Annotated in this window: 41 protein-coding genes (1 of these 41 only partly in view); 15 read left to right on the top strand and 26 right to left on the bottom strand. The window is 63.2% G+C overall.

Going from position 1 to position 43,434, the window contains the following annotated elements:
- On the top strand, nt 1–476 hold a 476-nt coding region (locus I5R65_RS08530), incomplete at its 5' end, for an MgtC/SapB family protein (protein ID WP_196872163.1).
- A gap of 86 nt (nt 477–562) precedes the next feature.
- The gene (locus tag I5R65_RS08525; protein ID WP_180666265.1) at nt 563–889 is read left to right on the top strand and encodes a hypothetical protein; all 327 of its coding nucleotides are present in this window, start codon (nt 563–565) and stop codon (nt 887–889) included.
- A gap of 85 nt (nt 890–974) precedes the next feature.
- Here the strand turns inward: I5R65_RS08525 and I5R65_RS08520 are convergent, their stop codons facing one another.
- The 6 genes from I5R65_RS08520 to I5R65_RS08495 are packed head-to-tail and all read right to left on the bottom strand — an operon-like array spanning nt 975 to nt 6,196.
- Nucleotides 975–1,397 carry a nuclear transport factor 2 family protein gene (locus I5R65_RS08520; protein ID WP_180666263.1) on the bottom strand — a complete coding sequence of 141 codons (423 nt, stop codon included), beginning with the start codon at nt 1,395–1,397 and terminating at the stop codon, nt 975–977.
- 2 nt (nt 1,398–1,399) lie between these two features.
- Nucleotides 1,400–2,251, bottom strand: coding sequence for an SDR family NAD(P)-dependent oxidoreductase (locus tag I5R65_RS08515; protein WP_180666261.1), 852 nt, complete (start codon nt 2,249–2,251; stop codon nt 1,400–1,402).
- Nucleotides 2,248–2,826 (bottom strand): DUF3833 domain-containing protein, encoded by a 579-nt coding sequence (locus I5R65_RS08510; protein WP_180666259.1) that lies wholly within the window; start codon nt 2,824–2,826, stop codon nt 2,248–2,250. Before I5R65_RS08510 ends, I5R65_RS08515 begins: the two co-directional genes overlap by 4 nt.
- Before the next feature lie 3 nt (nt 2,827–2,829).
- Entirely contained in the window at nt 2,830–4,041 is a 1,212-nt protein-coding gene (locus I5R65_RS08505) for a cyclopropane-fatty-acyl-phospholipid synthase family protein (RefSeq protein ID WP_180666257.1), read from the bottom strand.
- The gene (locus I5R65_RS08500) at nt 4,038–4,889 is read right to left on the bottom strand and encodes a DUF1365 domain-containing protein (RefSeq protein ID WP_370460915.1); all 852 of its coding nucleotides are present in this window, start codon (nt 4,887–4,889) and stop codon (nt 4,038–4,040) included. Before I5R65_RS08500 ends, I5R65_RS08505 begins: the two co-directional genes overlap by 4 nt.
- Nucleotides 4,886–6,196 (bottom strand): NAD(P)/FAD-dependent oxidoreductase, encoded by a 1,311-nt coding sequence (locus tag I5R65_RS08495; protein ID WP_180666255.1) that lies wholly within the window; start codon nt 6,194–6,196, stop codon nt 4,886–4,888. The genes I5R65_RS08500 and I5R65_RS08495 overlap by 4 nt, the downstream gene beginning before the upstream one ends.
- A 186-nt stretch (nt 6,197–6,382) precedes the next feature.
- On the opposite strand from I5R65_RS08495, the gene I5R65_RS08490 reads away from it, so the two are divergent.
- Nucleotides 6,383–6,994 carry a TetR/AcrR family transcriptional regulator gene (locus tag I5R65_RS08490; protein ID WP_180666253.1) on the top strand — a complete coding sequence of 204 codons (612 nt, stop codon included), beginning with the start codon at nt 6,383–6,385 and terminating at the stop codon, nt 6,992–6,994.
- A gap of 18 nt (nt 6,995–7,012) precedes the next feature.
- Here I5R65_RS08490 and I5R65_RS08485 read toward each other — a convergent pair whose 3' ends face one another.
- The 7 genes from I5R65_RS08485 to I5R65_RS08455 all read right to left on the bottom strand — a co-directional run bounded on the left by I5R65_RS08485 (nt 7,013) and on the right by I5R65_RS08455 (nt 14,395).
- Nucleotides 7,013–7,882, bottom strand: a complete 870-nt coding sequence (locus I5R65_RS08485; protein WP_180666251.1) for an amidohydrolase — start codon at nt 7,880–7,882, stop codon at nt 7,013–7,015.
- Nucleotides 7,883–8,063: 181 nt separating this feature from the next.
- Entirely contained in the window at nt 8,064–9,002 is a 939-nt protein-coding gene (locus I5R65_RS08480; protein WP_180666249.1) for an ABC transporter substrate-binding protein, read from the bottom strand.
- Nucleotides 9,003–9,111: 109 nt separating this feature from the next.
- Nucleotides 9,112–10,113, bottom strand: a complete 1,002-nt coding sequence (locus tag I5R65_RS08475) for an ABC transporter permease (protein WP_370460919.1) — start codon at nt 10,111–10,113, stop codon at nt 9,112–9,114.
- Nucleotides 10,114–10,219: 106 nt separating this feature from the next.
- On the bottom strand, nt 10,220–11,770 hold the full coding sequence (locus I5R65_RS08470; protein WP_180666247.1) for a sugar ABC transporter ATP-binding protein: 1,551 nt from the start codon (nt 11,768–11,770) through the stop codon (nt 10,220–10,222).
- A gap of 152 nt (nt 11,771–11,922) precedes the next feature.
- Complete coding sequence (locus tag I5R65_RS08465; protein ID WP_180666245.1) at nt 11,923–12,267, bottom strand: L-rhamnose mutarotase; 345 nt, start codon at nt 12,265–12,267, stop codon at nt 11,923–11,925.
- A 7-nt stretch (nt 12,268–12,274) separates the two neighbouring features.
- Entirely contained in the window at nt 12,275–13,051 is a 777-nt protein-coding gene (locus I5R65_RS08460; protein ID WP_180666243.1) for an SDR family oxidoreductase, read from the bottom strand.
- Nucleotides 13,052–13,117: 66 nt separating this feature from the next.
- On the bottom strand, nt 13,118–14,395 hold the full coding sequence (locus tag I5R65_RS08455) for an L-fuconate dehydratase (protein ID WP_180666241.1): 1,278 nt from the start codon (nt 14,393–14,395) through the stop codon (nt 13,118–13,120).
- Between the two features lie 409 nt (nt 14,396–14,804).
- Between I5R65_RS08455 and I5R65_RS08450 the strand changes: the two genes are divergently transcribed.
- Nucleotides 14,805–15,683 (top strand): IclR family transcriptional regulator, encoded by an 879-nt coding sequence (locus I5R65_RS08450; protein ID WP_180666239.1) that lies wholly within the window; start codon nt 14,805–14,807, stop codon nt 15,681–15,683.
- A 21-nt stretch (nt 15,684–15,704) separates the two neighbouring features.
- On the opposite strand, the gene I5R65_RS08445 is transcribed toward I5R65_RS08450, so the two are convergent.
- Together I5R65_RS08445 and I5R65_RS08440 are read right to left on the bottom strand one after the other, a co-directional pair.
- Nucleotides 15,705–16,586 carry an SMP-30/gluconolactonase/LRE family protein gene (locus I5R65_RS08445; RefSeq protein ID WP_180666237.1) on the bottom strand — a complete coding sequence of 294 codons (882 nt, stop codon included), beginning with the start codon at nt 16,584–16,586 and terminating at the stop codon, nt 15,705–15,707.
- 181 nt (nt 16,587–16,767) lie between these two features.
- Nucleotides 16,768–17,892 (bottom strand): porin, encoded by a 1,125-nt coding sequence (locus I5R65_RS08440; protein WP_180666235.1) that lies wholly within the window; start codon nt 17,890–17,892, stop codon nt 16,768–16,770.
- A 319-nt stretch (nt 17,893–18,211) separates the two neighbouring features.
- On the opposite strand from I5R65_RS08440, the gene I5R65_RS08435 reads away from it, so the two are divergent.
- The gene (locus I5R65_RS08435) at nt 18,212–19,153 is read left to right on the top strand and encodes a LysR family transcriptional regulator (RefSeq protein ID WP_006465191.1); all 942 of its coding nucleotides are present in this window, start codon (nt 18,212–18,214) and stop codon (nt 19,151–19,153) included.
- A gap of 331 nt (nt 19,154–19,484) precedes the next feature.
- On the opposite strand, the gene I5R65_RS08430 is transcribed toward I5R65_RS08435, so the two are convergent.
- The 9 genes from I5R65_RS08430 to I5R65_RS08390 all read right to left on the bottom strand — a co-directional run bounded on the left by I5R65_RS08430 (nt 19,485) and on the right by I5R65_RS08390 (nt 31,325).
- A complete protein-coding gene (locus tag I5R65_RS08430) occupies nt 19,485–20,270 on the bottom strand; it encodes an SDR family NAD(P)-dependent oxidoreductase (protein ID WP_180666233.1) in 786 nt (261 codons plus the stop codon).
- 63 nt (nt 20,271–20,333) lie between these two features.
- The gene (locus I5R65_RS08425; protein ID WP_180666231.1) at nt 20,334–22,091 is read right to left on the bottom strand and encodes an IlvD/Edd family dehydratase; all 1,758 of its coding nucleotides are present in this window, start codon (nt 22,089–22,091) and stop codon (nt 20,334–20,336) included.
- 87 nt (nt 22,092–22,178) lie between these two features.
- Nucleotides 22,179–23,390: a multiple monosaccharide ABC transporter permease gene (mmsB, locus tag I5R65_RS08420; RefSeq protein WP_180666229.1), complete on the bottom strand. Its 1,212-nt coding sequence runs from the start codon at nt 23,388–23,390 to the stop codon at nt 22,179–22,181.
- A gap of 86 nt (nt 23,391–23,476) precedes the next feature.
- Complete coding sequence (mmsA, locus tag I5R65_RS08415; RefSeq protein WP_180666227.1) at nt 23,477–25,033, bottom strand: multiple monosaccharide ABC transporter ATP-binding protein; 1,557 nt, start codon at nt 25,031–25,033, stop codon at nt 23,477–23,479.
- A 253-nt stretch (nt 25,034–25,286) separates the two neighbouring features.
- Nucleotides 25,287–26,360 (bottom strand): multiple monosaccharide ABC transporter substrate-binding protein, encoded by a 1,074-nt coding sequence (gene chvE / locus I5R65_RS08410; protein WP_180666224.1) that lies wholly within the window; start codon nt 26,358–26,360, stop codon nt 25,287–25,289.
- A 219-nt stretch (nt 26,361–26,579) separates the two neighbouring features.
- Nucleotides 26,580–27,602, bottom strand: coding sequence for a galactofuranose ABC transporter, permease protein YjfF (gene yjfF, locus I5R65_RS08405; protein WP_180666222.1), 1,023 nt, complete (start codon nt 27,600–27,602; stop codon nt 26,580–26,582).
- Nucleotides 27,599–28,678 (bottom strand): ABC transporter permease, encoded by a 1,080-nt coding sequence (locus I5R65_RS08400; RefSeq protein ID WP_180666220.1) that lies wholly within the window; start codon nt 28,676–28,678, stop codon nt 27,599–27,601. Before I5R65_RS08400 ends, yjfF begins: the two co-directional genes overlap by 4 nt.
- Nucleotides 28,675–30,228: a sugar ABC transporter ATP-binding protein gene (locus tag I5R65_RS08395; protein WP_180666218.1), complete on the bottom strand. Its 1,554-nt coding sequence runs from the start codon at nt 30,226–30,228 to the stop codon at nt 28,675–28,677. Before I5R65_RS08395 ends, I5R65_RS08400 begins: the two co-directional genes overlap by 4 nt.
- 122 nt (nt 30,229–30,350) lie before the next feature.
- Nucleotides 30,351–31,325 (bottom strand): ABC transporter substrate-binding protein, encoded by a 975-nt coding sequence (locus I5R65_RS08390; protein ID WP_180666216.1) that lies wholly within the window; start codon nt 31,323–31,325, stop codon nt 30,351–30,353.
- A gap of 559 nt (nt 31,326–31,884) precedes the next feature.
- Between I5R65_RS08390 and I5R65_RS08385 the strand changes: the two genes are divergently transcribed.
- The 5 genes from I5R65_RS08385 (at nt 31,885) to I5R65_RS08365 (ending at nt 37,165) form a co-directional block, all read left to right on the top strand.
- A complete protein-coding gene (locus tag I5R65_RS08385) occupies nt 31,885–32,859 on the top strand; it encodes an aldose 1-epimerase (RefSeq protein ID WP_180666214.1) in 975 nt (324 codons plus the stop codon).
- 15 nt (nt 32,860–32,874) lie between these two features.
- Nucleotides 32,875–33,843, top strand: coding sequence for a 2-dehydro-3-deoxygalactonokinase (locus I5R65_RS08380; protein ID WP_180666212.1), 969 nt, complete (start codon nt 32,875–32,877; stop codon nt 33,841–33,843).
- 40 nt (nt 33,844–33,883) lie between these two features.
- On the top strand, nt 33,884–34,522 hold the full coding sequence (locus tag I5R65_RS08375; RefSeq protein ID WP_180666210.1) for a 2-dehydro-3-deoxy-6-phosphogalactonate aldolase: 639 nt from the start codon (nt 33,884–33,886) through the stop codon (nt 34,520–34,522).
- 119 nt (nt 34,523–34,641) lie between these two features.
- A complete protein-coding gene (gene dgoD / locus I5R65_RS08370) occupies nt 34,642–35,790 on the top strand; it encodes a galactonate dehydratase (RefSeq protein ID WP_077236655.1) in 1,149 nt (382 codons plus the stop codon).
- A gap of 196 nt (nt 35,791–35,986) precedes the next feature.
- Nucleotides 35,987–37,165 (top strand): MFS transporter, encoded by a 1,179-nt coding sequence (locus I5R65_RS08365; protein ID WP_180666209.1) that lies wholly within the window; start codon nt 35,987–35,989, stop codon nt 37,163–37,165.
- A gap of 96 nt (nt 37,166–37,261) precedes the next feature.
- Here the strand turns inward: I5R65_RS08365 and I5R65_RS08360 are convergent, their stop codons facing one another.
- Nucleotides 37,262–38,173: a LysR family transcriptional regulator gene (locus I5R65_RS08360; RefSeq protein WP_180666207.1), complete on the bottom strand. Its 912-nt coding sequence runs from the start codon at nt 38,171–38,173 to the stop codon at nt 37,262–37,264.
- 240 nt (nt 38,174–38,413) lie between these two features.
- Here I5R65_RS08360 and map point away from each other — a divergent pair, with 240 nt between their 5' ends.
- From map to I5R65_RS08335, 5 genes are all read left to right on the top strand, one after another.
- Entirely contained in the window at nt 38,414–39,211 is a 798-nt protein-coding gene (gene map, locus I5R65_RS08355) for a type I methionyl aminopeptidase (RefSeq protein ID WP_006713089.1), read from the top strand.
- Nucleotides 39,212–39,478: 267 nt separating this feature from the next.
- The gene (locus I5R65_RS08350) at nt 39,479–39,955 is read left to right on the top strand and encodes a DUF3455 domain-containing protein (RefSeq protein WP_231395118.1); all 477 of its coding nucleotides are present in this window, start codon (nt 39,479–39,481) and stop codon (nt 39,953–39,955) included.
- A gap of 80 nt (nt 39,956–40,035) precedes the next feature.
- Complete coding sequence (locus tag I5R65_RS08345; RefSeq protein ID WP_180666205.1) at nt 40,036–40,581, top strand: sigma-70 family RNA polymerase sigma factor; 546 nt, start codon at nt 40,036–40,038, stop codon at nt 40,579–40,581.
- Nucleotides 40,578–41,285, top strand: a complete 708-nt coding sequence (locus I5R65_RS08340; protein WP_180666203.1) for an anti-sigma factor domain-containing protein — start codon at nt 40,578–40,580, stop codon at nt 41,283–41,285. Before I5R65_RS08345 ends, I5R65_RS08340 begins: the two co-directional genes overlap by 4 nt.
- Nucleotides 41,286–41,481: 196 nt before the next feature.
- Nucleotides 41,482–43,038, top strand: a complete 1,557-nt coding sequence (locus I5R65_RS08335; RefSeq protein WP_231395106.1) for an EAL domain-containing protein — start codon at nt 41,482–41,484, stop codon at nt 43,036–43,038.
- Between the two features lie 25 nt (nt 43,039–43,063).
- On the opposite strand, the gene I5R65_RS08330 is transcribed toward I5R65_RS08335, so the two are convergent.
- Nucleotides 43,064–43,434, bottom strand: partial view of an NAD-dependent epimerase/dehydratase family protein gene (locus tag I5R65_RS08330; protein ID WP_180666201.1) — the 3' end only. The gene runs 589 nt beyond the window's last position; the window shows 371 of its 960 coding nt (coding positions 590–960); its start codon lies beyond the right edge, outside the window — the gene reads right to left on this strand; its stop codon occupies nt 43,064–43,066.

Here is a 43,434-nt window from a genome sequence, read left to right as displayed (position 1 = left end):
TCCTGGGGGCGGGCGTGATCATGCGCGAGGAAGGCAATGTGCGCGGCATCAACACCGCCGCCACGCTGTGGGGCTCGGCCGCAGTCGGGGCGGCGGCGGGCGCCGACCTGATCCTGGAGGCGATCCTGGCAACCATCTTCGTGCTGGCAGCCAATACCCTGCTGCGTCCGGTGGTCAATACCATCAACCGCAAGCCGCTGGACGTGCCGTCGGTGGAAGTGACCAACACCCTGCACCTGATCGTGGAAAGCGAGCACCAGAAGCACGTACTGGCCGCCGTGACCGACATGCTGGAGCAAAGCCGCTATCCCCTGCACGACCTGGAGGTGCGTCCCTTTGCCGAGGACGAGGTGGAAATCGAGGCAACCCTGGCGGCTACCTCGGTCAATGGCGACGAACTGGACGCGCTGATCGAGCGCCTGCTGGCCTTGCCGGCCGTGACGCAGGCGTTCTGGAGCCCGAGTACGACCGATTGACCTCCTTCAATATGTAGTTTCCGTACGACAAATTTCCCATTTTGCGAGGAAAATTGTTCTACAATATTGGCAGGGGGAAATAAAACATGCTCATCATCTGGCAAGGCCTGGGTTTTCTGGCCATTCTTATTCCGGTCGTGATTTCGGCGCTGGCGCAAGCCACTTCGGATTCCATCTTCGAACACGGCTTCTACACAGCGCATCCCATGATGCAGATGGTGGCGCTGCTCATCGCGGCGGCCGCGGTATGGGTGCTGGGCGCCAGGCTGAATAATCAGCCCGGGCAGATCCTGGTCGATCCCAAGACCGGCCAGCAGATCGAGTTCAAGAAGAAGCACACCCTGTTCTGGATTCCGATGCAGTGGTTCTCGACCGTGATTGCGGCCATTGCCATGGTGGCGGCGTTCAAATAATCCCGCTCCGGCCGGGCTGAATTAAGCCCATCAGCCACCTTCACCCAGCCTCAACCACCCGCTCCGCCATGGCCCTTGCGGCTGTTCACTGGCGGTCGACCCTGAACTGTCCGCGCAACCACCTGACCGGTGCGCCGATGACGGGCAGTTTCTGCCAGAGTTCTTCGGCGGCATCCCAGTAGTCGCGATGCTCGCTCACGAGGCCTTGTGCGTCGAAGCGGAAATGCGTCACCCCCAGCACCGTGTAATGCCGGCCCTTGAGCCGGAACTCGAAACGCCAGGTGGCGAAGGCCTGCCCGCCCTGCCCCATGCGCTCCAGGATCACAAAACGCGGATCGTCGGTGGTGGCGAACATGTGCGCGAAGATGGCGCGGATGGAGCGTATCCCCTTGACGTCATTGAACGGGTCCTTGAACAGGGCCTCGGCCGCATAGAACTCGTCGATCCGTTCCAGGCTGGTGCGATCCAGCGCGGCATACCATTCCAGTAATCGGTCCAGGTTCTGCATCGTCAGTTCAGCAGGAAACGTTGAAACAGCAGGAAACGCAGTCGGAACGGCAAGAGCCGCAATATCTTCAGCCAGGTCGTGAAGCGCAGCGGGAAATGGATCTCGAAGCGGCCTTCGGCAATGCCGCGCCAGATGGCGCTGGCGGCTTGCTGCGGAGTCTGGATGGCTGGCATGGGGAATGCGTTCTTGTCGGTCAGGTCGGTCTTCACGAAACCCGGGTTGATCAGGTAGACATTCAGGCCTCTGGGCCGCAGATCGCTGTAAAGAATTTCCGCCAGGTTGATCAGCGCCGCCTTGCCCGGACCATAGACGGTCGCGCCGGGCAGGCCGACATAACCGGCCACGCTGGCCACCAGCGCAATGCCGCCGCTGCCGCGTGCCAGCATGTCCGGCAGCGCCGCACCGAGCGCCGAATAGACGCTGGCGAGGTTGGTGCGGATGGTGTGCTCGGCTTCGTCTTCCTGCACTTCCCAACTGCGCTCGGGCCGGTATTTGGCGGCGCAGAAGACCAGCAGGTCGATGCCGCCGAAGGCTTCCACGATGCGCGCATGCTGGTCGCGCCAGGCAGTGTGGGAGAGCACGTCGAGCGGCGCGATGAAGGCGTTCTTGTGGGCCGCGGCCACTTCCTGCAATACGTCGCCGCGGCGCGCCGAGAGCGCCACGCGTGCACCGGCCTGCAGGGCCTGGCGCGCCAGTTCGGCGCCGATGCCGCTGGAGGCGCCGACCAGCCAGATGCGCAGGCCGCGCCAGTCGCTGACGGGCTGGTTCATGGGACCGAACAGCACTGCCGGCCGCGAGATCGGGGCGCGTTCGGCCGTGGCCTGCTTGGGCAGCGGACTGGTGTGGAGGCTCATACCCCCTCCTTGCGGAAGAACAGCGTGACCTGGCCGACTTCAACCCCGAACTTGCGCATGCTGGTGCGGTTGATGAGGGTGCGCTCATCCATCTGGTACATCCAGTCATCCATCTGGACTTCGTATTGCTTGTCGTCCACTGGCAGCAGCAGCGTGTAGTTCCAGTGCAGGGCGTTGCCGGTGGTGTGGCCGATGGCCTCGCCGATGACGTCACCGGCGCGCCCGCGCCAGCTGTTGTCGGGCTGGCGCACCAGGGTCCAGACGCGGGTCTGGGTCTGGCCGTCGTCATAGCGGAAGCGCTCGTCCAGGGTCAGGGTATTGCCCTCGACGCTGCCGGTGACCACGACGTGGAAGCGCCGCGCCACCTCGCCGCCGCGCTTCTGGAACATGCCCCAGGCCTCGGTACGGCCCTTGAAGAACACCGCCGGGTCGAACACCGGGGTCTTGCCGGCATAGTCGGACAACTGCTGCGAGGCACAGCCGCCCAGCGCCAGTGCCGACATGGCGAGCAGGATCAATGCCAGCCAGCTCCCCAGACGCGCCAGACTTTCCTTGCGCACAGCGATGGCATCCATGACTCACTCCTTTTGCAAGAGGAACTGCACCACATCGGTCTGGCCTTCATCGAAGCCGACTTCACAGAACACGTAATACAGCTGCCACAGGCGACGGAAGCGTTCATCGAAGCCCTGGGCGGTGATGGCCTCGCGCCTGGCCAGAAAGGTCTCGTTCCAGCGGCGCAGGGTTTCGGCATAGTCGCGTCCGAAATGGAAGCGGTCGCGGGTGGCCAGGCCAGCCCGTTGGGCGCCACGCGAGAAGCGTTCATGGCTGGGCAGCATGCCGCCGGGGAAGATGAATTCGCGAATGAAGTCGGCGCTGTCGCGGTAGCGTTCGAAGACGGCCTCGTCGATGGTGATCGACTGGATCAGGGCGCGACCGCCCGCTTTCAGGCGTGCTCCAACCGTATCGAAGTAGGTCTGCCAGAAACGCTCGCCGACGGCTTCGAACATCTCGATGGAGACGATGGCATCGTATTCGCCGTCCAGGTCGCGGTAGTCGCATAGCTCCAGATGCGCCAGGTGGTCCAGCTGCTGTTGGCGCAGGCGTTCCTGGGCGAAGGCCAGTTGCGCGGGAGAGATGGTCACGCCGTGCACGCGGATCCCCAGGCGCGCCGCATGCTCGGCAAAGCCACCCCAGCCGCAGCCGATCTCCAGCACCCGGTCGCCGCTGCACAGGCCGAGCTGGTCGATGATGCGCTGGTACTTGGCCGCCTGCGCCGAGGCCAGGCTCTGGCCGGGCTGGCTGAAGATGGCGCTGGAGTAGGTCATGCTGGGGTCCAGCCACAGCTGGTAGAAGTCATTGCCCAGGTCGTAATGCGCGTGGATATTGCGGCGGCTGCCGGTGCGCGTGTTGGAGCGCAGCAGGTGGCGCAGGCGATACCACCACGACGCCAGGCGACCGCCTTCGACGGCACTGGAGAGCGCCTGGCGGTTGCGCATGGCCAGGCGCAGCAGTGCGGCCAGGTCAGGGGTGTCGACCCAGCCGTTGCCGTAGGCTTCGCCGAAACCGATGTCGCCGGCACGCAGGATGGCGCTGCAGGCGCGCCAGTCGAGGATGCGCAACTGCGCGCTGGGCGGCTGGCGCAGATCACCGAAGGTGAGCGTGGTGCCATGTGGCGTGATCAGCTCCAGGTGACCGTGATTCAGCCGTTCCAGCATCGCCAGGAACAGGCGGGCCGACATGGAGCCGATGCGCCGGCCAGGGGTCTGCAATGCGGGGCTATGGTTCACGATAGGGTTTCCTTTCCGGAGGGTGTTCCTGTGGCGCTGCTGCGTTCGGGCTTGCTGAACCAGGGCACGCGCTTGCGCCACAGCAGCAAGGCCTGCCAATGAATGCGGGCGACCACGCCGAGGGTGAGCAGCGGCTGCGCGCACAGTGCGGCAAAGGCCGTGGTGGTAGTCAGGGGCTGCAGGTGGCCACCGATGGAGGTGCGCATCAGGGGCTGCAAGCCAGTGCCCACCTCGGCGGGTTGGCCGAGGTCGTAATAATCGATGCCGACGAAGGCGGTGTCGTCTTGCTCAGCACGGCGGCCAGCATGGTCGCGGAAGCGGAAGCGATAGAAACCACGCACCTCGCAGAAGGGCGAGACATGCATCAGCTTGTTGCAGAGCAGGCGCGTGTGTTCATCGATCACGCCCTGCCCCGGGGCCGAGAGCAGGTAGTGCTGGGTCTCGCCAAAGGTGCTGTTGACCTCGGCCAGGACGGCGCGCAAGGCACCGTCGCGGTCGTGACAGAAAAAGAAACTGACCGGGTTGAACACGAAGCCGAACAGGCGCGGGAAGGTCTGCAGCCAGATGGCACCCTCTTGCGGCAAGCCGGCCTGCTGCAGATGGCCGCGCACCCAGGCGCCGAGGTCGCTGCCATCACGCGGGCCATAGTCACGGGTACGCACGCACATCAGCCGCCGGCGATCCACGCCGAACCAGGCGTTGTTCACCTCGACGGTGCGCGCCAGGTCCAGGCGCACGCAAAAGACGGGATAGACAAACCGGTGCCGCACCGGACGCAGGCGCTGGTGCATCACCTGCCCGCTCAGCAGCAGCGCGGCAGCGTCGGTAAGGTTGCGGGCGGCGTTCACAGGCTCGCCCAGTCCGGCAACACGCCGAAGTCCTGACTCACCCGCAGCGCCGATTTCAAGCCGTCTTCATGGAAGCCATAGCCGGTCCAGGCGCCGGCAAACCAGGCCCGGTGGCGCCCCTGGATCTGCGGCAGGCGCCGCTGGGCATCGATGGCGGGCTGGTCGAACACCGGGTGCTCGTAGTCGAAGCGGCCCATCACTGTGGCCGGATGCGGTGCCTGCGGCGGGTTCAGGGTGAGGATGACGTCAGTCTGGCAAGGCAGGTCCTGCAGGCGGTTCAGCCAGTAGCTCACGCAGACCGCACGGCGGCCGTCGTCGTGATGCGAGCCCAGGTAATTCCAGGCCGACCATACCTTCGGCAGCACCGGCATGAGGGTAGTGTCGCTGTGCAGCCAGGCGGTATTGGCCTGGTAGCGCACAGCGGAGAGCAGCTGATGTTCCTCGATGGTGGCGTCCTGCAGCAGGGTCAGCGTCTGCGGGGCGTGGGTGGCGAAGACGACGGCGTCGAACTGTTCCTCGCGTGGCTCGGCCCCGCCGCTGCGCACCAGCACGCCGCGTTCGTTGCGGGTGACGCTGTCCAGGCGGCTGCCCAGGCGCACATCGTCGAGGGTGGCGGCGATGCGACGTACATACTGGCGCGAGCCGCCGCGCACGGTACGCCAGCGCGGACGATTGTTCACCTGCAGCAGGCCGTGATTGATGCAGAAGCGCAGGAAGGTGGCGGCCGGGAAATCCAGGATGTCCGAGGGCGAACTGGACCAGATGGCGGCCGCCATGGGGATCAGATAGGCATCGCTGAACAGGGCGCCGTAGCCGCCCTCCTTCAACAACTGGCGCAGGCTCACCGGGTGGCCATCGCAGGCCGCCAGGTTGGCATGGGCGGCGCGGTTGAAGCGCAGGATGTCGCGCAGCATGCCCAGGAAGGACGGCTGCAGCAGGCGCTTGCGCTGGGCGAAGACGGTGTCCAGACTGGTGCCGGCCCATTCGAAGCGGCCCTCATCCATCGAGACGCCGAAGGACATGTCGGTGTCGTAGGTCTCGACCTTCAATTCATCGAACAGGGCGATCAGGTTGGGATAGGTCCAGTCATTGAAGACCAGAAAACCCGTATCGACCGGGAACGGTACGCCCTGCGGCGCGATGTCGACGGTATTGGCATGCCCGCCCAGGGTGGGCGCGGACTCGAACAGCACCACCCGGTGCCGGCGCGCCAACAGATAGGCACTGGCCAGGCCGGAAATGCCGGCGCCGATGACGGCGATGCGCTGTCCTGATGCCTGCTCGATGGCTGCTGTACCTGGATTCATGAAATCTTGTCCACCTGTGTCTTTGTTTTTGGGGTGCTGCCCTCAGCCGGGCGGCGCCTGCCGCCTGGACTCTTTTTGTCTGCCGGTCTGCTATGGCGTCGTAGTATTGCTACCCCGCCGCGATTTAGGTGCTAAGATTACTACCAAAGAAAAATAAAATCTACCAATTAGTAACTTAAACTACCAATGAGTATTTTCGGCAAACTGAGCTTCAAGGATCAAGCCTTCAAATTACGGGAAAACGCCATCCTGGACGCTGCCACGTCGGTACTGGGCAGCAAGGGCTATGACCTGATGACGATGGACGATGTCGCCGGTGCGGTGGGTATCTCCAAACCCAGCCTGTACAAGCATTTCAAGTCCAAGGAAGAATTGGTCGGCGAGACCATGATCCGTCTCATCGACGGTGCCATCGACCAGCTGGCGCAGCTGGAGGGCATCCCCAGCCCGCGTGGCAAGCTGGAGGCGATGCTGGAATGGGCGTTGCGGGTGCGACTGGAGGGCGGCCTGCCCTTCCTGCCGTCGACCAGTGCGCCGGTGCGCGACATGCTCATGCGCAACGTCAAGTATGTGATGCGGGTGCTCAAGCTCAACGGCCAGCTGGAAAAGCTGGTCAAGGAAGCACAGAAGAGCGGCGAACTCGACGCCGCGCTGCCCAGCGATGTGATCCTGTACAGCTACTACGCCCGCACCTGTGATCCGGCGGTGGACTACCTGCAGAAGTTCAGCAAGATGAGCACGGAGGACATCGTGAAGTACATGCTGCACGTGGCCTTCAACGGTTTCACGCGGGATTAGGCAAGCAAAGGGGTCGCCCTAGACCAGGCCGTAGCAGCGCGCGGCCGTCTGCCCCCACAACTGTTCCTGTTCGGACGCCGACAGCCGGGTCGCGGCCCACTCCCTCACCACCCCGGCCACCTTGGCATAGGAGGCGGCCAGCAGGCAGACCGGCCAGTCCGAGCCGAACATCAGGCGCTGCGGGCCGAAGGCGTCCAGCGCCGCATCCAGGCAGAGCACGATATTGTCGTAATCCTTCTGGCGCAGACCACGCTGCCAGTCTGCCTCCGTGACCAGTCCCGACAGCTTGCAGGCCACATGCGGCAAGGCCGCCAGGGCGCGCAGGTGGCGCTTCCAGTCGGCGAAGACCGCCTCGCTCTTGCCGAAATCGGCCAGGGCCGGCTTGCCCAGGTGATCCAGCACCAGCCAGTGGCGATCATGACGGGCGCAGAAGCCCTGCACCTCCGTCATCTGGCGCGCATAGATCAGCACGTCGTATACCAGGCCATGTCGCTGCAGCCAGCCGATACCGGTATTGAAGGCGGGAGCATCGACGAAGGCGCTCACATCGGTCTCATCCTGCAACTGGTGGCGAAAGCCCACCAGCTTGTCGCTTCCCCATCGCTCCACATTGGCCGCCAGATGTGGCGAAGAGAGATCTTCCCAGCCGACCACGCCGGCGATGCGTCGGTTACTGCGTGCCAGATCGAGCAGGAATTCGGTCTCCTCGCGGCCGGCGCGGGCCTGCACGGCGATGGACTGTTCCAGCCCTTCGGCGGCCAGCACGGGCTGCAATTGGCCGGGCGTGCGGTCGCAGGCCAGCAGCTCCATGCCGCGGCCGATCCAGGGGTAGGCGTCGGGCTGGTAGAACCAGAAGTGCTGATGGGCGTCGATGCGATGCGGCTTCATGATGGTCTCTTCGAGGGGCAGGACTGGGACGGATCGCCGGCGGGCGTGGTACCGGACCGGCAGACGGCATGCGGAAAAGGAATACGGAAAAACCGGGCGCCGCCGTGGGCGACGCCCATGTCCAGGGACGAGGGAGGCCGGGGGCCTCCGGCCAACTCATGTCAGATCACGTACGTCGCGATCAGTCGTACAGTACGGCCGCGATCTTGGCGTCGTCGATGTTGCTCTTGTCGTACCAGTAGAAGCCAGTATCGATGACCTTGGGCAGCTTCTCGCCCTTGATCGCCTTGACCGCCGCTTCCACCGTCTTGTAGCCGATACCCACCGGGTTCTGGGTGATGGCGCCGGCCATCACGCCTTCGCGGATCGCATCCTTCTGCTGCTTGCCGGAGTCATAGCCGATGATGATGATCTTGCGCTTCATTTCCTTCACGCCATTGACCACGCCGATGGCCGAGCCTTCGTTGGTGCCGAAGATGCCCTTGATCTTGGGATAGGCCTGCAGGATGGACTTGGTGACTTCGGTGGATTTCAACTGGTCGCCGGCACCATATTGCACGCTGACCACCTTGATCTTGGGATAGTTGGCCTTGATGCGTTCCAGGAAGCCGTCGCGGCGGTCGATGCCGGTGCGGCTGGTCTGGTCGTGGGCGACCACGGCGACTTCGCCTTCCTTGCCCACCAGTTCGGCCATCTTGTCGGCCGCCAGCGCAGCGGCGGCACGGTTGTCGGTGGTGGCGGTAGTGACCGGGATGTCGCTATCGACACCCGAGTCGAAGGCCACCACCGGGATCTTGGCGGCCTGCGCCTTCTTCAGCAGCGGAATAGCGGCCTTGCTGTCCAGGGCGGCAAAGCCGATGGCCTGCGGCTTCTTGGCCAGCGCGGCGGAGAGCATGTCGATCTGCTTGTCGACCATGGCCTCGGTCTCGGGACCTTCGAAGGTGACCTTCACCTTCAGGTCCTTCCCGGCCTGGTCGGCGCCGGCTTTCACGGCCTGCCAGAACTGGTGCTGGAAGCCCTTGGAAATGAGCGGCACATACACTTCCTGCGCCTGTGCGGCCGAACCGCCGACAGCGAAGGCCAGGCCCAGGGCAGCGCCCAGTAGTTGTTTCTTGAACACGGTAAGTCTCCTTTTGTTATCGATGATGGAGTGCCGGACATTGGCGTTGCCCGGCGGGGCTTGCATTGCTACTGCGAATACTGCTGCTGTGGCTGATGTGGATACCGGTTCAGGCGCGACGACGACGGCGCAGGATGTCCAGGTAGACCGCCAGGATGATGATCACCCCGGTCACCACCGTCTGCCACTCCTGCGCCACCGACATGATGCGCAGGCCATTGACCAGCACGCTCATGATGAAGGCGCCGATGATGGTGCCCATGATGGTGCCGGTGCCACCCGAGAGCGAGGTACCGCCGATCACCACGGCGGCAATGGCGTCCAGCTCGTAACCCTGGCCCAGCGCCGGCTGCGCCGAGTTCAGGCGGGACGCGATGATCAGGCCGGCGATGCCGCAGATGGCGCCCGAGAAGGTATAGACCGCGACCTTCCAGAAATCCACCTTCACGCCCGACAGGCGCAGCGCTTCCTCGTTGCTGCCCAGGGCGAAGGTATAGCGGCCGAACACCGTCTTGTTGAGGATGATGGAGGCGCCGATGGCCACCAGGAACAGGATCAGCACCGCATTGGGAATCGGCAGCGCCGGGATCAGGTCGCCGATCAGCGAATCCTGGGCGATGGCAGAGAAGCCTTCGGTATCGTTGAAGTAGATCGGCCGTGTGCCGGAAATCACCAGCGACAGGCCTTTCAAGAGCATCATCATGCCCAGCGTGGCAATGAAGGGCGGCACCTTCAGCTTGGCGATCACCATGCCGGAGACCCAGCCCGAGAGCGCACCGAAGAAGATCGCGGCGGCGATGCCCAGTGGCAGCGGCATGCCCCAGTTGGTCAGCACCACCCCGGCCATGACGGCACAGAAGGTCATCATGGTGCCCACCGACAGGTCGATGCCGGAAGTGATGATGACGTAGGTGCAGGCGATGGCCAGCACGCCGTTGACGGCGGTCGATTGCAGGATGCTGACCAGGTTGTCCACTTCCATGAAATTGGGCGAGGCGACGCTGAAGAACACGATCAGCAGCAGCAGGCTGGCGAAGGCCAGCAGCTTCTGGCGGGCGGCCGGGTTGAACAGGCGGGCGCGCAGGCCCGAGGAGGAAGCGGTATTGGCCATGGTGGATGCGGACGCTGCGGAATGGATGTTGTTTGCCATGATGGTTCTGGTCTCTGGTAAGGAAGGGGGCGCAGTGCGGCCCGGCCGACTAGTGCGGCCCGGCCGACTAGTGCGCCACCGCCGGCTCGCGCTGCGTGGCCAGTTGCATGATGTTTTCCTGGGTCGCCTCGGCGCGGGTGAGCTCGCCGGTGATGCGACCTTCGCACATCACCAGCACCCGGTGGCTCATGCGCAAGACCTCCGGCAGTTCGGAAGAGATCATCACGATCGCCTTGCCCTGCTCGGCCAGCGCATCGAGGAGTTTGTAGATTTCGCTCTTGGCACCGATGTCGATGCCGCGCGTGGGTTCATCGAAGAACAGGATGTCGCAGTCCCGCAGCAGCCACTTGGCGATCACGATCTTTTGCTGGTTGCCGCCCGAGAGCAGGCGCGCCTGCTGTTCCACCGAAGGCGTCTTGATCGCCAGTTGCCGCACATAGCCCTGCGCCACCTCGCGGATGGCGCGCTGGTTCATGAAACCGGCGCGGGTAAAGCGACCCATGCTGGAGAGCGCGATGTTGGCCTGCACGTCCATCCCCACCGCCAGCCCGAAATGCTTGCGGTCTTCCGAGAGATAGCCGATGCCATGCGCCACGGCATCGGCCGGCTGCCGGATCACGGCCTTGCCACCGTGGATGATGATCTCGCCGGACTCCAGCGGGTCGGCGCCGAAGATGGCGCGCGCCACCTCGGTGCGGCCGGCGCCCATCAGGCCGGCGAAGCCGAGGATCTCGCCCTTGCGCAACTGGAAGCTGACATCGCGGATGGCGCGGCCGCGATGGAGCCCGCGCACTTCCAGCACCACCTCGTTGGCGGAGGTATCCGGCGGGGTACGTTGCTCGCCCTCCAGGGAGCGGCCGACCATCATGGAAATGATGCTGTCCATGGAAGTCCCCTGCATCGGCACGGTGGCGATATACCGGCCGTCGCGCATGACGCTGACGCGGTCGGCGATCTGGCGCAGCTCGTCCATCTTGTGCGAGATATAGACGATGCCCACGCCTTGCGCCTGCAGGTCGCGAATGATGCGGAAGAGCTCGGCGATCTCGGCGTTGTTCAGGGCCGCCGTCGGCTCGTCCATGATGAGCACGCGTGAATCGAAGGACAGGGCCTTGGCGATTTCCACCATCTGCTGACGCGCCACGGTCAGTTCGCCGACCGGCGTGCGCGGGTCCATCTCCAGGCGCATGCGGGCAAAGATGGCAGCGGTCTGGCGGTTCAACTGGTCTTCATCGATGACCAGACCGAAGCCCTTGCGCGGCTCGCGGCCGATGAAGATGTTCTGCGCCGCAGAGAGGTGGTTCATCAGGTTCAGTTCCTGATGGATGATGCCAATACCCAGCGCCTGTGCCTGGCGCGGCTCACCGATCTGCACCGGCTTGCCGTCGAGCAGGATCTCGCCGCTGTCGCACTGGTAGACGCCGGAAAGGATTTTCATCAAGGTCGACTTGCCGGCACCGTTCTCGCCCATCAGGGCGTGTACCTCGCCGGCCACCAGGTCGAACTGGCAATTGTCCAGCGCCAACACGCCCGGAAAACGCTTGCTGACGTTACGCAGCGCAATCAGCGGGGGTGCCGATGCGACTGCTTGTTTGGATGTCTCATTCTCTTGTTGCATGCTCACCTCGGATGCGGATGCATTGCCGGCCCCTGCTGCCCGGGCCATCGTTGACGCGACTCTGCGGTCGCTGCCTGCTGCCTGCCACGTGTTACGTGCTTTTGCTACCTGCCACGGCTGGCCGGACCTGGTCCGCCCCTTCCGCAGCGGTCCTAGTCCGGCTGTTCGGACAGATCGAAGATGCGCGTCATCGGCACCCACTTCTGTCCGGCCGGCGTCCAGGGCGTGGGCGCCTGGAAGCGCCACATCAGCTCTTCCCAGGCGCGCACCCGAGGATCGGTGCCGGTCGCTGCTGCCATGGCCGCAGCGTCGAAGACGGCGTCATCGGTTTCCATCACCATCATCATGCGGGTACCGAGCCGGTAGATTTCCATGCCGGTCACGCCATGCGCCTTCAGGTGTTGCGCAATCTCGGGCCAGATGCGCCGGTGATGCTGTTCATACTCGGCGATGAGCGCCGGGTCATCCTTCAGGTCCAGTGCCAGTACGGTACGCATGCGGGCCTCAGCTCAGGGCGCGGTCGAGATGGGTGTAGCCCCCATCGACGAAGATCCACTGCCCGGTGGTATGCGAAGAGCGGCCCGAGAGCAGGAAGACGGCCATGTCGGCCATTTCCTCGGAGGTGGTGAAACGCTTGCCCAGCGGGATCTTGCTGGTGATGGCCGCGAGCTTTTCCTCGGGATGCTCGAACGAGGAAATCCAGCGTTCGTAGAGAGGGGTCATCACCTCGGCCGGAATCAGCGCATTCACGCGCACGCCATCGTCCAGCAATGCCGCCGCCCACTCCCGGGTGAGCGACAACTGCGCCCCCTTGGAGGCGCAATAGCCGCTGGTATTGCCCTGGCCGGTGAGCGCGGTCTTGGACGAGACATTGACGATGGCGCCACGCGTGGCCTTCAGGTGCGGCACGCAGTAATGGGCCATCACGTAGTAATGGATCAGATTGCGCTCCAGCGAAGCAACGAACTGGCCGCGGCCGGCTTCCAGCCCGACGCTGTCATTGACGCCGGCATTGTTGACCAGTCCATCCAGGCGGCCGAACCGCTGCACGGTCTCGGCCACGGCCTGGGCACAGCGGGCTTCGTCCTGCAATTCCAGCTGGAACAGGGTGGCGTGCGGCTGCAGCGCGGTCAGCCGGGTCCAGAATTGCGGCTCCGGTTCGCTGCGCGCAAACACCACCGGAATGGCCCCTTCGGCAGCCAGTTGCATGCTGATCGCAGCGCCGATGCCGGAGGCGCCGCCGGTCACGATGACGACCTTGTCTTGCAGGTTCAGATCCACTTCAGTCTCCGTATTTATTTATATCGTTTTCCTGGTTTCGCCGCCTGGCCGCAAGCTAGCCGTAACCTAGCCGCGAAAGCGGTACTGCTCCAGCGATTCCGGCTTCATCTCGATCGAGAAGCCCGGCAGGCTGGGCGGCATGTAGGCGGCGTTGCGGATCACGCAGGGGTCGACGAAATGCTCGTGCAGGTGATCCACGTATTCGGTGACGCGGCCCTCCTTGGAGCCGGAGATGCACAGGTAGTCGATCATCGACAGATGCTGCACGTATTCACACAACCCCACGCCGCCGGCATGCGGGCAGACCACCTTGCCGTACTTGGCGGCCATCAGCATGACCGCCAGGATTTCGTTGACGCCACCCAGACGGCAGGAGTCGATCTGCACCACGTCGATGGCATCGCGCATGATGAACTGCTTGAACAGCACACGGTTCTGGCACATCTCCCCGGTGGCGACCTTGACTGCACCGATGCCTGCACGGATCTTGCGATGACCTTCCACATCATCCGGGCAGGTCGGTTCCTCGATGAACCAGGGCTTGGAAAATGCCAGTTGATTGACCCAGTCAATGGCCTGATCCACTTCCCAGACCTGGTTGGCGTCGATCATCAGATTACGCTGCGGGCCCAGCACTTCGCGGGCGATGGTGACGCGACGCTTGTCGTCGGCCAGGTCGCGCCCGACCTTGAGCTTGACATGGTTGAAGCCCTGGTCGATGGCCTCCTGGCACAGGCGGCGCAGCTTGGCGTCGTCATAGCCCAGCCAGCCGGCCGAGGTGGTGTAGCAGGGATAGCCTTCCTGCTGCAGGATGCGCAGGCGCTCGGCCTTGCCCCCTGCCTTCTCGCGCAGCAGGGCCAGGGCCTCGTCGGGGGTGATGCAATCGGTGATGTAGCGGAAGTCGATGGTGCGTACCAGCTCCTCGGGCGTCATGTCGGCCACCAGCTTCCATACCGGCTTGCCTTCGGCCTTGGCCCACAGATCCCAGGCGGCATTGACCACCGCGCCGGTAGCCAGGTGGATGGCGCCCTTGTCCGGGCCGATCCAGCGCAGCTGGCTGTCGGAGGTAACGTGGCGCCAGAAGCGGCCCATGTCGGCGGCGATCCATTCCAGGTCCAGGCCGACCACGAGGTGTTCCATGGCGCGGATGGCGGCGCAGCAGATTTCATTGCCGCGACCGATGGTGAAGGTCAGACCGTGGCCTTTCAGTTGCGCATGGTCGGTGTCGAGGATGACGTAGGCGGCGGAATAGTCCGGGTCGGGATTCATCGCATCCGAACCATCCAGTGATTGCGAAGTGGGAAAGCGCACGTCCAGCACGCGCATGGCGGTAATCTTGGTCATCGGTCTCTAGCGTGATGCCGCTGCGGGCCGGGTGGCGCCTCGGGCTCGGGCGCTGCCACTGCTTGCCGCTGGTCGGCGGGGCTGGCCGCTGGGGGCGGTTGCCCGTTGTCGTCGTCTCCGGGGACTGGCCCCTTGTTCGTTTTACTCACAAATAAAATTTGTTTTTATCTGTGAGTGACACAGCATAACCTCGATTATCCTCCTATTGCCGGGCCAGCCCGATGAAGTTTCGATATCGATCGATATCATTTTATGGATATCAAAACAGCAATCTTTTGCAAATATATAAAAAATAATTTTACAAATAAAACGCGTTGGCGATCAAAAATCCCCTACAATCCGGCCCCAGAAACCAGCGGATTCTCCCTCCGATTCCGCCTTCCCGCCCGCCAACAACACCCAGGCTGCCATGCCCAGAACCAGGAAAATCACTCCTCCCGACACCCCTGCGCTGCCAGCCGTTGTCGCTGCGATCAACGACGACGACGAGCTCGGCAGCAGCCACGACAGCACCGGTAGCAAGACGCGCTATGCCGCGCCGGCGCTGGACAAGGGACTGGATATCCTGGAACTGTTGAGCCGCTCTGAGCAGATGCTGACGCTGAACCAGATCTCGCGCCAGCTGGGTCGCAGCGTCAACGAAATCTTCCGCATGGTGGTGACGCTGGAGCAGCGCGGTTATCTGATCGCCGACAACGACCATTACCGGCTGTCTCTGAAACTGTTCGAGCTGGCACACCATCATCAGCCGATACGTTCGCTGGTCAGCACTGCCCTGCCCCACATGCGCGAACTGGCCAACCGCGCCATGCAATCGACGCATCTGACGGTCTATGAGGCAGGACGGGTGATCGTGGTGGCGCAGGTGGACAGCCCCGAGCGTTGGGCCTTCGGGCTCAAGGTGGGCGCGCTGGTGAGCCTCACCGATACCGCTTCCGGCCATGTGCTGCTGGCCTTCCGCGACCAGGCCGAACAGGCCAGCATGCTGGCCGCGCACGTACGCATGGATGGTGAACAGGAGATCGAGACGGCGCAGCTGATGCGGCAGATCGAGGACACCCGCAAGCGCGGGCATTCGCGCATGGAAAGTCGACAGATCCGGGGCGTGATCAACCTGTCCTATCCGGTGATGGGCGCCAACAATCGCATGCTGGCCGCGCTCAATATTCCCTATATCGAACGCATCGACAAGAAGGTCAACCCCAGCCTGGACGAGGTGCAGGGCATCGTCCAGGAGATTTCGGCGCGGTTGTCGCGGCTGATGGGGGATTCGAGTTTCGGCGCCTGAGGCCGGCGCCAGCTGCCGGTGCTAGCCGGCGAAACGCACTTCCGGCAGGCCACGCACGCCGGTCTCCGGCACGGCGAAAAGCGCACCGGCCAATGCATCCTGCTCACGCTGCCGGGCCGTCATGCCTTCATGGGCCGAGGTGACGAACAGCGTATCGAGCGCGCCGCCGCCGAAGGCCACACAGGAAGGCTGGGCGGTCGGCATGTCGACGATGCGATCGATACGGCCATCGGGCGCAAAGCGCACTACCCGCGCACCACCCCATTGCGCGTTCCAGACATAGCCGTCGGCGTCGACGGTGGAGCCGTCGGGACCGCCCGGCTGCTGCGCCAGATCGGCAAACACGCGCTGGTTGGCGACGACGCCGGACGCCGGATCGTAGTCGCAGACCATGATCTTGCCTTCCATGGAATCGCAGTGATACATGCGCGTGCCATCGGGACTGAAGCAGATGCTGTTGGAAATGGCGATACCCGGCAGCGGCAGGCGCTCCAGGCTCAAGTCGGCATTGAGGCGATAGAAGCTGGCGATGGGTGCGCGGCCGGCATCTTCATTCAGCGTGCCGAAGACGAAGCGACCCTGGCGGTCGCAACGACCATCGTTCAGACGCGTGCTCGGCAGGTCATCCTCGATACGGCAGATCGGCGTGATGGCGCCGGTACTGAGGTTGAAAAAGGCCAGGCGCGATGCCAGGCCGATCAGCAGGCGTTCGGGATCGGAGGTAAAGGCGAAGCAGCACAGCCGCTCCGGCATGGGCCAGCTGCGCGTAGCGCCGCTTTGCGGATCGTGGTTCCACAGGCGCGAGGCGTGGATGTCGGTCCAGAAGACGGTTTGCGAGCGCTCGCACCAGAGGACGCCTTCGCCCAGTTCATGATGTCCATCGACCAGCAATTGCGCATTCATCGGGTTTCCGCCTGCAAATCAATTAAATGAAATAAATAAAATAAACGATATAAAACAACATCAATGTCCTGACCACGCTGTTGTGCGTCGGCCACAAGACAAAAAAGGGTGGGCTTGCGCCCACCCTCAACTACATCAAGACCACCTCAGGAAGGATTACAGATACTACGAGATCGTTACATCAGAACGAGTGGGCGATACCGAAGTAGCCGCCGGTCTGACTGGTTCCCTTGCCACCGCCGGTCGAGCTGTCGGCTTCGAGTGAGTAGTTGGCGTTGTTGCCGTTACGCATGGTGCCGCCACCAACGTACAACAGGGTACGCTTGGACAGGAAGTAGTTCACGCCCGCCATGAACAGGTTGGCACTGCCGTTGCCGTTGTTAGCATTGACGTGGAACACCGAACCGACCAGTTGGAACTGCGAGGTCACGTCGTAGTTCGCACCGAGCCAGTAGTGATTCACGCGATCCGGTGCGCCGCTGGCGGTATTGACGTCAGGTGCACGCAGGTTCTCGTAGCCCAGGAACAGCTTCAGCTTGTCGATCTTGTAAGTACCGCCCAGGATCAACTCCTTGGAGGTGTCATAGACGTCGGTATAGCGACCGTTGGGATCACGCACGACGTCGTAGATACCGCGCAATTCCAGGCCGTTGTTCTGGTACACCAGCGACAGACCGTCCTTGCGACCGTACTTGGTGCTCGTACCGCCCTTGTTGAACGAACCTGCTGCCTCGCCCAGGCTGGTTTGTACAGTTGCGCCGAAACCGCCGAAGGTCGGGGTGGTGTACTCGATCACGTTGCTGGCGCCAGGCCAGTTACGACCACGTACCAGATTGGCGGTACCGATCCATTGCTGGCCGGTTGGGTCCAAGAACCAGACGTCATTGTTGATGAACAGGTTCTTACCCAGCTTCAGCGTACCGGCGCTGGCAGAGGACAGGCCGACGTAGGAACGACGATTGAACAACGAAGTGCCGCTGACATCGGTACCGTTCAGGCCACCGGTGGTGGAGCCAAAGCCCGATTCCAACAGGAAGAAGGCATTGTTGCCGCCGCCCAGGTCTTCCGTGCCCTTGAAACCAATCATGCTAGTGCCCCACTGGTTGCTGGCAGAGCGGACTCGAGTACCCGTAGTACCAGAACCATCGTTCTTTGGTACGTTAGTCATGATGTCGACGCCTGCGACAACACGGCCGTAGATAGTGACACTGCTGGTCTGCGCCTGCGCCTGTGCCGAGAACGCTCCCATCAGCGCGAGCGCGCACAGGGTCTTTGCTCCAATAAAGGATGGCTTCACTTGCTTCATGAATAGTCTCCGTGGATATTGCTGTTTAAATTTTTGTCGTCGGTGGGCTTGGTCGTGCAGCTTTGCACTTCAGACCCCTTGAATCCTGACGGACTCCTGACGGTCTCCCAACTTTTTGTTTTGATGCTGCCCGACCTTCTCTTCTTTCATTCCGGCCCTATGTTCGTTGTCCTGTACAGTCCGGAATGTGGCTAGATACTAAGTATTCGGTTCATGTCTTTCCAATGAAATCTTTAGCAATTCCGATATGCGATTTGATATCATGAATTTCTAATAAAAAAATCATTGAAAAAATTTAGAACACCGTCCCCGGAGACTTATGAAAAACAGTGACCCGAACTGGTTTCTGAGGGCGCGATTGAAGACCCGCCAACTCCTTCTGCTCATCGCCCTCGACGACACCCGCAACATCCATCGCGCCGCCAGCGAACTCAACATGACGCAGCCGGCCGCCTCCAAGCAGTTGAAGGACCTCGAGGACATGCTCGGCGTGTCGCTGTTTGAGCGCCTGCCGCGCGGCATGCGGCCCACCATCTATGGCGAGGCCATGATCCGCCATGCGCGCATGGCCCTGACCAGCCTGTCCAAGGCGCATGAAGACATCGTGGCGCTGAAGTCGGGCCTCTCCGGCCAGGTCGATGTGGGCGTGATTCTCTCGCCCGGCATGGCATTGTTGCCACCGGCCATTGCCCGAGTGAAGGAACAGGCGCCGATGTTGCGTATCGGCGTCGAAGTGGAAAGCAGCAACATCCTGCTGTCGCGCCTGCTGCATGGCGAACTGGACTTCATCATCGGCCGCATCCTCGACGAGGAAGCCCGCAGCGGCCTGCTCTACGAAGAGCTGGCCGACGAGCCGGTGTGCGCCGTGGCGCGGGTGGGACATCCCTTCCACACCCGCAATGACCTGAGCCTGGCCGACCTCGCCGGCGAAGCCTGGATCATGGCGCCCAAAGGCAGCATCCTGCGCGCGCGCTGCGACCAGATGTTCCGCGAACAAGGCCTGGCACCGCCCTCCAACGTGGTCGATACCACCGCCATCCTGTTCATCACCAGTCTGTTGCAGCAGACCGATTTCATCTACGCCATGCCCACGGAAGTAGCACGTTATTACACCCAGGCACGCCTGATGGACATCCTGCCCATCGAACTGCCCTGCCGCATGGCTGGTTTCGGCATCATCACCCGCCAGGACAATTTGCTCTCGCCGGGTGCCAATCTGGTGCTGCAGGCCATCCGCGAAGTGGCCAAGATGATCTACTGATCCACATCCTCGCCAACCCGCGCATTGTGCACTGCCGGGGTGGCGGAACCGCGCCGAGTTTTATTAAGAAATGTAAGGAAGAGTAAGCCGATCTGAAAATTCAAAAATCACGGTTACTCGAAACAATTCTAAGCGCATCAATTCATTAAAAATTCGCAGCAAAAAAACAACACTATAACGCGACAAAAAACTTAGTTTTTCCGAGTTGTATGACAGCCCGGCCCCATCCGAACAAAAACGGGAATACGCCGCAAAAAAAAGAGTCGCCAAATGGCGACTCTTTTTGATGCTCCACGCAAATTCACGCTAAAACAGCGGAATCGATCCTGCCTTACACCCAACCGGCATCGACGATGAATTCCTGCGCGGTGCACATCGCGCTGTCATCGGCGGCCAGGAACAGCACCATGCGCGCCAGGTGCCAGGGCAACAAGTCGTCCTGCAGGCACTGGTTGCGTGCAATGGCCTTCTTGCCTTCTTCATCCAGCCACAGCTTGATCTGGCGCTCCGTCATGACCCAGCCCGGTGTGACGGTGTTGACGCGGATCCGGTGCGGACCGAGGTCGCGCGCCAGACCGCGGGTCAGGCCCAGGGTCGAGGCCTTGGCCGTGGTGTACACCGGGAATCCGCCGCTGGACTGATGCCAGCTGATGGAACTGAAGTTGATGATGGAGCCGCCGCCACGACGCTTCATGCCGTCCACCACCGCTTGCACGGCGAAGAAGGACGGGCGCTGGTTGATGGCGATGCGGTCGTTCCAGTAATCGAGGGTCACGTCTTCCAGCTTGTGACGTTCGTCATTGGCGGCGTTGTTGACCAGCACATCGAAGTCACCAAGCTCACCCTGCAGCTCGGCAATGGTCTTCTGGAATGCCGGGATGTCGCGCAGGTCGCAGTGGCGGAACAGCGGCTTGGGATAGCCGGCGCTGGCCAGCTCATTGCACAGTGTCTCGCTGGCTTCGCGGGCGATATCGACGAAGGCCACGTGCGCGCCCTGTTGCGCAAACGCCTCGACAATGGCCGCACCAATGCCGGTGCCGCCGCCGGTAATGAAAACGCGCTTGCCCTTCAGGCTGGGAAAATTCGCCAGCTGCACGTTCTGGGGAGTATTGCTCATAGGGTTTCCTTGCTGGCCGGTGTCATGCCGATGCCGACACCGGCGCTGTCTTGTCGTGATGGATCAGTGCGAATGCTTGGGAACGGCTGCGCCACGGCAGCCGACCAGGAAGTCGAAGTCGCAGCCTTCGTCGGCCTGCAGCACGCGGTCCACGTACAGGGACTGGTAGCCGCCGACCATTTCCGGCTTGCGCGCCGCCAGTACCTTGGCACGTTCTGCCAGGCGGCGCTGCATTTCCTCTTCACTGATGTCGAGCTGCAACTTGCCGGCATAGGCGTCCAGTTCGATGAAGTCGCCATCCTGGACAATGCCCAGCGGTCCGCCGGCAGCCGCTTCCGGCGCCACATGCAGGATCACCGTGCCATAGGCGGTGCCGCTCATGCGGGCATCCGAGATGCGCACCATGTCCTTGACACCGGTGGCCAGCACCTTGGGCGGCAAGCCCATGTTGCCCACTTCGGCCATGCCCGGGTAACCCTTGGGACCGACATTCTTCATCACCAGCACGCAGGAGGCATCGACATCCAGGTCCGGATCGTTGATGCGTTCCTTGTAGTGGTTGAAGTCCTCGAACACCACGGCGCGGCCGCGATGCTTCATCAGTTCTGGGGTGGCCGCCGAGGGCTTCAGCACCGCGCCGCGCGGCGCCAGGTTGCCACGCAGGATGCAGATGCCGCCATCCTCGATCAGCGGCTTGGCCAGCGGACGCACCACTTCGTCGTTGTAGATCGGCGCGTCCTTGACGTTGTCCCACATGGTCTTGCCGTTCGCCGTCAGCGCATCCGGATGCGGCAGCAGGTCGGCTTCGCCCAGGCGGCGCAGCACAGCCGGCAGGCCACCGGCGTAGTAGAACTCTTCCATCAGGTAGCGGCCCGAGGGCTGCAGGTCAACAATGGTGGGAGTGCCGCGGCCGATGCGGGTCCAGTCTTCCAGCTCCAGGTCCACGCCCATGCGGCCGGCAATGGCCTTCAGGTGGATCACGGCATTGGTGGAACCGCCGATGGCGGCATTGGTGCGGATGGCATTCTCGAAGGCCTTGCGGGTCAGGATCTTGGACAGGGTCAGACCTTCCCAGACCATGTCGACGATACGCATGCCGGACAGGTGCGCCAGCACGTAGCGGCGCGCATCGACGGCCGGAATGGCCGCATTGTGCGGCAGCGACACGCCTAGCGACTCGGCCATGCAGGCCATGGTGGAAGCCGTGCCCATGGTGTTGCAGGTACCGGCCGAGCGCGACATGCCAGCTTCGGCGGCCATGAAGTCATGGATGGTGATCTCGCCGGCCTTGACCTGCTCCGACAGTTGCCACACCACCGTGCCCGAACCGATATCGCGACCCTGGTGCTTGCCGTTCAGCATCGGACCGCCGGTCACGACGATGGCCGGCACGTCGCAGCTGGCCGCACCCATCAGCAGGGCCGGGGTGGTCTTGTCGCAGCCGGTCAACAGCACCACGCCATCGATCGGATTGCCGCGGATCGATTCTTCCACATCCATGCTGGCCAGGTTGCGGGTCAGCATGGCGGTCGGGCGCAGGTTGGATTCGCCATTGGAGAACACCGGGAACTCCACCGGGAAGCCACCGGCTTCGATGATGCCGCGACGCACGTGTTCGGCGATCTTGCGGAAGTGCGCATTGCAGGGCGTCAGTTCCGACCAGGTGTTGCAGATGCCGATGACCGGCTTGCCCTGGAATTCGTGATCGGGGATGCCCTGGTTCTTCATCCAGCTGCGGTACATGAAGCCGTTCTTGTCGGCAGTACCGAACCAGCCGGCCGAGCGCAGGGTGCGGCTCTTGTCTTTTTTGTCGCTACTCATTGTTGAATTCCTGACTGAAGGAAACGGAAGGATCTGGTGGTCCCGAATGCAAAAGGCGGGCAACCCTGCCCGCCTTGCTCATCCGGATTACTTGTTCTTGTTGTAGACGTCGAAGCACACCGCCATCAGCAGCACGAAGCCCTTGATCATCTGCTGGTAGTCGATGCCGATGCCCATGATGGACATGCCGTTGTTCATCACGCCCATCACGAAGGCGCCGATGACCGCGCCCATCACCTTGCCCACGCCGCCGGAAGCCGAGGCGCCGCCGATGAAGCAGGCCGCAATCACGTCCAGCTCGAAGCCCAGGCCGGCCTTGGGGGTGGCGGTGTTCAGGCGGGCCGCGAAGATCAGGCCGGCCAGCGCCGCCAGCACGCCCATGTTGACGAAGGTGAAGAAGGACACGCGTTCGGTCTTGATGCCGGACAGCTTGGCCGCCTTCTCGTTGCCGCCCACGGCATAGACGCGACGGCCCAGGGTGGTGCGGCTGGTGACGAAGCTGTACAACACCATCAGGGCGAACATGATGATCAGGACGTTGGGCATACCGCGATAGGTCGACAGCAGGTAGCTGAAGGCGATGATGGCGGCAGCGAACAAGCCGTTCTTCAACATGAAGAACAGGACCGGTTCATCTTCCATGCCATGCTTGGTCTGCTTGCGACGGCCATGCAGCTTGACCAGCACCAGCACGACGGCGGCCAGTACGCCGACAATCAGCGAGGTGGTGCGGAAGCTTGCATTGTCCGTCAGTTCCGGGATGAAGCCCGAGGACAGCATCTGGAAGGTCGGCGGGAACGGGCCCAGGGACTGGCCCTGCAGCAGCGCCAGCGCCATGCCCTTGAAGACCAGCATGCCGGCCAGGGTGACGATGAAGGAGGGGATCTTGAAGTACGCGATCCAGTAACCCTGCGCCGCGCCGATCAGGCCGCCGGCGATCAGGCAGACGATCGAGGCCGGCACGAAGCCCCAGCCATAGTCCACCATCAGCACCGCTGCCAGCGCGCCGATCAGGCCCACCACCGAACCCACCGACAGGTCGATGTGACCGGCCACGATCACCATCAGCATGCCCAGCGCCATGATGACGATGTAGCTGTTCTGCAGCACCAGGTTGGTCAGGTTCAGCGGACGCATCAGCGTGCCGTCGGTCATGATCTGGAAGAAGGCCATGATGGCCACCAACGACATCAGCATGCCGTATTCACGCATGTTGTTCTTCAGGAAGCTGCCGTAGTCCTTCTTTTCGGCAGCGCCGCTGGTGACGGCCGGTTTCTTGCTCACGTCAATACTTTCCATTGTCTTGCTCCTCAGGTGCTCTCTGGTCTTTATGATGAATGCCGCCGGTTTGGCCCCGGCTTGATGTCAGATAGATTCTCAGGCTCTCATGCCGCCTGCGACAGGCTGGAATCGTCGATCCGCTTGTTGCGCATGATGGCGCGCATGATGTTTTCCTGGCTGGCTTCCTGCTTGGGGATGTGGCCCACGAACTGACCTTCGTTCATCACGTAGATGCGGTCGCACATGCCCAGCAGTTCCGGCATCTCCGACGAGATCATGATGATGCACTTGCCCTCGGCGGCCAGCTTGCTGATGATGTTGTAGATCTCGAACTTGGCGCCGACGTCGATGCCGCGCGTGGGTTCGTCCAGGATCAGCACTTCCGGTTGCGAGAACAGCCACTTCGACAGCACCACCTTCTGCTGATTGCCGCCGGACAGGTTGACCACCTTCTGCAGCACGCTGGAACAGCGGATGCGCATCTGCGCCTTGAAGTCGGCAGCGATCTTGTATTCGCGCGCCTCGTCGATGACGGAGCGCTCCGAGACACCCTCCAGGTTGGCCAGCGAGATGTTCTTCTTGATGTCTTCTTCCAGCACCAGGCCGTCGCCCTTGCGGTCTTCGGTCACGTAGGCGATGCCCTTGTCAATCGCCTTGCCAATGGTGGAGAGGTCCACTTCCTTGCCGTGCAGGAAGGCCTTGCCGGTGATCTTCTTGCCATAGGCGCGGCCGAAGATGCTCTTGGCCAGTTCGGTACGGCCCGCCCCCATCAGACCGGCGATGCCGACGATCTCGCCGGCGCGCACGCTCATGTTGACGTCCTTGATGGCCAGCCGGTCCGCGTGCAGCGGATGATGCACACGCCAGTCGCGCACCTCGAAGATGACCTCGCCGATCTTGGGGTCACGCTGCGGATAGCGGTCCGCCATCTCGCGACCCACCATGTGCTGGATGATGCGATCTTCGCTGATCGGTTCGGCGCGGCAGTCGAAGGTATCGACCGTGGTGCCGTCGCGCAGCACGGTGATGGAGTCGGCCACCTTGGAAATTTCGTTGAGCTTGTGCGAGATCAGGATCGAGGCGATGCCCTGGCGCTTCAGTTCCAGCAGCAGTTCCAGCAGTGCATCGGAGTCGCTTTCATTGAGGCTGGCGGTCGGCTCATCCAGAATCAGCAGCTTGACTTCCTTGGACAGCGCTTTGGCGATCTCGATCAGCTGTTGCTTGCCCACCCCCAGATCACCCACCTTGGTCAACGGCGATTCCTTCAGGCCGACCTTGGCCAGCAGCGCCTTGGCGCGCACGTAGGACTGTTCCCAGTCGATCACGCCGCCATGCGCCTGCTCGTTACCGAGGAACAGGTTTTCCATCACCGACAGCAGCGGTACCAATGCCAGCTCCTGGTGGATGATGATGATGCCCAGATGTTCGCTGTCGCGGATATCCTTGAAGGCGCGTACCTCATCCTTGTAGACGATGTCGCCGGAATAGGTGCCATGCGGGTAGACGCCGGAGAGCACCTTCATCAGCGTGGATTTGCCCGCGCCGTTTTCGCCGACGATCGCATGGATCTCGCCCTCGCGCACCGCCAGGTTGACGTTGTTCAACGCCTTCACACCCGGGAAGCTCTTCTCGATGCCGCGCATTTCCAGAATGTTGCTCATGATGCTGACCTCTCTTCTGCCGGTCTTGCGACGCTCTGCCAAGCCGGATTTTTTATCTCGTGTGCATTGCTTTGGTGCAAGCACATTATCCTGAAAGTATTTGGGCCTGTTCACATTCAATCCGCGGGTGCGATTGAATGTGAACAGGCCCAGCCCCGCACAGGGCGGGACTATGCTGATCTTGTGTATGCGTGCTGCGAAAGATTCAGCGGGCGGCGCAGAGCAGATGTCATCGACGCCGCCCGGGTGGTGCTTACTTCAGTTGGGCTTCGGTGTAGTAGCCGCTGCCGATCAGGACTTCCTTCCAGTTCGACTTGTCCACCACGACCGGCTTGAGCAGGTACGACGGCACCACCTTCACGCCATTGTTATAGGTCTTGGTGTCGTTGATCTGGGGCTGCTTGCCACCCAGCACGGCATCGACCATACCGACGGTGACCTTGGCCAGCTCGCGGGTATCCTTGAAGATGGTGGAATACTGCTCGCCACGGATGATGGACTTGACCGACTGCACTTCCGCATCCTGACCCGAGACATACGGGAAGGGCTGTTGCGGGGTACCGTAGCCGACGCCGCGCAGCGACGACAGGATACCGATGGACAGGCCGTCATACGGCGACAGCACGGCATTGACCTTGGCGTTGGTATAGAAGGCCGACAGCAGGTTATCCATACGGGCCTGGGCGGTAGCCGGATCCCAGCGCAGGGTCGCGACCTTGTCCATGCCCATCTGCTTGGAGCGCACCACCAGCTTGCCGCTGTCGATGTAAGGCTTCAGCACCGACATGGCGCCGTTGTAGAAGAAGAAGGCGTTGTTGTCGTCCGAGGAGCCGCCGAACAGTTCGATGTTGAACGGACCCTTGCCTTCCTTCAGGCCCAGGGCCTTTTCCAGCGATTGTGCCTGCAGCACGCCGACCTGGAAGTTGTCGAAGGTGGCATAGTAGTCGACGTTCTTGGAACCACGGATCAGGCGGTCATAGGCGATGACCTTGACGCCCTTGTCGGCGGCCTTCTGCAGCACGTCGGTCAGGGTGGTGCCGTCGATGGCGGCAATCACCAGCACCTTGGCGCCCTTGGTCAGCATGTTCTCGATCTGGGACAGCTGGTTGGGGATGTCGTCTTCGGCGTATTGCAGGTCGGTCTGGTAGCCCTTTTCCTTGAGGACCTTGACCATGTTGTTGCCGTCGGCGATCCAGCGTGCCGAGGACTTGGTGGGCATGGCCACGCCGACCAGCGACTTGCTCTGCGCGCTCACCTGTGCGCTGATGGACATCAGGGTGACACCCAGGCCGAGCGCGATGCCGGTCAATACCGATTTGATTTTCATGCTATGAGTCTCCAGTCTCTTTTATGGAATGGCGTGTTGTAGTTATTCACAAACAGCGCCGCTAGTTCTGATGAATGTCATGCAGAGCAACTGTTTTGCGGGCTCTACATTAATTGCTTTACCAATACATTTCTAATGATTTTTTGAGCGTAATGGATATGTTTTTCGGTATAACTCCCTCTATGTAAAGTTATCTTAATTAAGCTTAGAAAAACCCGCTCAAGCGCCGGCTGGCGCGGCTTTCGCCGATCCGGCCGGTTTGCCGCGCAGGGCCCCCAGGGAAATGACACGTTGCGCGACGCAAAAGACGAACAGGAGCGCGCCGATGAAGATCTTGGTCCACCAGGAACTGAGGCTGCCATCGAAGGCGATGAGGGTCTGGATCACACCAAGGATGAGCACGCCGGTGAGCGTGCCGGCCACATAACCATAGCCACCGGTGAGCAGGGTGCCGCCGATGACCACGGCCGCAATCGCATCCAGTTCCACGCCCTGCGCATGCAATCCATAACCGGACAGCATGTAGAACGAGAACAGCAGACCGGCCACCGACGCGCAGAAACCGCTGAAGGCATAGACCAAGACCTTGGTGCGCGCCACCGGCAAGCCCATCAGCATGGCCGAGCTTTCGCTGCCGCCGATGGCATAGACGGCGCGCCCGAAGCGCGTGCCATGCGCCATCCAGATGGCCACGGCCAGCACGATCAGCGCGATCACCACGCTGGGCGAGATGAACAGGCCCGCGAATTCGATGCGCGTCTGCGACATCGCCGTGAAGAAGGGATCGTCGATCGTGATGGAATCGATACTGATGAGGTAGCACAGGCCGCGCGCCAGGAACATGCCAGCCAGCGTCACGATGAAAGCCTGCAGCTTGAAGTAGTGGATCATTGCGCCCATGGCGGCACCGAAGCCGGCACCCATCAGCAGGACCGTGACCATCACCAGCAGCGGCGGCCAGTGCCAGTGCTGCAGCAGGAAGGCCGCCACCATCGTGGTCAGCGCCAGCACCGAACCGACCGACAGGTCGATGCCGCCGGAGAGGATGACAAAACTCATGCCGATGGCCACCACCAGCAGGAAGGCATTGTCGATGAGCAGGTTCAGCATCACCTGCGGCGACAGGAAACCGTCGTACCCTGCTGCCCCTGCAAGCAGCATAATCACCAGCAACACCACGGTCACCATGGAGGTAAACCACGGCGCATGGGAAGCGCGCCGCAAGGAAGAAACGAGCATCATGATCTGGACATCCTCAACATGCGACGGAATTGCGGCGACTGCGACAGGCAGACCAGGAACACCACGATGGACTTGACCACCATGTTGACCTCGGGCGGCACGCCCAGCGAATAGATCGTATAGGTCAGGGTCTGGATGATGAGCGCACCGATGACGCTGCCCACCAGGCTGAACCTGCCCCCGGCCAGCGAGGTGCCGCCCAGGGTAACGGCCAGGATGGCATCGAGCTCCAGCAGCAGGCCGGCGTTGTTGGCGTCGGCGCTCTTGATGTTGGAGGCGATCATCAGCCCGGCCAGCCCGGCGCAGGCGCTGCAGAACATATAGACGAAGAAGATCAGCGCCGCCGTGCGGATGCCGGCCAGGCGCGAGGCCACCGGGTTGATGCCGACCGATTCGATGAACAGGCCCAGGGCGGTCTTCTTCATCAGCAGCGCCAGCAGCAGGAACATGCCCACGGCGATGTAGAGCGAGAACGGCAGGCCGAACAGGTAGCCGCCGCCCAAGAAGAAGAATGGCTTGTAGTAGACCGTCACGATCTGGCCATCGGTGAGCAACTGCGCCAGTCCGCGCCCGGCCACCATCAGGATCAGCGTGGCGATGATGGGCTGCAGCCCCAGGCCCGCCACCAGCACGCCGTTCCAGGCGCCGCACAGCAGCGCCGCGCCCATGGCAGCGGCCAGCGCCCACACCATCGGTACGTTGCTGACATACTCCGGCACACCATTGACCACCACCATCTTGCCACCGATCAGGATCGCTGCGACCGCGCCGGAAATGGCCACCACCGCACCCACCGAAATATCCACGCCACGCGTGGCGATGACCAGGGTCATGCCCAGCGCCGCCAGCATCAGCGGCGCGGCCCGGTTGACGATATCGATCAGCGCGCCATACAGATGACCATCCTTGATCTCCAGCTTGAAGAAGCCCGGCACCAGCAGGAAATCGATCAGCAGCAGCAGCGCCAGTGCCGCCAGCGGGCGCACCAGCGGATGACGCAACAGCGCCGTCCAGCCCGGCCCACCGCCGTGGGTGGCGGTATCGGGAATCAGTTTGGAATCCATGGAAGCACTCATGCGGCCTCTCCCGCGATGACCTGCAAGACCGACTGCTCGTCGAGTTCACCGCGACGGTATTCGCCACAGGCACGACGGTCGCGCAGCACCAGCATGCGGTCACTGCAGCGCAGGACCTCGGCAATCTCGGAGGAAATGAAAAGAATGGACATACCCTTGCGGCACATGGCGATGACGAAATCCATGATCTCCTGCTTGGCCCGCACGTCGATGCCGCGCGTGGGTTCATCCAGGATCAGCATGCCCGGGTCGGTCGCCAGCCAGCGCGCCAGCAAGGCCTTCTGCTGGTTGCCGCCGGAGAGCAGGCCGATCGGGGTTTCCAGGTCGGCAGTCTTGATGCCCAGCCATTTCACGTAATCGCTGGCGATCTGGTTCTGGCGCTTGCGCGGCAGTACGCGGAACAGGCCCTGCCTTGCCTGCAGCGCCAGGATGATGTTTTCGCGCACCGACAACTCCAGGATCGCACCTTCCTTCTTGCGGTCCTCGGAACAGAAACCGATGCCGGCCGCAATCGCATCGCGCGGCACATTGAGCCTGACGGCGCGACCTTCGATGCGCAGTTGCCCGCTGTCGGCGCGGTCGGCGCCGAACAGCAGACGCGCCATCTCGGTCCGTCCCGAGCCCAGCAGGCCGCACAGGCCATACACTTCACCGCGCCGCAATTCCAGGTCCTGCGGCGCCAGTACGCCACGCCGACCGAACCCGTCGGCCTGCAGGAAGACTTCGCCCTGCTCTGCCGCATCGGCCGACAGCCCCGAGGCCAGGGCCTCGGCACCGGCTTCGACCTTGCGATGATCGACTGCGGTCACGCCCACCATCTTGTTGACCAGCTCCAGACGTGAGAGGTCGGCGACCAGGTATTCGCCTTCGCGGACCCCATTGCGCAGCACCGTGATGCGGTCCGAAATCTCGTAGGTCTGGTCCAGGAAATGGGTCACGAAGAGAATCGCCATGCCCTGCTCGCGCAGGCGCCGCAGCACCTTGAACAACTGCTGCACCTCGGCCTCGTCCAGGCTGGAGGTGGGCTCATCCAGGATCAGCACCTTGGCCGATACCGACAGAGCACGCGAGATCGCCACCATCTGCTGGATCGCCAGCGGATAGGACGACAACTGGGCCGCCACATCGATATCGATCTGCAATTGCTGCTGCAGCAGCAGCTTCGCCTGTGCGTGGACGCTGTTCCAGTCGATCCGACCGAAGCGCTTGGGATAGCGGCCGATGAAGATATTCTCGGCCACCGACAGATTGGGACACAGATTGACTTCCTGATAGACCGTGCTGATGCCCAGCGCCTGCGCCTCCAGCGTGGAGGCCGGTGCAATGGCGCGGCCATCCAGTTCGATCTTGCCCTGATCGGGCTCATGCACGCCAGTCAACACCTTGATCAGCGTGGACTTGCCTGCGCCGTTCTGTCCCATCAGGGTATGCACTTCCCCCGGGAACAGCCGCAAGCCGACATCGGTGAGCGCCTTCACGCCCGCAAATGCCTTGTGTACACCACTCAATTCCAGCATGGGACGCGCCTGCGCCCCGACAGACATCGTCATCGCAACTCCATCAAAACCATCGCAACACCTCATGCGCCAGCATGCGCACCAGGTCCGACCCGCCCGACCAGCAACACACCCGCCCTGAAGCCCAGGGCGGGTGTGTTGCCTTCATGCCGATCTCAATACTTGCGGTTCGGGAATTCCTTGGCCGCCACTTCGGCCGGGAAGACGCTTTCCTCGGTAGTGATGCGCTTGGGCACTTCCTTGCCGGCCTTGATGTCCTTGGCGATCTGCATCAGTTGCGGACCCAGCAGCGGACTGCATTCCACGGTCACATTGAGCTTGCCGGCCATCATGGCTTCGAAGGCACCCTTCACGCCGTCGATGGAGATGATGATGATGTCCTTGCCCGGCTTCATGCCGGCCTCTTCGATGGCCTGGATCGCGCCGATGGCCATGTCGTCGTTGTGGGCGTAGAGCACGTTGATCTTCTTGCCCTCGGCCTTGAGGAAGGCTTCCATCACTTCCTTGCCCTTGGCGCGGGTGAAGTCGCCGGTCTGCGAACGGATGATCTTCAGGCGCGGTTCGCCCTTGATGACTTCCTCGAAGCCGGTCTTGCGATCGATCGCCGGGGCCGAGCCGACGGTACCCTGCAGTTCGACGATATTGATGTCACCGGCCGGCATGGACTTGGCCTTTTCCAGCAGCCAGCGACCGGCGCGGCGACCCTCTTCGACGAAGTCCGAACCGATGAAGGTCACGTACAGCGACTTGTCGGTGACGTTGACGGCACGGTCGGTCAGGATGACCGGGATCTTGGCGGCCTTGGCTTCACGCAGCACGGTTTCCCAGCCCGATTCCACCACCGGCGAGAAGGCGATCACATCCACCTTTTGCGCGATGAAGGAGCGGATCGCCTTGACCTGGTTTTCCTGCTTCTGCTGGGCGTCCGCGAATTTGAGGTTGACGCCGGCCTGCTTGGCAGCGTCCTTGATGGATACGGTATTGGCGGTGCGCCATTCACTCTCGGCACCCACCTGCGAGAAGCCCATGGTCAGCGGTTTGTCGGCAGCGAAAGCCGAAAGGCTCATGGCGCTGCTACCCAGGCTCATGCAAATGGCTGCGCCCAGAAGCGCTCTTCTTTTCGAGTTCATTGTCAGTCTCCGTTGGCAGGGAATTGTGGACTTCCCCTTGTTGTATGCGTGGATTGCGCTGCGCCGGAATACGTTTGATTTATAAGTATGAAGCCGGGAAGCGGCGCGGTGCGGCTGAAATCCTGGACGACCCTGTAGTCCCTGAAGGTCGTGAAGTCCCTGATTCGCGCTCCATATTAGGCAAGCGACCAATAGGTATCCAATGAATTTTTAATGTTTTTCGATACCGTTTCGCACATCGTTGGGGAAAATCGCCTCAGCGCCGCACCAGCGGGAGACCACTCCCGCACCGCGTCGGCGCATATCGGGCGGATGTGGCAGCGGGCAGCGCGCGCCACGCAATTTTGATATCGTTTGCGATGTTTTTTTCATTATTCCCTATCGGGGGGCGGTGATAGGATCAGCCAGATTTTTTTTGAAGCGCAAGCCTGAAGACCGAGCGCGAATCCACGTGAGCCCACTCCTTCTTCCTGCCGACGACTTCGCTGTCCCCACGACGGGACGCCGCACCACCGCAACGCTGATGCGCGCCGCACTCCATAACAAGATACGAGACACCATGCCATCCCGAGCAACCGATGCCAACCACGCAGGCTCCAAGGGGCTGCCGGAAATCCATACCCTGCAATCAGGGCGTCAGCGTCTGCACGTGCTACCCGCCCTGGGCGGTGCGCTGGCCGGGTGGGAATGGCAGCGCGAGCGCAAATGGCTGCCGCTGCTGCGCCCCTGGAGCGCCGACCCGGCGGCCCTCTACGCGACGGCCTGCTTTCCGCTGCTGCCCTGGTCCAACCGCATCACCGGCGGCGGTTTCGATTTCGATGGCAAGCATTACCCCCTGCAGCCCAACCGCGATGGCGAACCGTTTCCCATCCATGGTGACAGCTGGCGCCAGGCCTGGAGCATCGTGGCCCAGGCCGAGGACCGCATGACGCTGGAACTGGACTCGGCGCGCTGCGATGGCAACCCCTATGTCTATCATGCGCGGCAGGTGCTGACACTGCGCGAGAACGCGCTGGAGATAGAACTGCGCGTCACCAACGCCGGCGAAGAGACCCTGCCCTATGGCCTGGGCCTGCATCCTTACTTCCTGCACGATGCACACACCCGCCTGCAGTTCCGTGCACGCGGCGTGTGGCTGTCCGGACCTGATCGCATCCCCACCGGCTTCAGCCGCCAGTTGCCGGCCGGCTGGAACTACAACCGCCCGGCGCTGCTGCAGGGTGGCCTGATCGACAATTGCTTCGAGGGCTGGGACGGCCTGGCCATGATCGAAGATCCTACCCGCGGCCTGCGCCTGCAGATGCACACCACCGACCGCAGCGGTTACGTGCTGATGTTCCGTCCCAATGGCCTGCCGTATTTCTGCCTGGAACCGGTGACGCACCCGGTCGACGCCTTCCACCTGCCCAACCAGCCTGGCCTGATCGCGCTGGCGCCCGGAGAAGACATGGTGCTGCTGACCCGCTTCACGGTCTGTGACATCGCCCAGGAACAGGCACGCAGCGAAACGAACCATACCAGCCTGGCGCGCTGACGCCCGGCACCGAACATGACGACCCACCAAGACCTCCAAACAGACTGCGCCCTGATCGCCCTCGACTGGGGCACCTCCTCGCTGCGCTGCTACCGCTTCGACCGTAACGGCCAGGTGATCGAACGCCGCGCCCATCCCTGGGGCATCATGAACCTGCCCGCCGTGGAGCATGGCGAGGACGCGCACGCGCCCTATCGTGCCGCGCTGGAAGCAGCCTGCGGCGACTGGCTCAAGGCCGCACCGCAGGCGCCGCTGATTGCCGCCGGCATGGTCGGCAGCAAGCAGGGCTGGCGCGAAGCCGCCTACCTGAACGTGCCACTCTCGCCCGACCTGATCGGCAGCAAGCTGACCGAAGTCGATACCGGCCTGGGCCGTGCGCTGTGGATCGTGCCGGGCCTGCTGCAGGCCTCGACCCTGCCCAACGTGATGCGCGGCGAGGAAACCCAGGTCATCGGCGCCCTGCAGACGCGCCATGAGCGCGAGCTGCTGATCGGCCTGCCTGGCACCCATTCGAAGTGGGTGCGCGTGCTCGATGGCTGCATCGAGCATTTCGACACCTTCATGACCGGCGAAGTCTACGGCGCCCTGTGCGCCCACACCATCCTCGGTCGCACCATGCACAAGCCCGAGGCCGCAGATGATGCCGCCTTCCTGCGCGGCGCGCGCGTGGCGCTGGGGCCGGAAGGCAAGAGCGGCGTGCTCTCCAACATCTTCAGCAGCCGCACCCTGGGCCTGACCGGCGAACTGGCGGCCGAGGCGCAGCCGGACTATCTGTCGGGCCTGTTGATCGGCCACGAGCTGGCCGCCCTGAAAACCCTGTACCCGGCACAAGCGCCAACCATCGTCCTGATTGGCGACGCTGGTCTGTGCCGCCGCTACCAGCTGGCATTGGACCTGTTCGGCCTGGGGCCGGTCAGCCAGGCCGACGCCGCCACCGAAGTCGGCCTATGGGTGCTGGCGCGCCACGCCGGACTGGTCGCCTGAGGCCAAGGTCGCCACCATCAACCGCATCACGGAAGAGAATATGCAACTCCAGACCCAACGATTCAACGACGCCCTGCGCCACACCGGCATGATCGCCATCCTGCGCGGCGTGCGTAATGCCGAGGCCGAAGCCATCGGCGCGGCCCTCTATGACAGCGGTTTTCGCATCATCGAGGTACCCCTCAATTCGCCCGACCCGCTGGTGAGCATCAGCGCCCTGCGCAAGAGCCTGCCGGCCGACTGCATCGTCGGCGCCGGCACGGTGTTGAAGCCCGCGCAGGTACAGCAGGTCAAGGATGCCGGTGGCGAACTGATCGTCATGCCCCACAGCGATGGCGCCGTCATCCGCGCAGCCCGTGACGCCGGCCTCTACAGCGCACCGGGCGTCGCCACCGTGACCGAGGCCTTTGCCGCCCTGGACAACGGTGCCGACGTCCTCAAGATGTTCCCGGCCGAACAGCTCGGCCCCCAGGTGGTCAAGGCCTGGCGTGCCGTCATCTCGCGGGACATCGCGCTGCTGCCGGTGGGCGGCATCACGCCCGAGGGCATGGCGGTGTTCCGCGCGGCCGGTGCATCGGGCTTCGGCTTGGGCTCGGCCTTGTACACCCCCGGCCTGTCGGCCGAGGAAGTACGCCAGCGTGCCGTGGCCTTCGTGGCCGCATGGAAGGCGCTGGGCTGAGGCCTGACGGACTGACAGGCAGCCAGCGCGATTGCCAGCCCAGGACATTCATCGTTGCAACCGATCGCAAGCCGATCATTTTTCACCTGAACAGATTAAACGCATAACCGGACAGAACAATGAAAATCACCAAGATCACTACCTTCATCGTGCCGCCGCGCTGGTGCTTCCTCAAGATCGAGACTGACGAAGGCATCGTCGGCTGGGGCGAGCCCATCGTCGAAGGTCGTGCCCATAGCGTCTCGGCCGCCGTGGACGAACTGGCCGACTACCTGATCGGCAAGGACCCGCGCAATATCGAAGACCACTGGACAGTGCTCTATCGCGGTGGCTTCTACCGTGGCGGCGCCATCCACATGAGCGCCCTGGCCGGTATCGACCAGGCCCTGTGGGATATCAAGGGCAAGGCCCTGGGTGTACCGGTACACCAGTTGCTGGGTGGCGCAGTGCGTGACTCCATCCGCGTGTATTCCTGGATCGGCGGCGACCGCCCGGCCGATACCGCTGCAGCGGCCAAGAATGCGGTGGCACGCGGCTTCACCGCCGTGAAGATGAATGGCACCGAAGAACTGCAATTCATCGACAGCCACGACAAGATCGAACTGACCCTGGCCAACGTCCAGGCCGTGCGCGAAGCGGTCGGCCCCAACGTGGGTATCGGCGTGGACTTCCACGGCCGCGTGCACAAGCCCATGGCCAAGGTATTGATCAAGGAACTGGAGCCGTACAAGCTGATGTTCATCGAAGAGCCGGTGCTGTCGGAGAACTACGAGGCCCTGAAGGAAATCGCCCACCTGACCTCGACCCCGATCGCCCTGGGTGAACGCCTGTATTCGCGCTGGGACTTCAAGCGCATCCTCTCCGAGGGTTACGTGGACATCATCCAGCCCGACGTGTCGCACGCCGGCGGCATCACCGAGACCCGCAAGATCGCCATGATGGCCGAGGCCTACGACGTGGCGCTGGCGCTGCACTGCCCGCTGGGTCCGATCGCCCTGGCCTCCTGCCTGCAGGTGGACGCCGGCAGCTACAACGCCTTCATCCAGGAACAGAGCCTGGGCATCCACTACAACGAAAGCAATGACCTGCTGGACTACATCCGCGACAAGAACGTGTTCGCCTATGAAGACGGCTACGTCAAGATCCCGCAAGGCCCCGGCCTGGGCATCGAGATCAACGAAGAATATGTCCGTCAGCGCGCCGAAGTCGGCCACCGCTGGCGCAACCCGATCTGGCGCCACAAGGACGGCAGTTTTGCCGAGTGGTAACAAGCCAAACCCTCCTCCTCGGTAGTCCCTCGGCCCGGTCCCAGCGCAAGCTGGCCGGGCTTTTTTTCGGCCGCACTGCTGACGTAGACGCGTAGATTCATCTGCTGAATCGATGGAGTTGATCTAAATATTCCATTTAACAGATGAATCAAATACTGGCAAAGTCACGCTTTTTGATTTTTCCTGCAGGTTCTTCATGACGCCCGGCACCTCTCCCCGCTCCACTTCCCCTGGCGAATCCGTCCGCAGCCGTAACGCCACCCGCGCCACGATGGCGCAGTTCTTCGTCAACGGTGCCACCTTCGCCACCTGGGGCGTGCTGATTCCCTCGGTGAAGGAGCGTTTCGCGCTGTCCGACGCGGTGCTGTCGCTGGCCATGCTGGCCGTGGCCGGGGGCGCGCTGCTGACCATGGGCCAGTCCGGCAAGTGGATCGCCCGCGTCGGTAGTGCCCGTGCCCTGCGCCAGGTCGGCATCCTGTATGCGGCCACGCTATTGCTGATCCCGCTGGCACCCCAGTTCTGGATGCTGGTGGCGCTGTTGCTGGTGTTCGGCAGCGCCATGGCCGCCTTCGATGTGGCCATGTCGGTACAGGCTGCGCTGGTGGAAGGCCAGCGCACGCGGCCCATCATGTCCACCCTGCACGCCATGTTCAGCATCGGCGGCATCGCCGGCTCGGCGCTGGGTGCCCTGCCCGGGCTGTCGCCGCTGGCCCATGCGGCGCTGGTCGGGGCCGGCACACTGGCGGTGGCCTTGTCCATCGGCCCCTTCGCCCTGCCCGACGCCGTACATGACGAGACCACGGGCGCTAGCGGGGCCGATGGCCGGGCGCGCCGCATGGTATTGGTGCTGGGTGGCATCGCCTTCCTGGCGCTGGTGTGCGAGGGTGGCATGTATGACTGGGCAGCGGTGTACATGCGCGACGTGGCGCAATCGCCGGCGGCCTGGGTCAGCTACAGCTATGCGGCGTTTTCCACCGGCATGGCGGCCGGACGGCTGACCGGCGACCGCATCCGTGCCCGCATCGGCGGCCTGCGCACCCTGGCCTGGAGCGGAGTGGCCGGCGCCGCCGGCATCGCCCTGGCGGCAGCCTGGCCGGCCCCGCTGGCCACCATGGCCGGGCTGCTGCTGGCGGGCCTGGGCATTGCCAACCTGATGCCGATCTTCTTCCTGGCCGCAGCCCGGGTGCCTGGCATGGCGGCCGCCGAGAGCATTGCCGCCGTGGCGCGCTTCGCCTATGTGGGTATGCTGCTGGGCCCGGTCTTCATCGGTGGCGTGGCCGAACATCTGGGCTTGCGGGTGAGCTTCGTGGGGGTGTCGCTGGTGATGGTGGTGGTCGCACTGTTCGGCGGCAAGGCGGTGCGGCGTTTCATCTGAAGCAGCGCGGCAGTCTGGATGCGATCACCTGCGGGCGGGGCGTGCCGTGGGAGAGTGCGAGGACCACCAGATGAGGTCGGCGAACATCCAGCCAGCTCACGCCCTTCCCTGCTCCCGCGCCTGTTCCATCAACAATTCGAGAAACGCCGCCGGTGCTGCGTCCAGCACTGGTGCGCCATTGCGGGCGGCACCCTTGTGCGTGACCACCAGTTCCCAGCACAGCTCCACGCCGCGCAGGTTGACCGTGGCCAGCTTGCCCCGGCGCGAGCGCACCACGTCACGCGGCAACAGGGCCACGCCCAGTCCGTGCACCACCAGGTCCAGCAAGGTCACCAGATCGCTGACCTCGAAGGCCAGGCGGCGCCGCAGGCCGGCTTCGGCAAAGCCGCGATCCACCAGGGCCCGCGTACCCAGGCCGGTCTCGAAATCGACGAAATCCTCGCCGGCCAGTTGCTCCAGCGTCACCGAGCGCGCCTTGGCCAGGCGATGGGTAGGGATGCAGGCCAACACCAGGTCTTCGCAGGCGATGATATGGCTCTGCAGGCCTTCGCCGCTTTCTTCGATGGGCAGGACGGCCAGGTCCAGCTGGCGCGAGGCCACCTTCTCGTTCAACTCGCCCGCCGCCCCCTGGCACAGCCGCACCTCCACCGCAGGATGACGACGATGGAAGCGTGCCAGCACCGCCGGCAGGTCGACGAAGGAAGGCAGGCTTTGCACCGTGCCGATGGACAGGCGGCCGCGTCGCATGGCATTGACGTCGGCCACATCGGTGGCGCCCTGCTCCAGCGCACCCAGTGCGCGCCGGGCGCTGTCGAGGAAGGCTTCGCCGGCGGCGGTCAGCTCGACCCGACGTGTGGTGCGCACGAACAGCGGCGCGGCCAGTTCCTCTTCCAGCAGGCGGATGGAGGACGACAACGCCGATTGCACGATGTGGCAGCGCGAAGCCGCCCGGGTAAAACTCTTTTCTTCCGCCAGCGCCACGAATTGGCGCAGTTGCCTCAGTTCCATACGGCCCCTGGTGAGAATCTTGTTGAGAGAATCTGGTTTATCTGTGAAATGGATGGATCAAGTCCAGATCATCGATTCTACCCATAAGTGGATCCGGCCAGACGGTGGGCGGAAAACACCCGTTCCTTGTCGAAAAATCCCGACGATCATGCGAACCCGCGGCGGGCGGCGCACGAGACGGATAAAATACACGGCCGAACGACCGCCACGCAACGCGTGGCACACCGAGATCAGACAAGCATGAGAAAAGTGAAGCTGCGCAGCGCCGCAGAAATCGCCCAGGCCCGCGTGGCCGGGCAACTGGCGGCCGAAGTGCTGCACATCGTGGCCGAGCACGTCCGGGCCGGGGTGAGTACCGACGAACTGGACCGCATCTGCCATGACCATATCGTCAACGTGCAGAAGGCCACGCCGGCCAACGTGGGTTACCACGGTTTCCCCAAGACCATCTGCAGCTCCGTGAACGAAGTGATCTGCCACGGCATTCCCGGTGGCCAGGTGTTGAAGGATGGCGACATCATCAACATCGACGTGGCCGTCATCAAGGACGGCTGGTATGGCGACTGCAGCCGCATGTACTTCGTGGGTTCGCCCAATGCCACGGCGCGCAAGCTGGTCAACACGACCTACGAGGCGATGTGTGCCGGCATCCGTGCGGTGCGCCCGGGCGCCACGCTGGGCGATGTCGGCCATGCCATCCAGACGGTGGCGCAGCGGGATGGCTTTTCCGTGGTGCGGGAATATTGCGGCCATGGCATCGGCACCGTCTATCACGACGAACCGCAGGTGCTGCACTATGGCCAGCGCAATGCCGGCCTGCCGCTCAAGGAGGGCATGATCTTCACCATCGAACCCATGTTGAATGCCGGCAAGCGCCATACGCAGCAACTCGACGACGGCTGGACCGTGGTGACCGCTGACGGGTCGCTGTCGGCGCAGTGGGAACACATGGTCGTGGTCACGGCCAAGGGGTATGAAATCCTCACGCCCTGGCCGGAGGGCAGCGGGGGCTACCCGGCCATTGCCACCCGCAGCTGAGATCCATCCAAGACGGCTTGCAGCCGGCCGAAAAATAAATTTTCGCGGGACTGCATCCGTTCGGGCGCCTGGTGGGTAGTACTCATGTCAGCAGGAAAAGCTGATCGTGGTACGACCCATTTCAAGAACTTACAGGAGCCCATCATGCAACATTCCATCCCGTCCATCCCCTTCTCGCGCCACCTGTCCGCCCTGCGTCCCATCCTGGGCCGGACCGCCACCGTCGCTGCCGCCGCGGCCAGCCTCACGCTGGCCGCCTGCGCACCGATGTCGACCATGTATTCGCAAGATAGCCTGCCCGACGCCGTCAAGGTGCCGGCCGGCAACAAGGTGGTGCTGCAAACGGTGGGCGCGGGCGAAATCCTCTATGAATGCCGCCCCAAGAAGGACATGCCCGGCCAGTTCGAATGGACCTTCGTCGGCCCGGACGCCGTGTTGAAGGATCGCAGCGGCATGCAGGTCGGTCGCTACTACGGACCGCCGGCCACCTGGGAGAGCAGCGACGGCTCCAAGGTGACCGCGACCCAGGTGGCGGTGGCGCCGGCCGGCACCGGCAATATCCCGTACCAGCTGGTGAAGGCCAATCCGGCCACCGGCATGGGTGCGATGACCCAGACCACCTACATCCAGCGGGTCGCCACCCGGGGTGGCGTGGCGCCGGCCGAGGCCTGCGACATGAGCAAGGCCGGTGCCAAGCAGAAGGTGGGCTACCAGGCCGACTATATTTTCTGGAAAGCCAGCTAATGCCGGCGCTGGCGTCGCTATAATCGACGCCATCCCGGCCGGATGTTCCGGCCGGGCAACAAGCGCCCGGACCCTTTCGCGTGACAGACGCCCCTGCCTTCGACCATGAAGCCGCCCTCCTCGCCTGCGCCGCTGGTGAGCGCGGGGCATTGCAGAGGCTGTACCAGCAGGAGGGGCGCTATCTGCTAGGCGTGGCGCTGCGCATCGTCCGCGACCGGGCGCTGGCCGAGGACGTGCTGCACGATGCCTTCCTCAACATCTGGACCCGCGCCGCCAGCTTCGACCCCGCGCGGGGTGCAGCGCGCGGCTGGATCTTCACGGTGGTGCGCCATACGGCGCTGAACCGCCTGCGCGCCCTGCAGCACGAGGTCAATGCCGGCGACGATCTGGAAGCACTGGCCGACCACCATGAGCCCGCCGTCCAGGCGCCCGAGTGGCAGGCCGATCTCGGCCGGCTGGAAGACTGCCTGGGGCAGTTGAGCGATGCCAAGCGCGCCAGCATCGTCTACGCCTATGTCGATGGCTGCACCCACAGCGAGATCGCCGAGCGTCTTAAAGCGCCGCTGGGATCGGTCAAGGCATGGATCAAGCGGGGCCTGGCCGCGCTGCGGGAGTGCATCGGATGAACGAATCACACGACGAACTGCAATGGCTGGCAGGCCAGTATGTTCTCGGAACACTGGACCTGGCGCAGCGTCAGGCGGTGGAACGGCGCCTGACGCAAGAGCCCGCTCTGCGCGCCGCCGTCGATGCCTGGGAAGCCAGGCTGCATCCATTGACCGCACTGGCGCCGCCGGAACAACCCTCGCCGGGCCTGTGGCAGCGGATCGAACGCAGCCTGCCGATGCCGGCATCGGTGCGCCGCCAGGGTGGCTGGCGACGCTGGTGGGAGAGCGTCAATTTCTGGCGCTGGAGCACCGCCGGCGCACTGACCTGCTCGGTCTTGCTGGCGCTGCTGGTCCTGCGCGCCGAGCCACCTGCGCGCGCGCCGTCCTACATGGTGGTGCTGGTCGCGCCCCAGGACAAGGCCCCGGGCTGGGTGGTCCAGACCGGCGGCAGTGGGCGCCTGAACCTGATCCCCCTGGGCGTGGCGAGCATTCCGCAGGAAAAGGCGCTGCAGTTCTGGACCAAAGGCGCCAACTGGAGCGCGCCAGTATCGCTGGGCCTGGTCCAGCCCGGCAGGACGCAGGAGGTGACGCTGGAAAAGCTGCCCCCGCTGCAGGCCGACCAACTCTTCGAGATCACGCTGGAACCCGGCACCGGCTCGCCCACGGGACGACCCACCGGCCCCATCCTCTATATCGGACGCGCCGTGAAGGTCACGTCCTGAGCCTGACGGTGGTGGTCGAAAAAAGGGAGGAATGGCGAGAATTGAGTCCGATGCGCATCAGCGGGAGGCCAGGGCCCTACCGTCGGCCGGGAAATCGCAGCAAAATCCGATTCAAAACAACAGCATGCGAAAAAAACCAAATAAGTAATAAGGATTTTAAATTAAGCTTGCGCCAGGAATAGTTACTTTTTAATCAATGAATCGCAAAGTCTTCCGTCGCGTGTCGGCCTGGAAAATCCTGCTATGGGCCTGTCTCGGCATGCTCATCGGGCTGGTTCTGGCACAGCTTGCGCTGACCGTTTCGGAGCTGCGCCACATCGACGCCTCATCGACGCAGGCCCTGCAACGCGCGGAAGATGCGGCACGCGCCACGGGGGATGCGCTACGTCGGGCCGAGGCCAGCCCGTTCCAGCAGTGCTCGGAGGACGACCTGGCGATCCTGCGCAATATCGCCTATTCCAACAGCTATGTGGCCGATCTCGGGCGCATCGACCAGGGCATGGTGCGCTGTACCGCGCTATGGGGCCAGTTGGCTGAGCCGTTTGCGCTGCCGGAGCCGCTTTACCAGGCCGGTCGCGGCTTCAAGATATGGCTGGGGCAGGCCATCGTGCATACCCATGCCCCCAGCAACCTGATCGGACTGCGCCGCAGCCTGGCCCTCACCGCGCCCACCACCTTCGATCTCAATCGTTTCTATCAGGATGTCTCGCTGCGCATCACCAACGGTGACGGCACGCGGGTGCTGGTCGAGCGCGAGGGCGTGCGCTACAACCCGGACGGCGCCATCGGGCTGTTGCCGGGCATCGACGTGACCCACTGCAACGCCGATATGGCGCTGTGCGCGCAGGCGTCGGCGCACTTGCACTGGTATCCGGCGCTCTATCCTCGGGGCCTCATTGCGCTGCTGGCCGGCAGCTTCGCCGCGGGCGCCCTGGCCTGCATGCTCCACCTGCGCAGTCGGCGCCACCAGGGGGTGCTGGATCGGCTGCGGCATGGCATTGCCAATGATGAAATCGTGCTGATGTACCAGCCCATCGTCTGCATCAGCGATCTGAGCCTGAAGGGCTATGAAGCGCTGGCGCGCTGGCGTCCGGCCGATGAGCCGGAAATCGGTCCCGATATCTTCGTCCCGCTGGCGGTACAGAATCGTCTCTGTACCGCCCTGGCCAAGGTGGTTCTCACGCGCGCACTGCGCGAGATGCAAGCCCTGTTGCTGGCCAATCCCGATCTGGTCCTGGCGATCAATACCGAAGTGGCCGACATCGAGGATGCCAACTTCATCCGCTTCGTACTGGAACTCACCGCCAACCATGCGGCCCTGCGCCCGCAATTGCATCTGGAAGTGACCGAGCGCGCCGATATCCGCTCGGCCGCCTTCATCCACAATATCGACTTGCTCAGGCGGGCCGGCTTTGCGATCTGGATCGACGACTTCGGTACGGGCAGCGCCAACCTCTCGCACCTGTCCTATGCCCGCTTCGACGGCATCAAGATCGACCGACTCTTCACCAGCGCGCTGAGCACCGGCTCGCCGCTGCGGTCGGTGGTGCCGAACCTGCTGCGCCTGGCCGGCGAACTGGATCTGCGGGTGGTCATCGAAGGCATCGAGACCGAAGAGCAATTGCAGCTCATTCGCGGCATCGCACCCGACATCCATGCCCAGGGCTGGCTGTTCAGCAAGGCGCTGGAACTGGATGAAGTGCTGCAGCAGCGCCCGCCGGAAGCCGCCAACGAACTGGGACTGGCGGCCTGACCGCCCCGGTAGTGGCGACGGCCAGCTACAGGCGGTAGGGCGCCAGGGCCCGCCTGACCAGCGTCTCGGCGTCGCCATCATCCCTCAGTCCCAGTTGCCGCGCGATACGATCATCGAGCACGGGATATCTGCCGAAGACCGCTTCCACCTCTTCCTGCGGCGCATAGTGCACCAGCGCACGGCCGTCCACGCCATACAGCGTCGACAGCGTCTGCACCAGTTCGCCCATGGAGAGCCGCAGCACCGGCAAGGGCCAGCAGCGTTCGCGATGACCTTCGGTATCCAGCGTCGGGTCCATGCTGGCGGCATGCAGCAGATTCTCGGCGCAACACTGCGCCGACATCCACCAGGCGGTGGCCCGCGGACCGACCGGCAGCGTCACCGACGCTCCGCCGG

It is taken from the genome of Herbaspirillum sp. AP02, assembly GCF_015767275.1.
Taxonomy (GTDB): domain Bacteria; phylum Pseudomonadota; class Gammaproteobacteria; order Burkholderiales; family Burkholderiaceae_D; genus Herbaspirillum.
Note: the sequence above shows the minus strand (reverse complement) of the source record. Positions and strands in the feature narration are given on the sequence as shown.

What these genes read in the sequence shown, in the direction of transcription:
- I5R65_RS08430 (WP_180666233.1), bottom strand. Translation starts at nt 20,270, where the DNA reads ATGAGCAATACTCCCCAGAACGTGCAGCTGGCGAATTTTCCCAGCCTG.
- dgoD (WP_077236655.1), top strand. Translation starts at nt 34,642, where the DNA reads ATGAAAATCACCAAGATCACTACCTTCATCGTGCCGCCGCGCTGGTGC.
- I5R65_RS08350 (WP_231395118.1), top strand. Translation starts at nt 39,479, where the DNA reads ATGTCGACCATGTATTCGCAAGATAGCCTGCCCGACGCCGTCAAGGTG.
- I5R65_RS08340 (WP_180666203.1), top strand. Translation starts at nt 40,578, where the DNA reads ATGAACGAATCACACGACGAACTGCAATGGCTGGCAGGCCAGTATGTT.
- I5R65_RS08390 (WP_180666216.1), bottom strand. Translation starts at nt 31,325, where the DNA reads ATGAACTCGAAAAGAAGAGCGCTTCTGGGCGCAGCCATTTGCATGAGC.
- I5R65_RS08440 (WP_180666235.1), bottom strand. Translation starts at nt 17,892, where the DNA reads ATGAAGCAAGTGAAGCCATCCTTTATTGGAGCAAAGACCCTGTGCGCG.
- map (WP_006713089.1), top strand. Translation starts at nt 38,414, where the DNA reads ATGAGAAAAGTGAAGCTGCGCAGCGCCGCAGAAATCGCCCAGGCCCGC.
- I5R65_RS08450 (WP_180666239.1), top strand. Translation starts at nt 14,805, where the DNA reads ATGCCCAGAACCAGGAAAATCACTCCTCCCGACACCCCTGCGCTGCCA.
- I5R65_RS08395 (WP_180666218.1), bottom strand. Translation starts at nt 30,228, where the DNA reads ATGACGATGTCTGTCGGGGCGCAGGCGCGTCCCATGCTGGAATTGAGT.
- I5R65_RS08365 (WP_180666209.1), top strand. Translation starts at nt 35,987, where the DNA reads ATGACGCCCGGCACCTCTCCCCGCTCCACTTCCCCTGGCGAATCCGTC.
- I5R65_RS08475 (WP_370460919.1), bottom strand. Translation starts at nt 10,113, where the DNA reads ATGGCCAATACCGCTTCCTCCTCGGGCCTGCGCGCCCGCCTGTTCAAC.
- I5R65_RS08470 (WP_180666247.1), bottom strand. Translation starts at nt 11,770, where the DNA reads ATGCAACAAGAGAATGAGACATCCAAACAAGCAGTCGCATCGGCACCC.
- mmsB (WP_180666229.1), bottom strand. Translation starts at nt 23,390, where the DNA reads ATGGAAAGTATTGACGTGAGCAAGAAACCGGCCGTCACCAGCGGCGCT.
- I5R65_RS08335 (WP_231395106.1), top strand. Translation starts at nt 41,482, where the DNA reads ATGAATCGCAAAGTCTTCCGTCGCGTGTCGGCCTGGAAAATCCTGCTA.
- I5R65_RS08510 (WP_180666259.1), bottom strand. Translation starts at nt 2,826, where the DNA reads ATGGATGCCATCGCTGTGCGCAAGGAAAGTCTGGCGCGTCTGGGGAGC.
- I5R65_RS08495 (WP_180666255.1), bottom strand. Translation starts at nt 6,196, where the DNA reads ATGAATCCAGGTACAGCAGCCATCGAGCAGGCATCAGGACAGCGCATC.
- I5R65_RS08385 (WP_180666214.1), top strand. Translation starts at nt 31,885, where the DNA reads ATGCCATCCCGAGCAACCGATGCCAACCACGCAGGCTCCAAGGGGCTG.
- I5R65_RS08435 (WP_006465191.1), top strand. Translation starts at nt 18,212, where the DNA reads ATGAAAAACAGTGACCCGAACTGGTTTCTGAGGGCGCGATTGAAGACC.
- I5R65_RS08380 (WP_180666212.1), top strand. Translation starts at nt 32,875, where the DNA reads ATGACGACCCACCAAGACCTCCAAACAGACTGCGCCCTGATCGCCCTC.
- I5R65_RS08490 (WP_180666253.1), top strand. Translation starts at nt 6,383, where the DNA reads ATGAGTATTTTCGGCAAACTGAGCTTCAAGGATCAAGCCTTCAAATTA.
- I5R65_RS08525 (WP_180666265.1), top strand. Translation starts at nt 563, where the DNA reads ATGCTCATCATCTGGCAAGGCCTGGGTTTTCTGGCCATTCTTATTCCG.
- chvE (WP_180666224.1), bottom strand. Translation starts at nt 26,360, where the DNA reads ATGAAAATCAAATCGGTATTGACCGGCATCGCGCTCGGCCTGGGTGTC.
- I5R65_RS08445 (WP_180666237.1), bottom strand. Translation starts at nt 16,586, where the DNA reads ATGAATGCGCAATTGCTGGTCGATGGACATCATGAACTGGGCGAAGGC.
- I5R65_RS08360 (WP_180666207.1), bottom strand. Translation starts at nt 38,173, where the DNA reads ATGGAACTGAGGCAACTGCGCCAATTCGTGGCGCTGGCGGAAGAAAAG.
- I5R65_RS08465 (WP_180666245.1), bottom strand. Translation starts at nt 12,267, where the DNA reads ATGCGTACCGTACTGGCACTGGACCTGAAGGATGACCCGGCGCTCATC.
- I5R65_RS08375 (WP_180666210.1), top strand. Translation starts at nt 33,884, where the DNA reads ATGCAACTCCAGACCCAACGATTCAACGACGCCCTGCGCCACACCGGC.
- mmsA (WP_180666227.1), bottom strand. Translation starts at nt 25,033, where the DNA reads ATGAGCAACATTCTGGAAATGCGCGGCATCGAGAAGAGCTTCCCGGGT.
- I5R65_RS08425 (WP_180666231.1), bottom strand. Translation starts at nt 22,091, where the DNA reads ATGAGTAGCGACAAAAAAGACAAGAGCCGCACCCTGCGCTCGGCCGGC.
- I5R65_RS08515 (WP_180666261.1), bottom strand. Translation starts at nt 2,251, where the DNA reads ATGAGCCTCCACACCAGTCCGCTGCCCAAGCAGGCCACGGCCGAACGC.
- I5R65_RS08400 (WP_180666220.1), bottom strand. Translation starts at nt 28,678, where the DNA reads ATGAGTGCTTCCATGGATTCCAAACTGATTCCCGATACCGCCACCCAC.
- yjfF (WP_180666222.1), bottom strand. Translation starts at nt 27,602, where the DNA reads ATGATGCTCGTTTCTTCCTTGCGGCGCGCTTCCCATGCGCCGTGGTTT.
- I5R65_RS08455 (WP_180666241.1), bottom strand. Translation starts at nt 14,395, where the DNA reads ATGACCAAGATTACCGCCATGCGCGTGCTGGACGTGCGCTTTCCCACT.
- I5R65_RS08520 (WP_180666263.1), bottom strand. Translation starts at nt 1,397, where the DNA reads ATGCAGAACCTGGACCGATTACTGGAATGGTATGCCGCGCTGGATCGC.
- I5R65_RS08485 (WP_180666251.1), bottom strand. Translation starts at nt 7,882, where the DNA reads ATGAAGCCGCATCGCATCGACGCCCATCAGCACTTCTGGTTCTACCAG.